64 protein-coding genes (1 of these 64 only partly in view) are annotated in these 54,392 nt (G+C 49.1%); 40 read left to right on the top strand and 24 right to left on the bottom strand.

The features are described from left to right. Nucleotides 1-284 precede the first annotated feature (284 nt). The 5 genes from ACYQ8U_RS06470 to ACYQ8U_RS06450 form a co-directional block, all read right to left on the bottom strand. On the bottom strand, nucleotides 285-1,448 hold the full coding sequence (locus ACYQ8U_RS06470) for a sodium ion-translocating decarboxylase subunit beta (protein WP_459944712.1): 1,164 nt from the start codon (nucleotides 1,446-1,448) through the stop codon (nucleotides 285-287). Nucleotides 1,449-1,466: 18 nt separating this feature from the next. Next, the gene (locus ACYQ8U_RS06465) at nucleotides 1,467-1,883 is read right to left on the bottom strand and encodes a biotin/lipoyl-containing protein (RefSeq protein ID WP_459944711.1); all 417 of its coding nucleotides are present in this window, start codon (nucleotides 1,881-1,883) and stop codon (nucleotides 1,467-1,469) included. Nucleotides 1,884-1,902: 19 nt separating this feature from the next. Further along, a complete protein-coding gene (locus ACYQ8U_RS06460; RefSeq protein WP_459944710.1) occupies nucleotides 1,903-2,319 on the bottom strand; it encodes an OadG family protein in 417 nt (138 codons plus the stop codon). Between the two features lie 15 nt (nucleotides 2,320-2,334). After that, nucleotides 2,335-3,882 carry an acyl-CoA carboxylase subunit beta gene (locus ACYQ8U_RS06455; protein WP_459944709.1) on the bottom strand — a complete coding sequence of 516 codons (1,548 nt, stop codon included), beginning with the start codon at nucleotides 3,880-3,882 and terminating at the stop codon, nucleotides 2,335-2,337. Between the two features lie 77 nt (nucleotides 3,883-3,959). Beyond that, a complete protein-coding gene (locus ACYQ8U_RS06450; protein WP_459944708.1) occupies nucleotides 3,960-4,598 on the bottom strand; it encodes a TetR/AcrR family transcriptional regulator in 639 nt (212 codons plus the stop codon). A gap of 511 nt (nucleotides 4,599-5,109) precedes the next feature. Here ACYQ8U_RS06450 and ACYQ8U_RS06445 point away from each other — a divergent pair. From ACYQ8U_RS06445 to ACYQ8U_RS06435, 3 genes are all read left to right on the top strand, one after another. Further along, nucleotides 5,110-6,108, top strand: coding sequence for a YhdH/YhfP family quinone oxidoreductase (locus ACYQ8U_RS06445; protein WP_459944707.1), 999 nt, complete (start codon nucleotides 5,110-5,112; stop codon nucleotides 6,106-6,108). Nucleotides 6,109-6,171: 63 nt separating this feature from the next. Beyond that, complete coding sequence (locus ACYQ8U_RS06440; RefSeq protein WP_459944706.1) at nucleotides 6,172-7,125, top strand: histone deacetylase family protein; 954 nt, start codon at nucleotides 6,172-6,174, stop codon at nucleotides 7,123-7,125. A gap of 58 nt (nucleotides 7,126-7,183) precedes the next feature. Further along, entirely contained in the window at nucleotides 7,184-7,864 is a 681-nt protein-coding gene (locus ACYQ8U_RS06435; protein ID WP_459944705.1) for a CBS domain-containing protein, read from the top strand. 126 nt (nucleotides 7,865-7,990) lie between these two features. On the opposite strand, the gene ACYQ8U_RS06430 is transcribed toward ACYQ8U_RS06435, so the two are convergent. Together ACYQ8U_RS06430 and rnd are read right to left on the bottom strand one after the other, a co-directional pair. Further along, the gene (locus tag ACYQ8U_RS06430) at nucleotides 7,991-8,482 is read right to left on the bottom strand and encodes a MamS/MamX family magnetosome protein (RefSeq protein ID WP_459944704.1); all 492 of its coding nucleotides are present in this window, start codon (nucleotides 8,480-8,482) and stop codon (nucleotides 7,991-7,993) included. Nucleotides 8,483-8,533: 51 nt separating this feature from the next. Further along, on the bottom strand, nucleotides 8,534-9,667 hold the full coding sequence (gene rnd, locus ACYQ8U_RS06425; protein ID WP_459944703.1) for a ribonuclease D: 1,134 nt from the start codon (nucleotides 9,665-9,667) through the stop codon (nucleotides 8,534-8,536). 208 nt (nucleotides 9,668-9,875) lie between these two features. Between rnd and ACYQ8U_RS06420 the strand changes: the two genes are divergently transcribed. The 21 genes from ACYQ8U_RS06420 (at nucleotide 9,876) to ribD (ending at nucleotide 26,125) form a co-directional block, all read left to right on the top strand. Next, a complete protein-coding gene (locus tag ACYQ8U_RS06420) occupies nucleotides 9,876-10,931 on the top strand; it encodes a microcin C ABC transporter permease YejB (RefSeq protein ID WP_459944702.1) in 1,056 nt (351 codons plus the stop codon). Then, nucleotides 10,924-11,979 carry an ABC transporter permease gene (locus tag ACYQ8U_RS06415; RefSeq protein ID WP_459944701.1) on the top strand — a complete coding sequence of 352 codons (1,056 nt, stop codon included), beginning with the start codon at nucleotides 10,924-10,926 and terminating at the stop codon, nucleotides 11,977-11,979. Before ACYQ8U_RS06420 ends, ACYQ8U_RS06415 begins: the two co-directional genes overlap by 8 nt. Beyond that, entirely contained in the window at nucleotides 11,960-12,184 is a 225-nt protein-coding gene (locus ACYQ8U_RS06410) for a hypothetical protein (RefSeq protein WP_459944700.1), read from the top strand. Before ACYQ8U_RS06415 ends, ACYQ8U_RS06410 begins: the two co-directional genes overlap by 20 nt. 10 nt (nucleotides 12,185-12,194) lie before the next feature. Continuing rightward, a complete protein-coding gene (locus tag ACYQ8U_RS06405) occupies nucleotides 12,195-12,986 on the top strand; it encodes an MlaE family ABC transporter permease (RefSeq protein WP_459944699.1) in 792 nt (263 codons plus the stop codon). Continuing rightward, nucleotides 12,986-13,765: an ABC transporter ATP-binding protein gene (locus tag ACYQ8U_RS06400; RefSeq protein ID WP_459944698.1), complete on the top strand. Its 780-nt coding sequence runs from the start codon at nucleotides 12,986-12,988 to the stop codon at nucleotides 13,763-13,765. Before ACYQ8U_RS06405 ends, ACYQ8U_RS06400 begins: the two co-directional genes overlap by 1 nt. Continuing rightward, a complete protein-coding gene (gene mlaD / locus ACYQ8U_RS06395; protein WP_459944697.1) occupies nucleotides 13,765-14,217 on the top strand; it encodes an outer membrane lipid asymmetry maintenance protein MlaD in 453 nt (150 codons plus the stop codon). The genes ACYQ8U_RS06400 and mlaD overlap by 1 nt, the downstream gene beginning before the upstream one ends. 68 nt (nucleotides 14,218-14,285) lie before the next feature. Then, nucleotides 14,286-14,894, top strand: coding sequence for an MlaC/ttg2D family ABC transporter substrate-binding protein (locus ACYQ8U_RS06390; protein WP_459944696.1), 609 nt, complete (start codon nucleotides 14,286-14,288; stop codon nucleotides 14,892-14,894). A gap of 6 nt (nucleotides 14,895-14,900) precedes the next feature. Then, nucleotides 14,901-15,350, top strand: coding sequence for a cyclic nucleotide-binding domain-containing protein (locus tag ACYQ8U_RS06385; protein WP_459944695.1), 450 nt, complete (start codon nucleotides 14,901-14,903; stop codon nucleotides 15,348-15,350). Between the two features lie 186 nt (nucleotides 15,351-15,536). After that, entirely contained in the window at nucleotides 15,537-16,052 is a 516-nt protein-coding gene (locus tag ACYQ8U_RS06380; protein WP_459944694.1) for a YceD family protein, read from the top strand. A gap of 46 nt (nucleotides 16,053-16,098) precedes the next feature. Next, nucleotides 16,099-16,287, top strand: coding sequence for a 50S ribosomal protein L32 (rpmF, locus tag ACYQ8U_RS06375; protein WP_459944693.1), 189 nt, complete (start codon nucleotides 16,099-16,101; stop codon nucleotides 16,285-16,287). A 9-nt stretch (nucleotides 16,288-16,296) separates the two neighbouring features. Then, nucleotides 16,297-17,316, top strand: a complete 1,020-nt coding sequence (gene plsX, locus ACYQ8U_RS06370; protein WP_459944692.1) for a phosphate acyltransferase PlsX — start codon at nucleotides 16,297-16,299, stop codon at nucleotides 17,314-17,316. Next, complete coding sequence (locus ACYQ8U_RS06365) at nucleotides 17,316-18,290, top strand: beta-ketoacyl-ACP synthase III (RefSeq protein ID WP_459944691.1); 975 nt, start codon at nucleotides 17,316-17,318, stop codon at nucleotides 18,288-18,290. The genes plsX and ACYQ8U_RS06365 overlap by 1 nt, the downstream gene beginning before the upstream one ends. Nucleotides 18,291-18,305: 15 nt before the next feature. Then, nucleotides 18,306-19,454 carry an acyl-CoA dehydrogenase family protein gene (locus ACYQ8U_RS06360; protein ID WP_459944690.1) on the top strand — a complete coding sequence of 383 codons (1,149 nt, stop codon included), beginning with the start codon at nucleotides 18,306-18,308 and terminating at the stop codon, nucleotides 19,452-19,454. A gap of 91 nt (nucleotides 19,455-19,545) precedes the next feature. Further along, nucleotides 19,546-20,325: an electron transfer flavoprotein subunit beta/FixA family protein gene (locus ACYQ8U_RS06355; RefSeq protein ID WP_459944689.1), complete on the top strand. Its 780-nt coding sequence runs from the start codon at nucleotides 19,546-19,548 to the stop codon at nucleotides 20,323-20,325. Nucleotides 20,326-20,345: 20 nt separating this feature from the next. Then, the gene (locus ACYQ8U_RS06350) at nucleotides 20,346-21,533 is read left to right on the top strand and encodes an electron transfer flavoprotein subunit alpha (RefSeq protein ID WP_459944688.1); all 1,188 of its coding nucleotides are present in this window, start codon (nucleotides 20,346-20,348) and stop codon (nucleotides 21,531-21,533) included. A gap of 2 nt (nucleotides 21,534-21,535) precedes the next feature. Then, on the top strand, nucleotides 21,536-22,282 hold the full coding sequence (fabG, locus tag ACYQ8U_RS06345; protein WP_459944687.1) for a 3-oxoacyl-[acyl-carrier-protein] reductase: 747 nt from the start codon (nucleotides 21,536-21,538) through the stop codon (nucleotides 22,280-22,282). 101 nt (nucleotides 22,283-22,383) lie between these two features. Continuing rightward, nucleotides 22,384-22,614 (top strand): acyl carrier protein, encoded by a 231-nt coding sequence (acpP, locus tag ACYQ8U_RS06340; RefSeq protein WP_459944686.1) that lies wholly within the window; start codon nucleotides 22,384-22,386, stop codon nucleotides 22,612-22,614. 86 nt (nucleotides 22,615-22,700) lie between these two features. Beyond that, complete coding sequence (gene fabF / locus ACYQ8U_RS06335) at nucleotides 22,701-23,942, top strand: beta-ketoacyl-ACP synthase II (RefSeq protein WP_459944685.1); 1,242 nt, start codon at nucleotides 22,701-22,703, stop codon at nucleotides 23,940-23,942. Nucleotides 23,943-23,961: 19 nt separating this feature from the next. Then, nucleotides 23,962-24,390 carry a ribose 5-phosphate isomerase B gene (rpiB, locus tag ACYQ8U_RS06330; RefSeq protein ID WP_459944684.1) on the top strand — a complete coding sequence of 143 codons (429 nt, stop codon included), beginning with the start codon at nucleotides 23,962-23,964 and terminating at the stop codon, nucleotides 24,388-24,390. A gap of 168 nt (nucleotides 24,391-24,558) precedes the next feature. Then, nucleotides 24,559-25,038 carry a transcriptional regulator NrdR gene (gene nrdR, locus ACYQ8U_RS06325; protein ID WP_459944683.1) on the top strand — a complete coding sequence of 160 codons (480 nt, stop codon included), beginning with the start codon at nucleotides 24,559-24,561 and terminating at the stop codon, nucleotides 25,036-25,038. Then, complete coding sequence (gene ribD / locus ACYQ8U_RS06320; RefSeq protein ID WP_459944682.1) at nucleotides 25,019-26,125, top strand: bifunctional diaminohydroxyphosphoribosylaminopyrimidine deaminase/5-amino-6-(5-phosphoribosylamino)uracil reductase RibD; 1,107 nt, start codon at nucleotides 25,019-25,021, stop codon at nucleotides 26,123-26,125. The genes nrdR and ribD overlap by 20 nt, the downstream gene beginning before the upstream one ends. 9 nt (nucleotides 26,126-26,134) lie before the next feature. On the opposite strand, the gene ACYQ8U_RS06315 is transcribed toward ribD, so the two are convergent. From ACYQ8U_RS06315 to ACYQ8U_RS06305, 3 genes are all read right to left on the bottom strand, one after another. Then, nucleotides 26,135-27,076, bottom strand: coding sequence for a hypothetical protein (locus ACYQ8U_RS06315; RefSeq protein WP_459944681.1), 942 nt, complete (start codon nucleotides 27,074-27,076; stop codon nucleotides 26,135-26,137). A 154-nt stretch (nucleotides 27,077-27,230) separates the two neighbouring features. Beyond that, entirely contained in the window at nucleotides 27,231-27,518 is a 288-nt protein-coding gene (locus ACYQ8U_RS06310) for an integration host factor subunit alpha (protein WP_459944680.1), read from the bottom strand. A gap of 111 nt (nucleotides 27,519-27,629) precedes the next feature. Next, nucleotides 27,630-28,835, bottom strand: a complete 1,206-nt coding sequence (locus ACYQ8U_RS06305; protein ID WP_459944679.1) for a type II secretion system F family protein — start codon at nucleotides 28,833-28,835, stop codon at nucleotides 27,630-27,632. A 348-nt stretch (nucleotides 28,836-29,183) separates the two neighbouring features. Between ACYQ8U_RS06305 and ACYQ8U_RS06300 the strand changes: the two genes are divergently transcribed. Beyond that, on the top strand, nucleotides 29,184-29,429 hold the full coding sequence (locus ACYQ8U_RS06300) for a PxxKW family cysteine-rich protein (protein WP_459944678.1): 246 nt from the start codon (nucleotides 29,184-29,186) through the stop codon (nucleotides 29,427-29,429). Nucleotides 29,430-29,505: 76 nt separating this feature from the next. Here the strand turns inward: ACYQ8U_RS06300 and ACYQ8U_RS06295 are convergent, their stop codons facing one another. Both ACYQ8U_RS06295 and ACYQ8U_RS06290 read right to left on the bottom strand, forming a co-directional pair. After that, on the bottom strand, nucleotides 29,506-30,189 hold the full coding sequence (locus ACYQ8U_RS06295) for a YggS family pyridoxal phosphate-dependent enzyme (protein ID WP_459944677.1): 684 nt from the start codon (nucleotides 30,187-30,189) through the stop codon (nucleotides 29,506-29,508). A gap of 8 nt (nucleotides 30,190-30,197) precedes the next feature. Then, nucleotides 30,198-31,034 carry a TatD family hydrolase gene (locus ACYQ8U_RS06290; RefSeq protein ID WP_459944676.1) on the bottom strand — a complete coding sequence of 279 codons (837 nt, stop codon included), beginning with the start codon at nucleotides 31,032-31,034 and terminating at the stop codon, nucleotides 30,198-30,200. Between the two features lie 365 nt (nucleotides 31,035-31,399). On the opposite strand from ACYQ8U_RS06290, the gene ACYQ8U_RS06285 reads away from it, so the two are divergent. The 3 genes from ACYQ8U_RS06285 (at nucleotide 31,400) to ACYQ8U_RS06275 (ending at nucleotide 34,801) form a co-directional block, all read left to right on the top strand. Next, nucleotides 31,400-31,798 carry a roadblock/LC7 domain-containing protein gene (locus ACYQ8U_RS06285; RefSeq protein WP_459944675.1) on the top strand — a complete coding sequence of 133 codons (399 nt, stop codon included), beginning with the start codon at nucleotides 31,400-31,402 and terminating at the stop codon, nucleotides 31,796-31,798. A gap of 88 nt (nucleotides 31,799-31,886) precedes the next feature. After that, nucleotides 31,887-32,492 (top strand): GTP-binding protein, encoded by a 606-nt coding sequence (locus ACYQ8U_RS06280; RefSeq protein ID WP_459944674.1) that lies wholly within the window; start codon nucleotides 31,887-31,889, stop codon nucleotides 32,490-32,492. 11 nt (nucleotides 32,493-32,503) lie between these two features. After that, nucleotides 32,504-34,801, top strand: coding sequence for a hypothetical protein (locus ACYQ8U_RS06275; RefSeq protein ID WP_459944673.1), 2,298 nt, complete (start codon nucleotides 32,504-32,506; stop codon nucleotides 34,799-34,801). A 299-nt stretch (nucleotides 34,802-35,100) separates the two neighbouring features. Here the strand turns inward: ACYQ8U_RS06275 and ACYQ8U_RS06270 are convergent, their stop codons facing one another. The 7 genes from ACYQ8U_RS06270 to ilvB all read right to left on the bottom strand — a co-directional run bounded on the left by ACYQ8U_RS06270 (nucleotide 35,101) and on the right by ilvB (nucleotide 40,642). After that, nucleotides 35,101-35,979 carry a cytochrome b N-terminal domain-containing protein gene (locus tag ACYQ8U_RS06270; protein WP_459944672.1) on the bottom strand — a complete coding sequence of 293 codons (879 nt, stop codon included), beginning with the start codon at nucleotides 35,977-35,979 and terminating at the stop codon, nucleotides 35,101-35,103. After that, a complete protein-coding gene (locus ACYQ8U_RS06265; protein WP_459944671.1) occupies nucleotides 35,963-36,376 on the bottom strand; it encodes a QcrA and Rieske domain-containing protein in 414 nt (137 codons plus the stop codon). Before ACYQ8U_RS06265 ends, ACYQ8U_RS06270 begins: the two co-directional genes overlap by 17 nt. Next, a complete protein-coding gene (gene coaD, locus ACYQ8U_RS06260; RefSeq protein ID WP_459944670.1) occupies nucleotides 36,373-36,885 on the bottom strand; it encodes a pantetheine-phosphate adenylyltransferase in 513 nt (170 codons plus the stop codon). Before coaD ends, ACYQ8U_RS06265 begins: the two co-directional genes overlap by 4 nt. A gap of 53 nt (nucleotides 36,886-36,938) precedes the next feature. Continuing rightward, nucleotides 36,939-37,526 carry a 16S rRNA (guanine(966)-N(2))-methyltransferase RsmD gene (gene rsmD / locus ACYQ8U_RS06255; protein WP_459944669.1) on the bottom strand — a complete coding sequence of 196 codons (588 nt, stop codon included), beginning with the start codon at nucleotides 37,524-37,526 and terminating at the stop codon, nucleotides 36,939-36,941. 129 nt (nucleotides 37,527-37,655) lie between these two features. After that, complete coding sequence (locus tag ACYQ8U_RS06250; RefSeq protein WP_459944668.1) at nucleotides 37,656-38,303, bottom strand: phosphatidylserine decarboxylase family protein; 648 nt, start codon at nucleotides 38,301-38,303, stop codon at nucleotides 37,656-37,658. 27 nt (nucleotides 38,304-38,330) lie between these two features. Continuing rightward, nucleotides 38,331-38,816, bottom strand: coding sequence for an acetolactate synthase small subunit (ilvN, locus tag ACYQ8U_RS06245; RefSeq protein WP_459944667.1), 486 nt, complete (start codon nucleotides 38,814-38,816; stop codon nucleotides 38,331-38,333). A gap of 125 nt (nucleotides 38,817-38,941) precedes the next feature. Next, a complete protein-coding gene (ilvB, locus tag ACYQ8U_RS06240) occupies nucleotides 38,942-40,642 on the bottom strand; it encodes a biosynthetic-type acetolactate synthase large subunit (protein WP_459944666.1) in 1,701 nt (566 codons plus the stop codon). 449 nt (nucleotides 40,643-41,091) lie between these two features. Here ilvB and leuA point away from each other — a divergent pair, with 449 nt between their 5' ends. Beyond that, the gene (gene leuA / locus ACYQ8U_RS06235) at nucleotides 41,092-42,822 is read left to right on the top strand and encodes a 2-isopropylmalate synthase (protein WP_459944665.1); all 1,731 of its coding nucleotides are present in this window, start codon (nucleotides 41,092-41,094) and stop codon (nucleotides 42,820-42,822) included. 50 nt (nucleotides 42,823-42,872) lie between these two features. Here the strand turns inward: leuA and ACYQ8U_RS06230 are convergent, their stop codons facing one another. Then, complete coding sequence (locus ACYQ8U_RS06230; protein WP_459944664.1) at nucleotides 42,873-43,025, bottom strand: hypothetical protein; 153 nt, start codon at nucleotides 43,023-43,025, stop codon at nucleotides 42,873-42,875. A gap of 391 nt (nucleotides 43,026-43,416) precedes the next feature. Here ACYQ8U_RS06230 and ACYQ8U_RS06225 point away from each other — a divergent pair, with 391 nt between their 5' ends. Together ACYQ8U_RS06225 and ACYQ8U_RS06220 are read left to right on the top strand one after the other, a co-directional pair. Then, nucleotides 43,417-44,058, top strand: coding sequence for a CBS domain-containing protein (locus ACYQ8U_RS06225; RefSeq protein ID WP_459944663.1), 642 nt, complete (start codon nucleotides 43,417-43,419; stop codon nucleotides 44,056-44,058). A gap of 49 nt (nucleotides 44,059-44,107) precedes the next feature. Next, complete coding sequence (locus tag ACYQ8U_RS06220; RefSeq protein WP_459944662.1) at nucleotides 44,108-44,764, top strand: YkgJ family cysteine cluster protein; 657 nt, start codon at nucleotides 44,108-44,110, stop codon at nucleotides 44,762-44,764. Between the two features lie 54 nt (nucleotides 44,765-44,818). On the opposite strand, the gene ACYQ8U_RS06215 is transcribed toward ACYQ8U_RS06220, so the two are convergent. From ACYQ8U_RS06215 to ACYQ8U_RS06205, 3 genes are all read right to left on the bottom strand, one after another. After that, nucleotides 44,819-45,595, bottom strand: coding sequence for an ATP-binding protein (locus ACYQ8U_RS06215; RefSeq protein ID WP_459944661.1), 777 nt, complete (start codon nucleotides 45,593-45,595; stop codon nucleotides 44,819-44,821). A 296-nt stretch (nucleotides 45,596-45,891) separates the two neighbouring features. Beyond that, on the bottom strand, nucleotides 45,892-47,526 hold the full coding sequence (gene hcp, locus ACYQ8U_RS06210; RefSeq protein WP_459944660.1) for a hydroxylamine reductase: 1,635 nt from the start codon (nucleotides 47,524-47,526) through the stop codon (nucleotides 45,892-45,894). Between the two features lie 195 nt (nucleotides 47,527-47,721). Beyond that, on the bottom strand, nucleotides 47,722-48,537 hold the full coding sequence (locus ACYQ8U_RS06205) for a class I SAM-dependent methyltransferase (RefSeq protein WP_459944659.1): 816 nt from the start codon (nucleotides 48,535-48,537) through the stop codon (nucleotides 47,722-47,724). Between the two features lie 122 nt (nucleotides 48,538-48,659). Between ACYQ8U_RS06205 and queC the strand changes: the two genes are divergently transcribed. The 8 genes from queC (at nucleotide 48,660) to ACYQ8U_RS06165 (ending at nucleotide 53,455) form a co-directional block, all read left to right on the top strand. Then, on the top strand, nucleotides 48,660-49,379 hold the full coding sequence (queC, locus tag ACYQ8U_RS06200) for a 7-cyano-7-deazaguanine synthase QueC (RefSeq protein ID WP_459944658.1): 720 nt from the start codon (nucleotides 48,660-48,662) through the stop codon (nucleotides 49,377-49,379). Further along, on the top strand, nucleotides 49,372-49,728 hold the full coding sequence (locus ACYQ8U_RS06195; protein WP_459944657.1) for a 6-pyruvoyl trahydropterin synthase family protein: 357 nt from the start codon (nucleotides 49,372-49,374) through the stop codon (nucleotides 49,726-49,728). The genes queC and ACYQ8U_RS06195 overlap by 8 nt, the downstream gene beginning before the upstream one ends. Continuing rightward, nucleotides 49,725-50,453 carry a 7-carboxy-7-deazaguanine synthase QueE gene (queE, locus tag ACYQ8U_RS06190; protein WP_459944656.1) on the top strand — a complete coding sequence of 243 codons (729 nt, stop codon included), beginning with the start codon at nucleotides 49,725-49,727 and terminating at the stop codon, nucleotides 50,451-50,453. Before ACYQ8U_RS06195 ends, queE begins: the two co-directional genes overlap by 4 nt. 110 nt (nucleotides 50,454-50,563) lie before the next feature. Then, nucleotides 50,564-51,031 (top strand): preQ(1) synthase, encoded by a 468-nt coding sequence (gene queF, locus ACYQ8U_RS06185; protein WP_459944655.1) that lies wholly within the window; start codon nucleotides 50,564-50,566, stop codon nucleotides 51,029-51,031. A gap of 25 nt (nucleotides 51,032-51,056) precedes the next feature. Next, nucleotides 51,057-51,752 carry a TolC family protein gene (locus ACYQ8U_RS06180; protein WP_459944654.1) on the top strand — a complete coding sequence of 232 codons (696 nt, stop codon included), beginning with the start codon at nucleotides 51,057-51,059 and terminating at the stop codon, nucleotides 51,750-51,752. Between the two features lie 129 nt (nucleotides 51,753-51,881). After that, entirely contained in the window at nucleotides 51,882-52,247 is a 366-nt protein-coding gene (locus ACYQ8U_RS06175; RefSeq protein ID WP_459944653.1) for a translation initiation factor Sui1, read from the top strand. Between the two features lie 10 nt (nucleotides 52,248-52,257). Continuing rightward, nucleotides 52,258-52,452, top strand: a complete 195-nt coding sequence (locus tag ACYQ8U_RS06170; RefSeq protein ID WP_459944652.1) for a YwbE family protein — start codon at nucleotides 52,258-52,260, stop codon at nucleotides 52,450-52,452. Between the two features lie 100 nt (nucleotides 52,453-52,552). Continuing rightward, nucleotides 52,553-53,455: a HEAT repeat domain-containing protein gene (locus ACYQ8U_RS06165; RefSeq protein WP_459944651.1), complete on the top strand. Its 903-nt coding sequence runs from the start codon at nucleotides 52,553-52,555 to the stop codon at nucleotides 53,453-53,455. Between the two features lie 69 nt (nucleotides 53,456-53,524). Here ACYQ8U_RS06165 and ACYQ8U_RS06160 read toward each other — a convergent pair whose 3' ends face one another. Further along, complete coding sequence (locus ACYQ8U_RS06160; RefSeq protein ID WP_459944650.1) at nucleotides 53,525-53,722, bottom strand: heavy-metal-associated domain-containing protein; 198 nt, start codon at nucleotides 53,720-53,722, stop codon at nucleotides 53,525-53,527. Nucleotides 53,723-54,124: 402 nt separating this feature from the next. On the opposite strand from ACYQ8U_RS06160, the gene ACYQ8U_RS06155 reads away from it, so the two are divergent. Beyond that, nucleotides 54,125-54,392, top strand: the beginning of a protein-coding gene (locus tag ACYQ8U_RS06155) for a TolC family protein (protein ID WP_459944649.1). It continues 1,082 nt past the right edge of the window; the window shows 268 of its 1,350 coding nt (coding positions 1-268); its start codon is at nucleotides 54,125-54,127; its stop codon lies beyond the right edge, outside the window.

Genomic DNA, 54,392 nt, shown 5'->3' with positions numbered 1-54,392 from the left:
ATGGTTATTGTAAAAAGTTAATTTGCTGAATTGTCGTAAAAAAATGGAACGTATTTTTTTAAAATACTTTTTGTGGATAACAATGTTACACTTACTTGTAATGTATTGCTGAAAACTTTACAAGTAAAAAGCTGTACCTTGATGATTCAATTTTTTATATGGTGGAATGAAAAAACACGCAGGCCAGTGACCCCAGCCAGTCAGGTAACTGAACAGGGCGTCCGGCGGTCATTGCCGGACGCCTCCCGTCTGCAGGCCGGACGTTCTTCCCGAGGCACTAGGCACTAATTGCCGAAAAGAGACAATAACACCCCAGCGGAAACCGCCGAGCCTATGACGCCGGCAACGTTCGGTCCCATGGCGTGCATGAGCAGAAAATTGCTCGGATCTTCTCTTTGGCCAACCACCTGAGATACCCTGGCCGCCATCGGTACCGCTGAAACACCGGCGGACCCGATCAGCGGGTTAATGTTGACGTTCATTACCTTGTTCATCAGCTTGGCAAGAAGTACCCCTGAGGCGGTGCCTATGGCAAAGGCGGTGACGCCCAGGGTGAGAATGGCCAGGGTTTCAATCTTCAAAAACTGTTCGGCAGTGGCCGTTGCCCCGACGGTCACGCCGAGAAAAATGGTGATGATGTTGATAAGAGCATTTTTCGCGGTATCATCAAGTCTGGCGGTAACGCCGCATTCTCTGAACAGGTTGCCGAGCATCAGCATGCCGATGAGGGTCGCTGCCGCCGGCACCATCAATGAAACGATAATGGTGACAATTATCGGAAAAAGAATTTTTTCTCTTTTAGTCACGTCCCGCAACTGGGTCATTCTGATGACTCTTTCTTTTTTGGACGTGAGCAGGCGCATAATCGGCGGTTGGATTATCGGTACCAGGGCCATGTAAGAGTATGCGGCAATGGCAATCGGGCCAAGGAGGTGCGGCGCCAGTTTGGAAGAGAGAAAGATGGCGGTTGGACCATCCGCTCCACCGATTATGCCGATGGAGGCGGCTTCCTGGGCAGTAAACAGCCCGGAGGCTATCGCCCCTATAAAGGTAATAAAGATGCCGAACTGGGCGGCTGCGCCAAGCAGAAGCGATTTTGGGTTGGCAATGAGTGGCCCAAAGTCGGTCATCGCGCCGACGCCCATAAAAATAAGGGGAGGAAAAATTCCCAGGTGATCTCCCTGAAAAAGATAGTACAGCAGGCCACCCGGTTGAATGGTATGAATGGCGTTTTCCTTTATCTCCAATATCGGTTCGGCCATCAAACCGGCAAAGGGGAGGTTGGTCAGCAGGACACCGAAGGCGATCGGCACCAGGAGCAGCGGTTCGAATTTTTTGACAATGGCCAGATAAAGCAGCAGACAGGCTATGGCGAGCATGGCGATTGCCCCTGCGGTCAGGCCGTAAAATCCTGTGCTTCTGGCGAATTCAAGAAGAGCTTGCAGCATGGTAGATGTCTCCCATTGTTATGACAGAATAACCAGGACATCGCCGGCGTTGACCGATACGCCCTTGGTTACGTTCAGTTTCTCGACGATGCCGTCGGCAGGGGCCATGAGATCATTTTCCATCTTCATTGCTTCAAGTACCAAAAGAACCTGGCCCTTTTTGACGCTCTCTCCGATGTCGACCAGCACCTGCAGGACGGTTCCCGGCATGGGCGCAATGACATTGCCTGGAGCGACAGCCGAGTCTTTCTTGGTTGCCGCGGGTTGAACTGTCGGTTTCGGCGGGGCCTGCGTCGGTGCCGCCGAAACCGCCGGTGCCGCAGGAGCAGCTTGAGCTACTTGCGCTACTTGAGACGGGGAGGCTGTTTCTTCCGCCAGTTCTTCGATTCCTACCTTATATTCGCTGCCGTTGACAACAACTCTGAACATTTTCATCTATACGACCTCCGTTAATTTAAAATCTGCTGTTCATCTGCTCAATAATTCCTGCCCGGTTCCAGGCAGGGGAGCGATCGTCAAGTTTTTCGATATTTTTGATAACTATCTTGTCCGCCGAGGTTTTCAGTTTCATGGCAATGACCGCGGCGATTACCGCCACAAGTTCGTTGTCATCCCGGTGGGGTTCCACTGTGTCGGCCGGCGGCTTTTGTTCTATGGGGCCGAGTGGAATCGGCTCAGCTGGTGCCGTCTTTTTCCTGTTAAGAATTTTATCCATCCAGGCAATGATGAACTGCAGGATGACAAGCGCGGAGAAAGTAATGCCCATCCCCAGCATGGTCGTGATCAGCCCTGCGGTAAGCTTGTCCGAAATCGATAAGGACTGCATGACCTCTGGATCAGCAAAACGAGCCAGCAGTTCGGTGACAATCATGTTTTTCTCCTCCTGTTAGAGTGGGATGTTGCCGTGCTTTTTGGCAGGACGTTTTTCCCGTTTACCTTCAAGCATATTGAAGGTGTCGATAATTCTCTGGCGGGAAGTGCTTGGCTCGATAACATCATCAACAAAACCTCGCTCCGCCGCCTTGTAGGGGGTGGCGAATTCGGCGGCATACTCCTCGAGTATTTTCTGCTTGGTGGCGGCTTTGTCTTCAGCTTTGGCTATATCGTTTTTAAATATGATGTTTACCGCTCCCTCTGAGCCCATAACGGCCACTTCCGCGGACGGCCAGGCGAAGACCATGTCCGCACCAAGGGATTTGGAGCACATGGCCACATAGGCGCCGCCATAGGCCTTGCGGGTAATGAGTGCCACCTTGGGCACCGTCGCCTCGCTGTAGGCATAGAGAATCTTTGCCCCGTGGCGGATGATTCCCCCGTATTCCTGGGCTGTGCCGGGGAGGAATCCGGGGACGTCGACAAAGGTAAGTAAGGGAATGTTGAACGCGTCGCAGGTCCTGATGAACCTGGCGGCTTTATCCCCGGCGTTCATATCCAGGCATCCGGCCATGACCTTTGGCTGGTTGGCGACTATGCCGACCGATTTGCCGTTGATCCTGGCAAAGCCGGTTACCAGGTTGGTGGCAAAGTAGGTCTGATATTGCATGAAATCCCCATCGTCGACTATAAGATGAATGATATCGAGAATATCGTATGCTTTGTTGGGGTTTTCCGGAACCAGGTCATTGAGTTCGTTGATATGCCTGTTGATATCGTTGCGCAGGGGACGGGGGGGGCTTTTCTCCATACTGTTTGACGGGAGATATTGAACTAGTCTTCTGATATCTGCGAGGCATTGCCGCTCGGAATCGGCGATAAAGTGAACATTGCCGCTGACACTGTTGTGTGTCATTGCTCCCCCGAGTTCCTCTGCGGATACTATTTCCCCGGTAACTGTTTTTATGACCTGGGGACCGGTGATAAACATCTGCGAAGTTTTGTCGACCATGAAAATGAAATCGGTCAGTGCCGGAGAATAGACCGCCCCGCCGGCACACGGTCCCATCACCGCGGATATCTGGGGGATGACGCCGGAGTATATCGAATTTCTGTAAAAAATATCGCCATAACCGGACAGGGCGTCGACAGCTTCCTGGATTCTGGCTCCGCCGGAATCGTTCAGACCGACAATAGGGGCGCCGACCTTGGCGGCACTGTCCATGGCCTTGACTATTTTTCTGGCGTGCATCTCTCCCAGGGCGCCGCCTGTTATGGTGAAATCCTGGGAAAAAGCAAAGACCACTCGGCCTTCGACCTGCCCGTATCCGGTGACGACCGATTCGCCCTCAAAATCGAGCTTATCCATGCCGAATCGGGTGCATCTGTTTTTAACGAAGGGGTCTATTTCAATGAAGGTGCCTTCATCAAAAAGGTGGAGGAGTCGCTCTCTTGCGGTCATTTTCCCACTGGAATGCTGTTTTTTTATCCGCGCCTCGCCTCCTCCCAAGGCTATTTTTTCTTTTTTGTTTTGCAGGAGTGTTCTTTTTTCCAAGGACATATGCAGTTCTCCTTTTTCTAGGTTTGTCTGTTTCTCTTGTCGGTCGGTATCTCGTTCTCGACAGGGCAATGGTCGTTTTATGTTTGTTCCTGCTGTTCAGGTCGATCCTTTGGGTTGATGTAGCGGATGGTCTCCGGATTAGCCATACCCTGCCAGACCATTTCGAAGAGGGTGTTTGCCTCTTCGACAAGGCTTCCCTGTTTGCCTCGTATTATCCACATGAAAAATGATCGTTGAATGAATCCGAGCATAAAATCGAGCAGAGATCCTGCCCTGACGTTCGGGTTGATTATACCTTGCTGCTGTCCCTTTTTCAGTACATCAATTATCAGGCCTACTCTTCTTTTCTGATCAAAGGATTTATCTGTCATCCACGTCTGCATGGGCAGGGTCATGAAGAGAATGCGACCAAGTTCTTCATGACGTTCATAGTAATCAAGGTGCAGCCAGAACACTTTTCTGAGCTTTTCCTTGAGGTCTTCAATGCCTTTGAGATGATCCGCTATACGATCAGTCAGCTTGCTCATCCAGATATTGACAAAAGCAAAAAGCAGGTGTTCCTTACTTCCGTAATGTTTATAAATAGTTGTAAAGCTTACACCGGCTTTTTCTGCAATGACGCGTATACTGGCCTTATGAAAATCGGCGGTGGAAAAAATTTCCAACACCGCTTTTTCCAGCCGTTCCTGTACATCTGGGTTGAGTTCATCAAACATTGTTACTTTGTATTGTTTTGCCAAGAATAACGGTTATTGAATCAAATATGATAAGTTGTTTGAAAAAAAGTGAAAATTAAGAATCTGTTACAGACAGGTCTTGGTAGTTGATCAAGGCGATGCGGTTTTCTTTAGAAAATGTTTTTTTTTGTAAATTATTAAAAACACTGATTATAAAAATAAAATATTCATTTTATTACTCTCGTAAGGTAACAATGTTACGCTTCCATTTAATGTATATTCAATTTGTTTGTCAAGATAAAATAATGGAGAAAGAGGCGGTGCTTTGATTAAATTTACTTAAGTTGTTAAATATACAGACGAAACGTTGAAGGTCGGTGAAGGATTGTCGTCTTGTTTTTCTTTTCAAGAAAAAATTACTATTCTCAAACGGCCTGCTGCGCTATAGTTCGGCAGCTGGTATTGTTAGAGACGCGCAGCGTGTTATATGCTCTCGGTTGGTTTCTTATCTGGAGTCTCGAGTGAAAAAAATTGCCGGAGGAGGGAGGTTATGATTCATAACACATATCGGGCGATGGTGGTTGAAGAAATTGGCGACAAGCGATTCTCCCGTTCAATCACCGAAAGAACGATTGATCAATTGCCGGACGGCGAGGTACTGATAAGGGTGAGCTGGTCTTCCCTGAATTATAAAGACGCCTTGTCGGCGAGCGGCAACCGCGGCGTGACCAGGAAATATCCGCATACCCCCGGTATCGATGCCTCCGGGGTGGTTGAAGAGAGTCGCAGTGATGCCTTTCACCCCGGTGATGCGGTTATAGTCACCAGCTACGATCTGGGCATGAATACTTCCGGCGGGTTTGGTCAATATATCAGGGTCCCGGCCGCCTGGGTGGTTCCTTTGCCCGCCGGTCTTGATCTCCGGGAGGCGATGATTTTCGGTACCGCAGGTTTTACCGCCGGCATGTCCGTTATGGCTCTCTGTCACTCTGTTGCGCCGGACAGGGGGGATATCCTGGTGACCGGGGCTACAGGCGGTGTCGGCAGCTTGTCTGTCGCTCTTCTCGCCAAGCTTGGTTATGCGGTGACCGCAGTCAGTGGTAAACCAGACGCGGAGCAGTTTCTTAAAAGTCTTGGGGCCCGGAAGATTCTCTCACGGACTGAAGCGATGGCCGGCCACGAAAAGCCCATCTTGAAAGGTATTTGGGCAGGAGTGATCGATACCGTCGGGGGAGAAATTTTAGCATCTGCCATCAAGTCGACGGACCTGCAGGGGGTCGTCACCTGTTGTGGTAATGTTGCCTCGCCGGATCTGCCGTTGACGGTTTTTCCCTTTATTCTTCGTGGCGTTTGTCTGGTGGGAATTGACTCCCAGAATTGCCCTATGCAGAAGAGACTCAAGGTGTGGCAACACCTTGCCTCCGACTGGAAACCTGCCCAGTTGAATGATCTTTGTCGCGAGGTCTCGCTCGATCAGCTGGATGAGCAGATTGAACTGATTCTCCACGGTCGCCAGACCGGCAGGGTTATTGTAAAAATGGATTCCTAGCAGTTAGGTGAGATGACATGCAAACAGCTGTCAAAAGGAAAAACTGAACAAACAGGAAACATTATGAAAAGAACTGGTTTTGTGTATGATGATAGATATCTCCTGCACGATACAGGGGGCTATCATCCTGAATCGCCTGAACGGTTAAAAGCGATCTATAAGAGACTCTCTGAATCGGGGGTACTCGAAAAACTCACCCTGATACAGGCCGACAGGGCCAATCAGAGATGGATAGAGACAGTCCATAACATTCACTATATCATGCGCTTTGACGAGACCTGTATTTCCGGATTAACCGAATTTGAACATCCTGATAACGCCATTTGCCGGGAAACCTACGACATTGCCTTTCTGGCTGTCGGGGGAGTGTTGAAGGCCATTGACATGATCATGAAAGGTGAAATTGACAATGCCTTTTGCGCAGTTCGTCCTCCCGGACATCATGCGGAAGTTGATAAACCCATGGGGTTCTGTTATTTCAACAATGTGGCGATTGCGGCGAGGTATGTACAGAAGCAATATGATATAGAGAGAGTGGCTATTATCGATTTTGATGTGCACCATGGCAATGGTACGCAGCATATTTTTGATCGGGATCCCAGTGTCTTCTATTATTCAATCCACGAACATCCCTCTTTTGCCTATCCAGGGACCGGCAGAGAATTCGAGGTAGGCATCGGTGAGGGCACCGGCTGTACCGTTAATTCTCCGGTATTGCCTGGCAGAGGTGATGAAGAGTACCGACGACTGATTATGCAGGATCTCGTTCCGGCAATTAAAAAATTCAACCCCGAGTTCATTATCCTCTCCGCCGGCTTCGACGCCCACGAAAGTGATCTGATGTCCGGCACCAATCTGTCCACTGATGGATATGATTTTATTTCCGAGGTGATCATGAATCTGGTGAATCGATTTACCGGCGGCCGGGTTGTGTCCGTTCTCGAGGGCGGTTATAATCTGGATGTCCTACCCACTCTGGTTGAAAATCATATCAAGATGCTGGCGGCGATAAGATAGAGAATGCAGTCGACAACAGATCAGATTTTGAGATAAAGAAGAATTTTTTGGAGGTATTATGTTTGTAGGCGATAGAATGTCCAAAGACCTTATCACTGCTGGTCCGGAAATGACGATATTTGAGGCGCAAAAATTAATGGTGGAGAAAGATATCCGCCATTTGCCGGTTATTGACGGGGGCGGAAAGCTCATCGGTATTGTCACCGACCGCGACGTACGCGATTCCATGCCGTCAACCCTGCTGAAAAAACCTGACTATGACATCACTCTGGGGAAAATAGGCAACCATCCTATCGGCGATATCATGACCAAAAATCCGATGGCGATATATGCCTATTATACACTCCAGGACACCTTGCTGGTGATGCAGCAACGAAAGGTCGGCGCCCTGCCGGTTATAGATGAAGAAGGCTATCTGAAAGGGATCTTGTCCACGCGGGACCTTTTGAAGGCTTTTGTGAACATCATGAATATCGATGAACCCGGCAGTCTGTTATGCATTCAAGTAAAGGAGCAGCGCGGGCAGATGAAGAAAATTGTCGATATTATAACAGCAGAGAATATTTCTCTCGGCAGCGTTCTGGTGGCTAGATTGTGGGATAAGGACAAAAGAGCGATCTTCCCTTATCTCCTGACCAACAATGTTATCAACGTGAAAAAGAGACTGCTGGCGGCCGGTTTTGAGCTGATCGATCCTATGGAGTGGTATCTCGATCAGTTGCCAAAGAAAAAGGAATAAGAGCAACTCTCTGCCGGACAGGATCAGGCGGGATATTTTCCTCTGCGGTGTTTACCGCATTCCCGCCTCTGATCGGACTGGGGCGATGTTGGTTTGTGCAACGGCAAAGATACTCGTCAGGTACCATCAATCGGAGGCCAATTCCTTTGCCAGTTCTTCAGGGGATAAGTTCCAAAAAGGGTAGCCGTCTTTTGTCAGACGGACCTTAAATACAAAATTATCACCCTGTTTGACTTTAGCCGCCATAAAGACATCCTGGCCGTCTATCACCGCCCAGCTGCCGCTGACCTTGGTTTTCATCCCTTTTCGAATGCCGGTTTTATCGGCGCTGCTAAAGGCTACCGGACACAGATGAACGAGAATTTTTTCGCCACCCTCTTCGAGGATAAATGCTGTACCCGGATCCATTCCGGGCAGCGGTGTCACCTCTTTGAATTGCACAATCTGGCCTTTCAGAGAATCTCTTTCTTTTGAGTTGTAATATCCATTATAGGCAGAATCGGTTTCCCAACCGGCATAGCCGGCTTTTTCTGCCGCTTGTGCCGCCGTGCCAAGGGCGAAGAAGAGAACAAGAGACATACAGCAGCTCAGCAGGTTTTTCAACAGTAAGGTATGCATGGTTTTTCTCCGTAAAAAATATGCAGCGACACTCTTATAATGATGAAATAATCACCATTCTCTGTTTTGTCTGAAAAAATCCTCCAGAAAAAGTTTCCGCCAGCCGTCTGTCTGACGGAGCTGCTTCAAGTCTTCTGTCTTCGTGGTATTGAGGGTTTTTACAAGCAGTTTTAATTCCGAGCTGTTGCCGATCAGGCCCGGGGCAATACCTAACAACTCGCATTTTAAGGCAATCAATTTGTGGAGTTTTTCCAGGCCCGCTTTCTCTTTGCTGCTGAGGCGGATGGAAGAGGGGGGATCGGGGTAGGTTGACTGCTTTTGTGCCAAGGTGGTCTGGGTGATTGCAACAATATTTTCACCGTATTTTGCTGTTGCTCTTTCCGAGAGCCCTGTTGCTTTCAGATCAATAACACTGACCGGCTTCTGTCTGGCGATCTCAAGGAGAAGAGTGTCTTTAATGACATGGCCCCGGGGCCTGTCTATTTTTCTGGCGACACCTTCGCGCCAGGTCGCCAGATTCCTGAGAAGAGCCAGGCCCTGTCTGTCGAGATGGCTGTTGCCTCGGATTTTGAGGAATCGTTCATTGTCGGGCGGACCGGAATAGCTCGCCGGATTGTTGAGCAGGTTGAGCTCTTCCTGTAGCCAGGACTTGATTTTCGGGCCGATTATCCGCGTCAGCAGCACGACTCTCACCGCCCGCAGATATCGGACATCGTTCTGGGCGTATTCTGTCTGTTTGTCGCTAAGAGGTCGTTGGAGCCAGTCTGTCCGGGTCTCCTCTTTCGAAAGATGTATGTCGAGTAATTCCTTCACCAGGTTTCCCAGGGAAAGGGTATAAGGCAGATTGGAAAACCCTGCTGCCAACCGGGTGTCGAAAATATTCTGTGGTGTCGCTCCCGTCGCCCGCTGCAGGATAACCAGATCCTGCTGCGCGTCATGGAGAATTTTAATGACCCCCCGGTCGGAAAGCAGTTTTCCCAGGGATTGTAGATTTTTTATGGCGATGGGATCGATGAGATAGCAATCTTCGTCGGATAATGCTATCTGGATGAGGCCAAGTTGCGGGTAGTAGGTCCGTTCCCAAACGAATTCCGTATCCAGTGCGACAGCGTCGGTTTTTCGAGCTTGTTGTACCAGTGTGTCCAGGTCTGCTTCGTTTTGAATGAGGGTTTGTAGTTTTTCCATATCTCTCCCGCTTTTTGCAGCGGGGCGGGGTAAAATGTTGTTGTGTTCAGCTCGATTGTGTCGTTTATTTTTCGATATATTCTCTGCATAAAAAGACATAAAGGTTGATAAAAGACAAGAAATATTCTTCTTTTACGCTGTCTAATTGTGAAATTTTTCTTATTGTTGAAAGGAATTAACCGTAGGCTGTCAACCTCTCGGAGAGAAAATGCTGCTCTATATCACCAAAAGAATCCTACTCATGATACCGACTTTACTCGGGGTGATGGTGGTCACATTTGTCATCACCCAGTTTGTACCCGGTGGTCCGGTGGAGAAGATGATCGGGGAAATAGAGGGACTTGGCGCAGGTGGCGGGGAGGTGAGGGCCGGGGCATCGACACTGTATCGTGGAGATTCCGGGCTTGACAAGGAGAAAATAGATCGGTTGAAAAAACTCTACGGCTTCGATCAGCCGCCTCTCGCTCGCTTTATTAAAATGATGAAGAATTATTTCGTCTTTGATTTTGGCACCTCCTATTACTACCACCAAAGTGTTGCCGAGCTGGTTATTTCGCGGCTGCCGGTTTCCATGTCGCTGGGTTTGTGGGGCTTTTTGATTGTCTATGGCGTCTGTATTCCACTTGGCATTAAAAAAGCTGTGGCGGATGGATCGCGATTTGATGTGGTCAGCTCCTCGGTTATCCTTGTCGGCTACGCCATTCCCGGATTTGTTCTGGGCATCCTGCTGATCGTCCTCTTTGGCGGGGGCAGCTTCTGGTCTATTTTTCCGCTGCGTGGTCTTGTTTCCGACAATTGGCACGAGCTCAATTTCGGGATGAAAATAGTTGACTATCTCTGGCACATGGTTTTGCCGATCACGGCCACTGCCGTGGGCAGTCTCGCGGTTATGACCATGCTGACGAAAAACTCATTTCTCGAGGAAATTCGCAAACAATATGTTCTTACCGCCAGGGCTAAAGGTCTTTCAGAGACCCAGGTGCTGTACAAGCATGTTTTTAGAAATGGTATCATTCCTATCATCACCGGCTTTCCAGGCTATTTTGTCGCCTCGTTTTTCACCGGCAGCCTGCTCATCGAAACTATTTTTTCCTTGAACGGCATGGGCCTGCTCGCCTACGAATCGGTGCTCAACCGTGACTACCCGGTGGTCCTCGGAACCCTCTATTTTTTCACCCTGATCGGGCTGATCTCTCGTCTGCTGTCTGATTTGAGCTACGTGCTGGTCGACCCGCGCATCAGTTTTGAGGGGCTCGATGAATAGCGCACATCCCAGGACCAAACTGAAACTGGCGACAGCAAGGCGCAGAACCAAGGTCTGGCAGCGCTTTAAGCGCAACAGGCGAGGCTACTACAGCCTCATTGTCTTTGCCATCCTGTTCGGCTTGAGTTTGTCGGCGGAACTGATCAGCAACGATGCACCGCTTCTGGTGAAATATAACGGCTCATTTTATTTCCCGGTTTTTGTCTCGTATCCAGAGGTTACTTTCGGCGGCGACTTTGAGACCGAAACCGACTATCGGGATCCTTTTATTCTTCAGAAAATTAGTGAATCCGGTAACTTCGTTGTTTTTCCCCTCAATAAGAACAGTTATAATACCATCAACCAGCAAATTGTCGGGCCGGTTCCTTCGCCGCCAACCAGACACAATTTCTTTGGGACCGACGACAGGGGCAGGGATGTCCTGGCAAGAATTATCTATGGTTTCAGGCTGAGCATTCTCTTTGGTCTGGCTCTCACCTTTACCGGGACCCTGGTCGGCATTGTCGCCGGGGCGGTCCAGGGCTATCTCGGCGGCCGCACGGATCTCATCTTTCAGCGGTTCATTGAAATCTGGGGGGCTATGCCGGAATTGTATCTGTTGATTATTTTTGCCTCGATATTTCAACCAAGTATACTGCTTCTGCTGGTGCTCCTCTCTCTGTTCAGCTGGATGGGCTTATCGGACTATGTACGGGCGGAATTTCTACGGGGCAGAAATCTTGAATATGTCAAGGCCGCCCGTGCCCTTGGCGTTGGAAATATGACGATCATGTGGCGGCATCTGTTGCCAAATGGCCTCACTCCGGTTATCACCTTTCTTCCTTTCCGCATTTCCGCGGCGATACTCGCTCTTACCAGTCTGGATTTTTTAGGTCTTGGGGTGCCGCCGTCGACGCCGAGTCTTGGCGAATTACTTGCTCAGGGAAAGGGCAATATTGAGGCATGGTGGCTTTCATTATCTGCATTTATGGTTCTCGTCGGAATGTTAATACTTTTGATCTTTATCGGTGAAGCGTTGCGAGAAACCTATGATCCGAGGAAAAATTGAATGCAGCATTGGTCAAGATGTATCGCCAAAAGCCGGTGCTTTTGAAGGGCAAATTTTATTCTCCGGAATTAAAGAGGAAGAATGTCTTGGCATTGACATCTTGCCTGGCACAATATATCCTAGTGCGGTAACGCGTTGTGGACAAAACTCCCCCGTATACTATTTATTTATGGCTGATAAATACAGAGTGCGGCAAATTCCATGAAAAGTAACCCATGAAAAGTAACCCTATAGCTCGGCTCGGTGATACCGGACTGTATGTGCTGACTGATCTTGGCCGCATGGCGTTTTTTCTCCTGCATGCTTTTCGCGGAATATTCAGGCGTCCGTTCCGATTGCGAGAACTTGTGCGCCAGGTGCACTTTATCGGTGCCGGTTCGCTGGTGGTGATATTTTTTACCGCCTTGTCCACGGGTATGGTGCTGGGACTGCAGGGTTATTATTCCCTGAATAAGTTTGGTGCCGAGGGAATGCTTGGCTCAGCGGTTTCCCTTACCCTGATCATGGAACTCGGGCCCGTGCTGACGGCTTTAATGGTTGCCGGGCGGGCCGGTTCGGCGATCTGTGCCGAAATCGGTATCATGCGCATTTCCGAGCAGATTGATGCTCTGGACTGTATGGCTATAGACCCATTTCGATACTTCATTACCCCGAAATTTCTCGCCATGCTTATTTCCATGCCCCTCCTGACGGCTGTTTTCGATGTGGTCGGCATTTTCGGCGGCTATATGGCCGGGGTGGGATTGATGGATGTCAGTCCCGGCAGCTATATTCAGGGCATGCAGAGCAGTGTTACCAACCATGATATCCGGCTTGGGATAATCAAATCCTTTGTCTTTGCTCTTTTGGTCGTCTGGATCTGTTCAGCACGGGGATATTTTGTCGGGGTGATTCGAGGCGCGGGATTCGGTGCGGAAAGTGTCAGTCGGGTAACTACCCAGGCGGTTGTCTTCTCCTCTATCTCGGTGCTTGTCTTTGATTATCTGTTGACGGCGGTCCTTCTGTAATGACTTCTGCTATTGAATTTAAAAATGTCGTCAAGTCCTTTGCCAAAAGAAATGGCGGCATCCAGTACGTCCTTGATGGCGTTGATTTTATTATTCCGGCCGGCAAAACGACGGTGATTGCCGGAGGGAGCGGGACGGGAAAGAGTGTCACCCTGAAGCTTATCCTCGGGCTTATGGCGGCTGATTCAGGACAGATTCTCATCCAAGGCAGGGATATTACCGGACTGAGAGGACGAGATCTTGAACAGCTCCGCACTGAATTTGGTGTCTTGTTTCAGGGTGGGGCTCTTTTTGATTCGCTGACTGTTTTTGAAAATGTCGCTCTGCCGCTGAGGGAGCGCACCAAAAAAAGTGAAGAAGAGATTCAGGATCGGGTTGCTACGACGCTTGCCCAATTTGAACTCACCGGTCATGAGGAAAAATATCCAGCCCAGCTGAGTGGCGGGATGCAAAAGCGGGTTGGGCTGGCCCGGGCCATGCAGCTTCAACCTTCAATCATGCTGTTCGATGAACCCACCACTGGTCTTGATCCGGTTATGAGCCAGGAGATTTATCATCTTTTTGCCAGAACCAAGGCCGAGTTTGGTTTTACTTCGATTATTGTCAGCCACGACATACCGAAAATATTTAATCTGGCAGATCAGGTAATACTTTTGCACAATGGGAAAATGGATGTATTTGGCAGCCCTGAGGAAATTCAGTGGTCGGAAAAACCGTATATCCAGGAATTTGTCCAAAAAACGATGGGAGACATCTATCAAAGTCACCTGGTGGAATAATGAAAAAAAATACTTTGGAAATGGGCGTTGGCCTGTTTATGATTATCGGTTTTGCCGCTTTTGTCTATCTGGCCTTACAGCTAGGCGAGGTGTCATTTTTAACGAGGGGTAAAACCTATGTGCTCAAGGCTGAATTTGACAATGTCGCCGGCGTAAAAAAAGGCGCTTCCGTGCAGGTGGCGGGTGTCGATGTGGGCGAGGTAATAGCTATAGAACTCGGTCCATTGGATGCAGCGATCCTGTCGCTGCAGCTTGTAAATAAACTCAAGGTGCCCAAGGATTCAGTGGCTTCGGTGAAGTCACAGGGAATAATTGGCGATAAATATATCCAGTTGAGCCTTGGTGGCGACGAAGAGCTTTTTCAAGCTGGCGAGATGATAGTCGAGACCGAGTCATCGCTCGATATCGAATCGCTGATCAGTAAATTTGCCTTTGGCAGTGTAGAACAATAAGAGTAACGCAACTCTTTAAGGTGAGCGTTCTTCACCATGACAATTTTTTTATCCTATTGAGATACATAATGAAAAAATTACTTTTATTGGGCATCGTTTTTTGTAGTTTATCGCTTGCAACGGCAGGTGCCGAAGAGCTTAGCCCAACTGCTGTTCTAAAGCCTGTCCTCCATGATATCCAGGTTGTTTTGGAAGATGAAAGCCTGCAGGGCAATGAGCATCTGGTCGAGCGGCGGGACAAGATCATGTCGCTGATTAAACGGGGGTTTGATTTCAGAGAGATGTCAAAACGTGTTCTCGGCAAAACCTGGCGGCAGATTGACGAACAGGAACGGGATAATTTCACTGTCCTCATGACGAAGTTTCTCGAAAATGTCTACCTCGGTAAACTCGAGGGGTACTCGGGTAAGGATGTTGAGTTTGTCGCGGAAACAGTAAAAGGTGACAGGGCACAGGTTACTACCCTTATAGAAAACGATAACGTAAAAATTCCATTACATTATATTATGACTAAAACTGATACCGGATGGATGGTCTACGATATCAACATCGAAGGGGTCAGCCTGGTAAGGAACTATCAGGAACAATTTAAATCTATACTGCGTAAAGATGATTATCAGGGACTTGTCAAGGTCTTGGAGGAAAAGAACCGCTCTTTTCTCCTGGAGGCGCAATAGGGCCTTATGGTTGTCTATAGTGATCAAATCCGGCAGCGTTGTTTTTCTTTTCTGGAAAAAGAGGAGGCCAGAACCCTTCTGACGACTATGCAGCACGTTTCCTATGCAGCCGGTACGGTTGTCTTTAGCAAAGGTGATGCCGCTGACTGTTTGTACTTTCTGCACACCGGAAAGGTGGCCGTGCAAATGAAAACCGGATTTGGCGAGAAAATGCAGGTGGTCGCTCTGCTCGATCCGGGCGCACCTGTTGGCGAAAAAGGGCTTCTTGGTCGGCAGACCCGTGGTGCTACCGTGGTTGCGGTGAAGGATTCCGAGCTTTTTGTCCTTCCGATGGAGGCTTTTGATATATTGGTTGATGAATCGCCGGTTTTGATAATTAAACTGCTCAAATGGCTGTTACAGAGAGTATCATTGCGCCTCGAGAAGAACTCCGAACGACTTACCCACGTGCTCTGATTCAGGGAAGCTTGAATTTTTAGTTCTGTCGGTATCATCAACTGTTTGGTAATACGTCATTTTATAAGACCCGCCGAATTGATTTTCTCTTCCGTGTTGTTTTTTTCTAGCCAATCTGAGATAAATTGATTATTTTTCCTTTCTTTTATTTTTTGATTCGTCGCCAATTTCGATTTTTGTTGCTGTATGAAACTGTTTTTTGAAGAAATCACCGGGAGAGCTGCTCGATTCACGCTCCAGGACAGCTCATGGCTCTCCCATGGAGATGACGATCTCAACCTCATTGCCACGGCAAATATTTGTGTTTCCAGGCGTGACAGCGAGACTGTGCATCTCAAGGGTAAAATAGCAGGTCACCGTTTAGCTGTCTGTGACCGGTGCGGAGAACAGGTAAGAGAAAATGTACTTTGGGATTTTGTTTATCTGGTGACAACCAGAAAAGAACAGGCCCTTGAACTGCGTGAGATTGAATGTAGTGATGACGATGCCATTACCCTGTATCTCAAGGAAGCGGAAATAGATGTTGATGAAATCTTGCGCGAGCAGTCGTATCTGGCTATCCCGTTAAGAACTCTCTGTAGTGAAGATTGTAAAGGTATCTGTGCCGGATGTGGGAATGCTTTGAACAGTGGAGACTGTGCTTGCTCTTTGGAGAAGAGTGATTCACCTTTTGCTGTTCTGAAAAAACTCACCAACCGTTGATAAAATTAATAGCAAGGTATGCTACATACCTAAGTTGGAGGATAAAATGGCCTTACCAAAAAGAAGACACTCCCATTCCCGTACTCGAAAAAGACGGTCCCATGACGGCTTGACCGCGCCAGGGCTTTCACTGTGCGCCGATTGCGGGGAACCGAAAGAGCCGCATCGTTTATGCGGCAGCTGCGGCAAGTACAAAGGGAGAACTGTGTACTCTCTTGATGCCGAAGTAAAATAGGAGAATGGTGTGCAAATAGCCCTGGATGCCATGAGTGGGGACTATGGCCCAGAGGAATTGATTGCCGGGGCATTGCTCGCCGTCAAACAGACTGGTCTGAGCGTAAGCCTGGTTGGAGACCAAAGTCTTCTCCGCAAGCAACTTGACATCTTAACACCCGATGCCAAGTCAGAAAAGTTGATCAAGATCGTTCATTCAACTCAAGTAATTGAGATGAATGAACATCCTGTTGATGCAATTCGCAAGAAGAAAGATGCCTCCATCATGGTCGCTTTCGACCTCGTTCGCCGTGGGGAGGCTGATGCCGCTGTCAGTGCCGGCAATTCCGGGGCAACGCTCGCTGCGGCAACGCGCAAGCTCGGCCGACTGGAGGGGATTTCCCGTCCAGGTATCGCATCGATTTTTCCGACTCTTAAAAAACCCGTTGTGCTCATGGATATTGGCGCCAACGTAGATTGCCGCCCTCAGCATCTTTTTCAGTTTGGCGTGATGGCTGCGGCGTTGTCCCGCATTCATGATGTGAAAAATCCTCGTGTTGGTTTGCTGTCCATCGGTGAAGAAACAGGCAAAGGCAATAATCTGATAAAAGAGACCTATCCGCTGTTGGAAAAAAGTAGCTTAAATTTCATCGGCAATGTTGAAGGGCGCGATGTTTTCCAGGGCGAAGTGGATGTCATTGTCTGCGACGGCTTTGTCGGCAATGTCTGTCTCAAGGTAAGCGAGGGACTAGCCGAGGCCGCCATGCAGATGCTCAGGGATGAAATCGTCAAATCCTTTCGCGCTAAAATTGGCTATTTGCTTGCAAGGCACGCTTTTAAAGCGTTTAAAAAGCGGGTCGATTACGCGGAATATGGCGGGGCACCACTCCTGGGAATCGATGGAATAGGAATAATTTGCCATGGCAAATCCAGTGCCCAGGCGATAAAAAACGCTCTTCTCGAAGCAGCTAAAATGGCCAGGGGTAATATCAATCAGGATATTCTCGATAGTCTTGCCGCCAGCAATAATGTCCAAAATTTGGAGATGTAATGGGAACTGTTGTACTCGGGACCGGTTCATGTTTACCTGAAAAGGTTCTCACTAACCTAGAACTCGAATCGATTGTGGATACGAGCGCCGAATGGATAAAAACCAGAACAGGCATTGAAAGCAGGCATATCGGCGGTAAGGGCGAAAAGACATACCAGCTGGCTACCCAGGCTGGGCAAAAAGCCCTCGAGTCTGCCGGTGTAGCAGCTGAGGAGATTGGGCTGATAGTTCTCGGCACGATAAGTTCTCATATGCTGATGCCTTCAAGTGCCTGCTTCGTGCAGAAAGAACTCGGGGCGAAAAATGCTTTCGCCTACGACATAAATGCTGCCTGTTCGGGGTTTCTTTACGGCATGGATCTGGCCGATAAATATATCAAGGCCGATCACTCCATGAAGGTGCTGGTGATTGGTGCGGAAACCCTGTCGAGCCGTCTCAACTGGCAGGACAGAAACACCTGTATTCTTTTTGGCGATGGTGCCGGGGCTGCCGTTCTGGGGTATTCGGCAACCGACCGCGGCATAATCGGCTCGAATATGCATTCGGACGGCAACCTGTGGGAGCTTCTCTGCATGCATGCACCGGAAAGCTTTAATCCTGATCTTGCCGTTGAAGGCAACCCCGGCGCCTATATACAGATGGAAGGGCGGGAGGTGTTTAAGCATGCGGTTCGGGCCATGGCAGATGCCGTAAGTGTGCTTCTGGAAAGAGAAAAGATCAGTAAGGAATCTTTGAGTCTGGTCATCCCGCACCAGGCGAATATGCGCATTCTCACCAATTTAATTGATCGGCTGCATATCCCACAGAGTAAAGTATTTATAAACGTATCCAAGTATGGTAATACATCCGCTGCATCCATCCCCATCGCTCTTGATGAAGCACATAGCAGTGGCTTGATTGCACAAGGCGATACAATTTTGTTCTGTTCCTTTGGTGGCGGTTTTACCTGGGGAGCAACCCTGATCAAGTGGTAAACAGGAGATATGAGTATGGATTATTTCTTATCTGAAGAACAACAGATGATCGTCGATATAGCAAGGCAGATCACTGATGAACGAATAGTACCTCGGCGCGCCGAACTGGATGAAAAACATGAATTTCCACGGCAGATCCTCAACGAGATGGCCCAGGCGGATCTTTTTGGTGTACCGATTCCAGAGGCATATGGCGGCTTCGGTGGGGGCTGTTTCGATATAGCGCTTACGGTTGAGCAACTTGGACGCGGCTGTATCGGTGTGGGAACTGCATTTGCGGCTAACTTTCTCGGTGTCTACCCGATCATTATCAGCGGCTCCGAAGAGATGAAGCAGAAATACCTGCCCGATGTCGCTACCGGCAAAAAATTCGGCGCCTTCGGCCTGACCGAGGCCAATGCCGGGTCAGATGCTTCCGGTATTCAGACCACGGCTGTGCTGGATGGAGACGAGTGGGTTCTAAACGGCACAAAACAATGGATTACCAACGGTGGTGAGGCGCAGATATATTCGATCGTGGCGATTACCGACAGGAGCCGGGGCGCTCGCGGTGCGTCACTGTTTGTCGTGGAAGAAGGCGATCCCGGATTCAGCTGCGGCCCTAAAGAAAAGAAAATGGGCATCAGGGCTTCTTCTACCACCGAGTTGATTTTCAAGGATTGTCGCATTCCGAAAGAGCGTCTGATTGGCCGGCTGGGAACCGGATTTATTACTGTTATGAAAACCCTCGATCTTTCCCGGCCGGGCATTGGTGCACTCGGAGTTGGTCTTGCCCAGGCCGCGCTGGACGAGGCGGCCAGGTATGCCAAACAGCGTCAACAGTTTGGTAAACCGATTATCGCTTTCCAGGCGGTGCAGCATATGCTGGCCGATATGGCTATTGGTATTGAATCCGCCCGTGCCCTGGTTTACGCTGCGGCAAAACATATCCAGCAACATCCGAAAGATATGTCCAAAGCGTCGGCGATGTGCAAGACCTACGCAACCGATGTGGCCATGAAGGTGACCACCGATGCGGTTCAGGTTATGGGCGGTTATGGCTATATGTGTGAGTATCCTGTTGAAAAAATGATGCGGGATGCAAAAATATTACAGATTTACGAAGGAACCAACCAGATTCAGCGTAACGTTATAGGTCAGGAACTCAATAAAGAATATTCCTGATCAGAGCAATTGACTGAATTGACTGTTTTGGTCAATAACGGGCTATTTTTTTCGCTAGAGCTGAGATTTCAAGATAGATACAGGTTGTTGAATGAAAATTATCGTATGCATCAAACAGGTTCCGGACGCAAAGGATGTTCGGTTGGATCCTGTTACCAATACGCTTGCCAGAGAAGGTGTGGAATCGATCATGAACCCTTATGATCAGCACGCCCTGGAAGAAGCTGTCCGTCTGAAAGAACGGCTTGGCGGCGAGGTCATCGTGGTGACCATGGGACCACCACAGGCCGAGGAAATGCTGCGCCAGGCGATCAGTTGCGGCGCGGACAGTGCGGTGCTGGTCTCCGATAGAGCATTTGCCGGTGCCGATACCTGGGCGACAGCCTATACCCTTGAGAATGCGCTGAAAAAAATTGGCAGTTTTGATCTGATTCTCTGCGGTAAACAGGCAATTGATGGCGATACCGCCCAAGTGGGGCCCGGCCTTGCCACCCGTCTCGATGTGCCTTATTTAACCTGTGTGCAAAAGGTCCGTGAAGCAACCAAGACCGGGCTGATTGTCGAACGGATGATGGACGATGGCTATGACGTTGTTGCCGTGGACTACCCTGCGCTGCTCACAGTTGTCAAAAACATCAACGAACCCCGAGTGCCTTCACTTAAAGGCAAAATGAAGGCGAAAAAGGCGGAAATCGTCAAATTAACTGCGGCAGATATCGGCGCTGATGCCGCCTGTATCGGTCTGCCCGGCTCTCCTACCAAGGTTGTCAAGGTATTCCCCCCGGAAACCCGGAGCAAGCGGTCTGTACTGACCGGCACACTTGATGAACAGCTTGATCAGCTTGTTGAAAAATTGATTCCATATCTGTAACAGAGCGGAGTATTGAAAATATGTTGAAAGTAGATAAAGAGCTTTGTATCGGCTGTGGTATATGTGAAGACAGTTGTCCCTTTGGTGCAATAACTGTCAAGGACGGGTTGGCGATAGTCGGCGATTCCTGCACGCTCTGTGGAGCCTGTGTGGAAAGTTGTGAGGTCGGGGCGCTTCGTCTTGATATTCAATCGAAGCAGGCGCAGGACGACTTGGCGGCCTGGAGCGGTATTCTGGTTTTTTGCGAGTATCGGCGCAATGAACTGGCACCGGTCTCCCTGGAACTCTTAGGCATCGGCCGGCAATTGGCCGACAAACGTGGGGTGCAGCTCAGTGCCCTGCTGCTCGGTCATGAAACCGGAGAGACCGCCAAGTTGCTCATCGGTCATGGTGCTGATGTCGTGTACCTGGTCGATCACCCTGCCTTCGGGGAATTTCGGGATGATTGTTACAGTCTGATAACCGCGGATGTGATCAAGGAATACAAGCCGGAGATCGTCCTGGCCGGGGCCACCGCAATTGGTCGCTCTTTTATCCCGGGAGTCGCTACCATATTAAATGCAGGTCTTACCGCTGATTGCACCAAGTTGGAGATCCGAGAAGAAGACGGTGCACTGTTGCAGACTCGCCCTGCGTTTGGGGGCAATATTATGGCGACCATAGTCTCGGAATCGACGAGACCGCAGATGGCGACGGTTCGTCCGAAAGTCATGAAGCAACTGGAATACTCCGACTCACGCAATGGGAAGATTGTCACCATAACTCCGACGAAACAGCAACTGCAGAGTCGGGTACAGGTTCTCGAGTCGGTGGTGGAGGAAGGTGGTCAGGTCAATATTCAGGAGGCAGATATACTTGTCTCCGGTGGCCGAGGCCTTGAAAGCGCCAAAGGTTTTGAACTGATAAGAGAACTGGCGGAAACGATGGGAGCAAAGGTGTCCGCATCAAGGGCGGTGGTCGATGCCGGATGGATTCCTTATCCGCATCAAGTCGGCCAGACCGGGAAGACCGTGGCGCCGAAACTGTACATCGCCTGTGGTATCTCCGGGGCCGTGCAACATGTTGCCGGCATGCAGTCGGCAGACACTATTGTCGCGATCAACAGGGATGAACATGCCTCGATCTTTAATGTGGCCGATTATGGGATTGTCGGTGACCTGTTTGAAATCCTTCCTAAATTGATTAAAAAAATTGAGGAGCGTCGGTAAACATGAGGAGCCTGGAAGGAAAAATTGCCGTGGTAACAGGCGGCAGCCGTGGCATCGGTCGAGCTATCTGTGTTCGTCTGGCGTCCATGGGCGCATTGGTCTATATCAACTATGTCAGTCGATCCTCAGCTGCTGAAGAGACCCGGAAAATTATTCAAGAAGCGGGCAACAAAGCCGAGATCATCTGTTTTGATGTCGCTCAGAGTGATGCCGTCCAGGAGGCCTTTAAAAAAATACTTGCCGATGCCGGATCAATCGACATCCTGGTGAACAATGCCGGAATAACCCGAGACGGTCTTATGGCCAGAATGAAAGAATCCGATTGGGATGAGGTGATGAATACCAATCTCAAGGGGGCCTTTTTATGTGCGAAGGCCGCCTCAAAGGCGATGATGAAGAAGAAATGGGGGCGGGTTATTAATATTTCCTCAGTCTCGGGGGTAGCCGGTAATCCGGGCCAGGCGAATTACTCGGCAGCAAAAGCCGGTTTGATCGGACTGACCAAGTCCATGGCCCGGGAGTATGCGTCGCGCAATATTACCGTGAACAGTGTCGCCCCTGGTTATATTCAAACCGAAATGACTGACCTGCTCGATGACAAGGCCCAGGAACAGCTGAAGCGGGACATACCGCTGGCTGTATTGGGAACAACTGAGGATGTGGCCGGTGCGGTGGCCTATCTTGCATCCGAGGATGGCCGCTATATTACCGGGCAGACGCTCCATATAAATGGCGGTATGTATATGTAATTGTGATCCGACGTAACGGATAATTGTGGTGTTGTTGTAACGTAAAATCATTGCACATGGCTTAAAAAACTATGTCGAATTTCAAGTAAGGGAGAAGGACAATGGCAATCGAACAAAAAATGATTGATATAATCGTAGAACAGTTAAGTGTTGAAAAAGAAAAAGTCGTTGCAAATGCATCATTTGTTGATGATCTTGGGGCAGATTCTCTGGATCTCGTTGAACTGATAATGGCCATGGAAGAAGGTTTTGATATTGAAATCCCTGACGAAGACGCCGAGGGTATTACAACTGTTCAGGATGCTATCAACTACGTTAAAAAGCTCAAATAGCTTTGACATCAACTGAACGTAGCAATTTTTATATACCCCCCGTTTACACGCTGCGACAGTAACAATATATAAAAGGAGTAATTATTGTGAAGCGAAGGGTAGTGATTACAGGTGTCGGTTTGGTAACACCTCTTGGTACCGGTGTTGAGAAGAGTTGGCAAAATATTTGTTCCGGGGTAAGTGGCATTGATCTGATAACTCGCTTCGATACCAGTGATTACGCTGTAAAAATTGCTGCGCAGGTAAAAGATTTTCAGCCTGACGATTTCTTTGAGAAAAAGGAAGCAAAACACCTTGATCTTTTTGTCCAATATGGTCTTGCAGCCGCCCGGATGGCGGTCGACGACAGCGGTTTTCAGGTAACGGAGCAAAACTGCGGCAGGGTCGGCGTTATTACCGGTTGCGGTATGGGCGGACTGCCTACCATCGAAAAATACCATAGTATAAGTCTTGAAAAAGGGGCGAAGAGAATTACACCCTTTTTCATACCAATGGTCATCCCTAATATGCCTTCTGGTCATATATCCATGGCTATTAAATCCAAAGGGCCAAATCTTACCTTGACCACAGCCTGTGCCGCCGGAACCCATTCCGTCGGAGAGGCCTATCGGCACATTAAATATGGCTTGTGCGATATGGTAGTGAGCGGGGGAACGGAAGCGGTCATTTGCGGTCTTGGCGTTGCCGGTTTTTCTGCCATGAAGGCCTTGTCCGCTCGTAATGATGACCCAACAAAGGCCTCCAGACCTTTTGACAGAGATCGTGATGGTTTCGTCATGTCCGAAGGGGCAGGGATGCTCGTCTTGGAAGAGTACGACCATGCTGTTGCCCGGGGGGCTAAAATCTATGCCGAGCTTGGTGGCTATGGGTTGAGCAGCGACGCCTATCATATCGCCGCGCCCCCTGAAGATGGGGAGGGTGGGATGCGAGCGATGAAAATGGCCCTGGCAGATGCTGAACTGGCCCCTGAGGATGTCGATTATATTAATGCGCATGGTACCTCCACGCCACTCAATGACAAGTGCGAAACCCATGCCATAAAAACTGTGTTTCAAGAGCATGCCCAAAAGCTGGCGATCAGTTCTACCAAGTCGATGACGGGACATATGCTCGGTGCTGCCGGTGGCATTGAGGCGGTTTTTACCGCCCTTGCGCTCTACAATCAGATCGCCCCGCCCACCATTAATCTTGAAAATCCCAGTCCGGAATGCGATCTGGATTATGTTCCCAATATCGCAAGGAAGATGAATATTCGTGCCGCGCTGTCCAATTCTTTTGGCTTTGGCGGAACGAACGCCGTTGTAGCAATGAAAAGATGCAATGGGTGAGCTCCTCTTGGAGAGAAAAATGAAAATTGTCCTCGCTTCCGACCATGGCGGTTTTGATCTGAAAGAGAGAATCAAAAAAAGTCTTCTGCAGGCCGGCCGTGATGTCCTTGACGTTGGTTGTGATTCCGGTGACTCGGTAGATTATCCCGATTTTGCCGATAAAGCGGTATCGAGCATGCAGCGAGGCGAATGCCAGCGGGGGATCTTAGTGTGCGGTACCGGGATTGGCATGTCGATCGCGGCAAACAGGCACAGAAATATCAGAGCGGCTAACTGTTTTGATATCCAGACGGCGAAATTAAGCAGAGAACATAATGACGCCAACATCCTCTGCCTTGGCGCACGGGTTCTTGATACGGATAATGCCCTGCGCATGGTCAATGCCTGGCTTGAAACTGAATTTTCAGGCGGCCGTCACCAGAAGAGGATCGCTAAATATAGTGAGTAGTATGCGCTGGTTCTCTTACTGATCATGAATAAAGCCGATTTTGCCCCTGCGAAATCGGCTTTATTGTTTTCTGATGGTATCTCTTTGCCATACTGGTAATGTATTCATTACCCGGAATCGGAGTCGATTGAATGTTTGCAAAATATCTGTTTCCATAGGAGGTGTTCAATGAAATGCCCATATTGTGAGCATCTGGATAATCGAGTGATTGATTCACGTCTGAATAAGGATGCAACGATCACCAGACGAAGAAGAGAGTGTTTGGCCTGTGATCAGAGATTTACCACCTACGAACGGCTTGAAGTCATGTTACCCATGCTGGTGAAAAAGGACGGTCGACGCGAGGGATGGGATCGACACAAGCTTATTGTCGGGCTTGAAAAAGCGTGTGAGAAACGAAACGTCAGTCGAGATAAAATCGATGAATTTGCCGACGAAATTGAACATAAGCTGCAGGATTATGGAGCAAAAGAAATTCGCTCCGAGGTAGTAGGCGAATGGGTCATGGAAGGCCTGCCTCGTCTTGATGAAGTCGCCTATGTCAGGTTTGCATCAGTGTATCGGCAGTTTAAGGATGTCAATGAGTTTATGGATGAACTGAAAACACTGCTTGATTCAAGAGGAAAAGATGAAGGCAAAACAGGATAATCGTTTCATGCGTCTGGCCCTTAAAGAGGCTCGTAAAGGATTGGGGCGGACCTCGCCCAATCCCTGCGTCGGTGCGGTCATTGTCAAAGACGACAGGGTAATTGCCAAAGGGTATCATGAAAAAGCCGGAACTGCACATGCCGAAATACAGGCTATCCGGCACTCTTCTCAATCAGTAGTCGGGACAACTATCTATGTAACGCTTGAACCGTGCAATCATACCGGTAAAACACCACCGTGCAGCCGGGCTCTTCTGGAGGCCGGCTTCGCACGGGTGGTGGTCGGTATGACTGATCCAAACCCGCTGGTCAATGGCAGTGGTATTGATTTTTTGAGAGGCAACGGGATCGAGGTGACCAGTGGTGTCCTCGAACAGGAGTGCAGAGCACTGAACTTCCCCTTTATCAAGCACATCACCCAGGGGATGCCCTGGACTATAATGAAGGCCGGAGTGAGCCTTGATGGGCGGTTGAATTATCAGCATGGCCACAGTGGCTGGATTACTGGTGAAAAATCGGCGCATGCGGTACACAAACTGCGAAATACCGTTGATGCCATCCTTGTCGGCAGAAATACCGTCGAAATTGATAATCCCTCCCTGACGACCAGGCTTTCACGTGGCCGATCGCATGATCCAATCCGCATTATTCTCGACAGTGATCTGTCGACATCACTTGACTCCAAGGTCTATCACCTGGATTCGCCGGCACCTACCTGGGTTATTTGTGCAACAGATGCACCAGAATTGAATAAAAACGAGTTTGTCCGGCGTGGCATCAGGGTGATTGCCATTAATCGTAACGAAAAAGGTCTGGATCTCCTGTCACTGCTTAAAGTGCTCGGCAGGGAAAATATCTGTTCCGTTCTGGTTGAAGGGGGAGCCCGGCTGCATGGCGCTTTTCTTCGTGAAAAACTGTTTGATTACGCACATCTTTTTTATGCACCGCTCTTTGCCGGCGATCGTGGTGTTCCTTTGATTGAGGGATATCAGGTAGAAAATCGTCTCGCTGCTCCGCGACTGGTTCATCTTACCTATAAACCTCTTGGCGACGATATGTTGCTCTCCGGGCAGCTGAGTTATCCGTAACGTTATCCCTTAAGGAATAGGTTCCGACTTGTGACTGAGGTAGTGTTGGCACTCAGCAAAATTTTTGAAGGTGATAGACAGAGTAATTTCGTCTTTTTCAAAGGAAGGAGAATGGGAAATTGCATAGTTTGCCGGGAGTTGCAAGGTCCTCACCTGTTTGGCAAAGACCCCTTCGGCGAGTGCAGATGAGGGATGTATCTCCTGCTGCAAGAGGCTGCCAAGATGATGTATCTGCTGTGGAATGTTCAATTCAGCATGGTCGAGGATTGCTCTGATATCCTCTTTTTGTAAATAGGCAGTGATCGATGATCCCTCTCGGAAGGCGATATCCCGGAGAAGATAGAAAAACTTCTTCTGTTTGCCATCTCCCATGCCCAGGTCTTTGAATAATTGTACCAATGTCAGTCTGTCACTTTCCTCCGGGAGGGAAAGAATCTCCGCCACCATTCTCTCCTGCAATCGACCCGCATGGATTTCTCTGATGATTTTCTCATCTTGCTGGAGAATTTTCAGCACATCCGGCAGAGCGGATCGGCCATTTTTTAACTGCAGTTTTGTCCTGAAAAGGGTGGCAATATCTTCCATCTTTAAAAATTGACGAGCGATTTCGATGAACCGGGCCTTTTCCGCCAGAGAAAGGGGGGAGACACAACTCTGATCAGCCAAAATGAGATTTAAAATGCTGCTGGGAGGTGCATCTTTATCCACCACCAGACAGTCAATGGGCGACGGGTCACTCGATCTTCTTACAAATTCTATGCGCCTTGCCCCGGAGACTATTGCAAAGGTATCTGCAGCATCAGCAATGACAAGGGGAGGATGAATAACGCCATTCAGCGTCAAATTTTCCTGTAACTCCGGTGGAATAACCCTGTATTCCCAAGGGTGTAAATTCCAGGCAGGAGTGAAATTGATAGCATCCAGAGGTATGGACTGGTAGGAGAGAGACATGTTTTGCTTGCAGAAGAGAAGGTTAGATACAACCTGAGAAATTAACGCAGGATTTTAAGGAATTACTCGGCGTAAGCTATTTTTACCCAGCGAGCTGTTCAAATGTATACCAGAATCACAGGGGTGAGAGGGCAGATTACCCTCTCACATCGCATCAGCCTGCGTTGATTTTTTCGCGAAGTATCCCTGAAGGCTTAAAGGTGACGACTCGCCGTGCATCGAGGGTCAGTTCATCACCTGTCTGCGGATTGCGCCCTCTCCTCGGACTTTTGTATTTCACATTAAATTTACCGAATCCGCTTAACAGAAGATCAGAACCGTTTATAAGCGAATTTTTTGAAATACGAAGAAATGCCTCCACAGAATCACTTGCCTGCGCCTTCGTCAGGCCTTCATGATTTTTATATACCTGCTGCACTAAGTCCGCCTTGGTAAGAGTCATATTCCCTCCATGGTTGTCTGTCGTTAGCATACGATTTTTTCTAACAATAAACTTTAGATGGAGAAAGTCAAATCTTCTTGTAAAGAAAGGAGCTTGTCCCTAGTTTATGTACTAGACAACCGAGGCAATCTTGAAAATGGGCAGATACATCGCGACGACAAGAGCGCCGATCATCCCACCTAGAAATACCATCATAAAAGGTTCGATCATGGCCGTCAGATTCTCGACCGCCTGGTCAACTTCCTCATCATAAAAATCGGCAATTTTTTCCAGCATGGCGTCGAGTGCCCCAACGGTTTCGCCGACGTTGATCATTTGGACAACCATATTGGGGAACACTCCGCACTCCTCTAACGGTTCGGCGATCGGCCGTCCTTCGGCTATGGAATCACCAACCCTGAAGACCGCTTTTTCAATAACTTTATTGCCGGCGGTTTTGGCGACAACCTGGAGAGCCTCGAGAATAGGAACACCACTTTGGAGCATGGTGCTGAGCGTTCTGGTAAATTTGGCCACGGCCACTTTTCGCAGTAAAATGCCGATAACCGGAGCATTGAGCAGTCCTTTGTCTATTGTGAATCTGCCCTTTTCCGTGCCGTAAATTTTTTTAATAATCATAACCACAATAAAGAGTGCCATGAAGATATACATAATATTATTTTTAAAAAATTCACTGAGATTTACTACAATTTGCGTCGGCACCGGCAGAGACGAGCCAAAATCTTCAAACATTTTTGAGAAAACTGGAACAACAAATACCAGGATGATGACCAGGATGAGCAAGGAAATTGCCAGACAGATGGTTGGATAGGTCATGGCGCCCTTGATCTTCTTTTTCAGGGCCATGGATTTTTCCATGAACGTGGCCAGGCGGCCTAGAATGGTGTCGAGAATACCACCGGTTTCACCCGCCTCGATCATGTTGGTGAAAAGGTTGTCAAAGACTTTCGGTTTCTTGCGCATTGAGTCAGCCAGCGTTGACCCGGCCTCGACATCTTGCCTGATTTCCCCAAGGGCAGTTTTAAAAGTCGGATTGCTTTGCTGTTTCTCCAAAATTTCGATACCCTGGACCAAAGGGAGACCGGCATTAATCATCGTTGACAGCTGTCTGGTAAAAATAACGATGTCTTTACCTGAAACCTTGGGTTTGAAGATGGAGATATTTGCAAAAAGATCCTTAGGCTTTTCCTTTACAACGGGGTTGGAAATTCTTAATCGTTTGACCTGGGCCAGTGCTGCTGCCTGATCGGGAGCTTCCAGTTCTCCCTTTCTTTTTTCACCGTAAGAGTTTTTTCCCTTCCATACATAAACAGGCATTTTTGTCTCCGAGTTAGCGGATGTCTTATCTGAAAAACATCAGTCCTTTACATAAATACAAACACCAAATAATTTCGATTGTATATCAGGATTTTCCAGAATACAAGGTTGGACGCGTTTTAATGATATTCATTTTTTAGCAAAGAAAAATAGAGGGAAAATGCACTGTTTGCCAATCAATTATGAAAGGCTGGGCAATAAAAAAAGCTTGTCTACAGTAACCTGCCTTGGTATACTAAAAAATTGCTAAATATTTGTCTATGTCAGTCGTTGGTTTGCCGCGACTGTTGTTCCTGGCGTGAGCGGTTGGTGCGCCGGTAAGTGATTGACCGATTGGAGAATAAATATATGAAGAATCAGGCCACAGTAAATTACAGTGATGGTCGTTTTCAGCCTGTTATAGATAAGTGCGAAGGGTGTGGACGTATCGTTGAACAGGAAGAGGTACAGTACTGTAAAAGCTATCTGTATCCGGCAGCGAAATGGAAGTTGGGCTTTTGTAATTTTGCTACCCACGCAAAGCCGGAAATTAATATAATCAAGGTCAGAATCAACCCGTTGAAGGCTGCCAAACGAGCTTCAAAGAGAAAATAGTTCTCTGGTTTGCCGAGTAAAAGGGATCTGCGCGCAAGCAGGTCCCTTTTTTTTACATTTTTTATCCTTTCTGGGCTCAACGTTGGCCGAAAATCGCCGTACCGACTCGGACAATAGTTGCCCCCTCTGCAATGGCGATGTGAAAATCGCTTGACATGCCCATCGACAGTTCCGGTTTTTCAATCGCTGGAAAGAGTCCTTTCTGCATAAGATTTTCAGCCAGCAGCCGTAGATTCTGAAAGTATGGTCGCGACTGTTCAGCATCTTCCACTAACGGCGGCATAGTCATAAGGCCGCACACCCGTATATTTGATAAGGTGTTCAACTGAATGAGCAGTTCTTCCGTTTCACTGCTTTTCACGCCGGCCTTATGACTATCATCGCCGATATTTACCTGAATAAGCACATCCATGGTCTTGTTGAGGGTCTGGAGATGGTTGTTCAAGGCCTTGCCGAGTTTCAGGCTATCGACGGTTTCAATCATATTACAGGTTGCCGCGGCTATCTTGGCTTTGTTGCTTTGCAGATGGCCGATAAAGTGAAAGATGACCGCAGGCGGCGTCTGGTCTCTTTTTGCCTGTACTTCCTGAATATAATTTTCTCCGAAAATTACCTGACCAGCGGCATATGCCTCGCTTATTGCAGCGGCAGGAAAACGTTTGGAAACTGCGACCAGTCGAATATCCTCCGGGGATCTGCCGGCCTTGATGGCAACGTCGGCAATTTTTTCCTTAATTCTCTGAATATTTTCTGAAATCATGGCAAGAATTATTTCCTGTTGAATTTGAAAAGATTTTCAGCATTGGCTGTGGTTTGTCTGGCGAGTTGCTCGATGTCTATTTTTCGAAGTTCGGCAATTTTTTTTGCGGTATACAATAAATACGCAGGCTCATTGCGCTTGCCTCGGTATGGATGAGGAGCGAGAAACGGTCCATCCGTTTCCAGGACCATTGATTCAAGGGGGATGTCTCGGGCCACTTCGTGCAGGACAACGGCATTCTTGAAGGTCACGACACCGGGGATCGAGATCAGCATCCCCAGGTCTAAAACTTTGTGCGCAAAAGCAGTATCCCCGGAGAAACAATGCATAATTCCACCGTAATCAAGTGGCTTTGCTTCTTGAAGTATTTTAATAGTATCGTCGTTGGCCTCTCTGTTGTGGACAATTACCGGTAATTTAAGTGCATGGGCCAGATCCAGCTGTCTTTTGAAATGGGTTCGCTGATGTGCCGGGTCGGAATATTGCTTTACATAATCCAGACCGATCTCGCCAAAACCAACAATGTACCTTGCATGATCCAGGTAGAGCCGTTCCAGTTCGGTATAGTCACTGGTTTGGAGAGTATCGACGTCATGCGGATGAACGCCGATGGTGGCTGATACCTGTGGATACTTGCGTGCAATAACGACAGCTTCCCTGGAACTGGGCAGATCAATACCAATGGTAATGATTCTGTGGATATGGCTGGTCAATGCCACCTGCAACACCTTTTCCAGATCATGACCATATGCTGCCATATCCAGATGACAGTGTGTATCAATGAATTGACACGACTCAGTGAGCTGTGGCAGGTCGCTGCCTCGAGGTTGTAACTTAGGGTTCAAATGAAATTCCTCCACCTTTTCTTAGCAAAAATCACAGGAAGCCGCAATTTACCATTTTCCATCAACGTTCAATGGTAGTGTACTGCTTCAGTTGGAATTGAAAATACCATAGTAACAACATTTACCTATGGTTTTCATAGAGAATGAAAGTTAGACCAAAAAAATAAAATATATCTTCATATCGCTAAAAAACTATCATATAGTGGTAAGAGAAATATCATGACACATTGACTTTTACGCTTCGATAGCATGTACTATAAAAATGCGATTACAGATACCTTGCAAAGGTAAAAAGTTTTACTTTTTAAATTGTCCTTCGAAAAAAGCTGATACCAGCACCCAACATTTAAGATGAGGTTTGTGGCATGAATTACGGGATCGTCAGTCAAGAGCAACTCGAGCAGATAGATGTGATTTTGTCAGATAAACTGATAAAACTCGGTGTTGATTGTGTCATTATCATAGACATGGCTGGAAATATAATTACCGCAAAAGATAACGGCGAAAGCAAGTATGACGTCTATTCCTTTGCTGCACTGGCGGCTGGTAATTTTGCCACGGTTGATGCCATGGCCAAACTCGTTGGGGAACAGGAGTTTTCGCTGCTGTTTCATAAGGGGCAGGACTCGAATATCCATTTCAGCAAAATTGACGATGAGCTTCTTCTTATTTCTATGTTCGGCAAGGACATCTCTCTTGGTTTCCTTCGCTTGAATGTGGTGGATGTTATTGAAAAAATAAGTAATATTTGGGATAGAAAATAGATTCGAGCCGCTTTATGGCTCGGATGCCTCGGGGTAGTTAAGCATTGGGCTGATTTTTCTGAATGGAAAAACGAGAGGGAGTGGAACGTTGAGTTTTATCAACTTAAAGGACAAAGTTGTTCAGGTGAAGGTCGTGTACTACGGACCCGGTCGGTGCGGAAAAACTACCAATCTTGAATATATTAACCGCACGTACCGTAAACAGATCGCCTCCGAGATGGTAAGTCTTAAAACCCACGGGGACAGGACGTTGTTTTTTGATTTTCTTCCTTTTGATATGGGAAAGATCAAAGGCTATGATATAAAAATTCAGCTCTATACCGTGCCGGGACAGGTCAAATATAATGCAACTCGAAAACTGGTCCTGAGAGGTGTGGACGGTATAGTCTTTGTCGCCGATGCGATGGAGAAGCAGCGCGAAAAAAATATTCGCTCCTTAAATCAGTTGCATGAAAATCTTCAATCGTACAAGGAGAGTATTTTCAGGATACCTCTGGTCATGCAGTACAACAAAGTTGACCTAAAAGAACACGGAATTCCAATTCTCCCGACCTCCGTGTTGGAAAAAGATCTCAACAGCCGACTGAGGGTACCTTACTTTGAGGCAAGTGCGATTACCGGATATAATGTTGCCGCGACCCTGAAGAAAATTATCTCTTCCTCGGTGATTTCAATACAGAAAAAATTACTCTAGAGAGAGCTGTGGTGAAACAGTATACCGAAAACCAATATGACGACGATTTGACAGTTGGAACAGATGACTACGATGATTCATATTACACAGGTTCGGTTGATCTTTTCGAATTTTCCAACGACGAACAATCGCCGATCAGTCGGCTAAAAAGCCTCATTCTGTCTATAGATTGGGAGATAACCGATGAGATCCTCATGCAATTTAATGAGGAACTGTTAGATCTTCGGGATATCTGGGCCAATGAGAAAATAAATCTGATTTATGTCCAGGCGCTGGAAAAAATCAGCAAGTATATCTATCAAAAGAAGGCGGATTCTCATCCCAGTGCCATTAAGTTGCTTCTCACGCTCTATCATAATCTTGAGAAAATCGTTTCATCGTATGATCTTACCGAAGAGCAGAAAAAAGAAATTTTGCTGGAAGATGTCAAAAGATTTGAAAGTCTTAAACGTCATATCAGTCAACACACCGAGAGTGTTGATAAAATGCAACCCGCAGAACCGTTTCCAGGGATAAAGATTGAAGGAAATGATCACAAAAAAGATCTCTTGAACCTCAAAGCCATCGTCCTCGGCATTGATTGGGAGATCACTGACGAAGATCTCAATCAGCTGCGACAGGAGGTTGTTCGCCTTGAGAAGAAGTTTGCTGACAGTAGACCGAAACTTATACTTTTGCAGGGCATCGGCACCCTTGGGGCGTACATAAAACTGAAAAAGAGCGATGCCCATGCCGACGCCTTCACCATATTACATCTTTTTTATGAAAGTCTCGAAAAAATAGTTGCCACATCAATGCGCCTGGAAGAAGAAAAAGCTATTCTTTTTCCGGCAGTTGAGAAATTCAACTCTTTTAAAAAGATGTTAGGTTCGACCATTGCCCCGGAGGCGATCGGCCGAATTGACCAAGAAACCGCAGAAGATGAAAGCCCGGCGGGTTCAGTGATAGCACCGGCTTTTGCCGATCTTCCGGAAGAAATCATCGGTTTCCAGGCGGAAGAAGAGGCAAAAAAACTCGGTTTGACCACTTCCGGCAGTATTAATGATCATATTGAAAGTTTTTTCACGGGACAGAACTGGCAAAGCCCCGATGTCCCCGTGCACAACGACGGTGCCGCCGCGGCAACAGGAATACATTCTGAAATTGCCCTCCAGGGTGTCGATGTCGAGGCAGACGATGAGGACGAGTTCGAAGACGGCGGGCCATCAGCAAGTCGGGCCATTGCTCCTGCTTTAAGCTCGGTGATTGATGACAGGCCATCACCTTCTGTTCAGGAAGAAATAGTGCAGGATGAGGGGTTGTTCGCTTTTGATGAAAGTGCAGAGGGCTTGCTTGCAGACGAGGAAGAAGTGGAAAGCTCTCTTGATTTCGATTTTGTCGATGAGGAACAAGAGAGTGCAGGCCCTGATTTCAGTGCATTGGATAGAGATGTTGTTCTGCAGGGGGTAGATGTCGAGACTGAAGCCGATGATGATTCCGAGGAAGAAGCCCTGCCGTTGATGGGAGGAGATCTGGCTCCCGCTCTTGTCGAAAATGATGAAGTGAGTATCTATGATGCCGCAACGTTAGAGAGTTCCCCGGAAAATAAAATTATTGATGATGAATTTGCCGGGACCTTGGGCGGCTTCTTCGACGAAGAAATTGAATCACACCTCTCTGCTGCACCGAAGATGGCAGATATAACGTTGTCCGTTACTTCACTCTTGGAGACGCCTGAGGAGGGTGTCGCTCCTTTATCAGCAGAGGATATTGACGAAGAAGAGGTCATCTTTGAACTGGTCGAAGAAATCGAACAGTCGGTCGCTCCAGGACATGCCCGCGGCACAGTTGAACAAAGGTCTTCCAGCGAATTGTTCGAGGCTGAGGATGCTCTTGTAGCCTCAGCATGGTATGCCGAAGCAGAGGGGGGGGACGTTGAAAAGGTTCTGCATACACCTGCGCCCCATCCGGTAACGGGCGTCGCTGATGATATGTATGGACCATTGCGCACCTGTGTCGATTCGCTTGGACTTGAACTCGATGATAAGGTTATTCGGGGCCTTTGGCGTGAGATCGAATCTCTACGGCAAAGCCTCATGGACAAGCCACTGGAAAAAACCTTTTTGCTGTTATTGGCAACTATTACCAGGCATATTGATCAGAATCGTTATGATTCAGAGAGCGATGCGTATGTTTTGCTGCAATCCGTTTGTGCCGGACTGACCGCAGTGCAGGAGAATCATCTCCAGCATAACCAGGAAATGCTGTTCACTGCAACAGAAAAAGTCTTGAAATGGCAAGAGGAACTCCTGCTCGAGCAGATCCGATAAAATAAAGCTGCCCTGACGATTGGTAGTCCGATCTTCGCAGATCAGCAAAACACAGCCAAAGAACCGGCCGGATTAAAAAAAGAGCAGGGAGGAGTATCCGGGGTGGGGGATACAGAAATACCCAGTGATGATCTTAAACAGGAAATTTCAACGCTGCGTAGGAATCTGCAGAATGAAATCGCCGAGTTGCAGAAAGAATTAAAAGGTGAGTATTCATAATTTTCGGATAAGACAAAATACCATCGAGTAGTGCAAAGGGTTATCTCTTTTTGGGAGGTAGCCCTTTTTTATATGAGTACTTATCGATGCCAGGCGATAGAGGACAAAAGGGCGTAGCTGCAAAGAGACAGGCAAATTATTATGACGATAGCCCTGAAATGTTTATTTGCCGGGTGTGCTGAAAATAATGCCAGGAGAAAAAGAAGGGGTATGGTAACTCCAGCGATGAGCGGAGACAGGTAGCGCAGCAGTTCCTGAAGACCGAGAAAAAACCACGGTCCTGATATATAGCTTATGCCGAGACGGTCCGGCTCCAGTGGTGCCGAAATGAAAACTGAAAAGACCAGTATTGTCGCGATAAGAGGGATATAGTCACGAACGTTGATGCGGTATGTGCGTAAATGATTCCAGGCAAAGATCAACAGGAGAAGATCCAGGGCGATGACATGGTGGATGTACACTTTTCTCAAGCCACTGTCAGACAAGGAAAGAAAAAGGTCATTGAGGGAAGGTCCAAAAACAGGTATGGCCAGCATAATATTTTCAGCGATTATGCCTGCTGAAGAGCCGGTATTGTCTCCTCTGAGGACATAGCCGGTAAAGAGCAGCAGCAGGATGAGGGGAAGGCTGCCGATCAGCCGAACCCATTCCATCCTGCTGTAGTTTGACGTTTTTTGGTAAATCGCCAGCAAATGAAAACAACAAAAGAAAAAGAAAAACTGGCTGGAATAGAAATGTAATGATCGAAAAAAACCGCCGTAGGGTGCGAGCAGATCAATCGCCGTTGTTGAGTAGAACGGATTGAGATAATCATACTGCAGACCGACAATAATGCCGGAGAGCAGGGAAATATAGAACGCTATCAGTGTCCAGGCACCCCATTTGAGCTCTTTTAAGGTGGAAAGAAATTGGACAAAGATGGTGAGGGGTCGATAAAGAGACTTAGGTAGTAACAACATAGAGAGGTTCGTCTTGTCTTTTTTCGACTGGAAAGAAGGTGAGCGGTTTTTGCGCCGGGCCCTTAACGACTTCTCCTGTTTCGACATGAAAGCGGCTCTGATGGCAGGGGCATTCGAGAATGTCCTCTTCTTCAAGATAGTTCAGTTTGCAGCCTAAATGAGTACATTTGCGCGACACTGCCCAGCATTTGTCATCGCGGTCGAAGAGGATAAATGCCGTATTGACCAAAAAACCGGCAGCCGGTACCGGTTTGTCGATGTTTATATACGTTGGCTTTTTGGGAATCGTAAAGCCGACAAATTGCAAAACAGGATACAAAAAAGCTCCTGCCCCAAAAAGAGTTAAAAACTTTCTTCTCGAAGAGTTCTTTTGTTGTGTCCAGCTTGTTTTTTTCATGGGTTGGATGTTGAAAACTTCTTTATGAGCATGTCATTGACGTGGGGTGGCACCAGGTCGCTGACGTCGCCGCCATTTCTCGCCGCGTCTTTAATGATCGACGAACTGATATAAATCCAGCGGAAACCAGGCATCAGAAATACCGATTCGACTTCTCTTTTCAGTTTCCGGTTCATCAGTGCCAATTGAAATTCATAGTCAAAATCCGATACAGCCCGAATCCCGCGAACGATCGCCTTGGCATTGTGCCGATAGGCATAGTCGACCAGCAGTCCTGAAACAGAGCGTACCTGAATGCGTTTTCTGCCGTTAAAAGACTCTTCGATCATCCAGATTCTTTCTTTCAGGCTAAAAACCGGATCTTTCGCCGAGTTGACGGCTACCGCGACAATAACCTCGTCAAAGAGGTTGAGCGCCCTGTCGATAATATCAAAATGACCCATGGTGATCGGGTCAAAGGTTCCCGGATAGATGGCGATGGATGGTTTACGGGGTTCCTCGATGGTCATTGTATTCTCTTTCTGAAAATTAATGGGATAGGTCTGTCCTGCATCGGGCTATGTTATGCGACAGCCGATGATCTGTAAAAACAAAAGGCCGTCTCGCCATAGACTCGTCTATCAATCAGTTCGAGTGTTGCAAGGGAGGTCGGCAATTCCACGGTATGTTTCTCTTCGACTATTAGTAGGCCATTCTGGGTTAAAAGGCTACTATTGTTTATAAATTCAAGCACGGAAAACGATATGTTCTGCGCATAGGGTGGATCGGCGAAAATAATATCGAATCCTTGATGTGTTTCCTGCGGCAGTTTGTGCTTTGGGATACTTTTCGTTAAATCATGCTGCACCACGCGTATGCCGCAATCTCCTCTATAGCCGTTGAGGCAGAGAAGAATGTTCTTTTTGATGAGCTGCAGTGCAAGGCGGTTGTTGTCGATAAAGACGATAAATCGGGCATGGCGGCTAAAGGCTTCAAGCCCCAATGCACCTGTACCGGCAAAAAGATCAAGAACCGTCGCATCGACGATTCGATTGCCGAGTATATTGAACAGGGCCTCTCTTGCCCGGTCAGAGGTAGGGCGAATGCATTTCTCGTGCAGGGGAGGAGTGAATAATTTGCGGCCTCTTGCCGTTCCACCAATAATTCTCAAAAGTAATCGATATGGTATGGATTTTCAGAAAAAACGCATTGAGTTTTGCCAGGGCATAATAGATGCAATACGTCAAGTGTATCAAAGGTGAAGGAATTCCCCCTCACAAGGGGTTGTGTCGGGCACCCATCATGGGCGGAGACGTCCGAGGAGAGTTTCTCCCGCACGGACCTTGTCACCTATTTTGATGCGTACCTCGGTTTCGAGGGGCAGGTAGAGATCCACTCTGGAGCCAAAGCGAATAAGGCCGAACCGGCGGCCTCGTATTACTTCGTCGCCCGGTTCCAGCCAGCACACAATTCTTCTGGCAATAAGCCCCGCAATCTGGACAAAGGCCAGTTTCTTGCCTTCTGCGGTGGCAATGACCGCCGCGCAATATTCATTTTCCAAGCCGCCTTTCGCGCTGTCCGCTGAATAGAACTTGCCGGGTTTGTAGACTATTTTCTCGACTCTCCCCGGGAAGGGAATTCTATTGACATGAACATTGAAAACATTCATGAATATTGAAATTTTGAGAGCCTCCATTTCTGTAAATGGATTTTCCTGAACCCTTTCCACCTGTATTACTTTCCCATCCGCCGGGGAGACCAGAGCATCGTCACCTGTCGGCACAAATCGTTCTGGATCTCGAAAGAAGCAGAGGGCAAACGTAGTGACAATAAATAAAAGTATTGTCGCGGCCGGCAGTTCAAGAAGGGCAAGAACAAAGGTGCAGAAAGCGGCAAAGGCGATAAAGGGGTACCCTTCCTTTGCGACCGGTACTTGAGGTGTGAGCATGAAAATGTGTACCCTTTTTGAGATGAATTATTTAGCTTTGTTTGCCCGGGACATGGCGATGATGCCGGTCCGAACGATTTCCTTGATGCCGATGGGACGCAGGATATCAATGACCGCCTGAATTTTTGAAGCGGACCCGGTGAGTTCTACCGCATAACTCTTCGCACTCACATCGACAACCTTGCCCCGAAAGATATCAATGACCCGCAGGACCTCGGCGCGGGTATGTGCCTCGGCCTTCATCCGGATCAGCACCATTTCTCTTTCGACATATTCTTTATCTGTTATGTCAGTCACTTTGATGACATCTATCAATTTATGGAGCTGCTTGGTTATTTGCTCAATAATCGCATTATCACCCCTGGAGACGACAGTCAGACAGGAAACACCGGGTTCGAGAGTTTCCGCGACACAGAGACTTTCGATATTAAATCCGCGCCCACTGAAAAGACCGGTTACCCGGGAAAGAACTCCCGGTTTATTTTGCAGTAATACAGAAATCGTGTGTTTCATCTAGGTGATCCTGGGTAGAGTAGGTTCAGTTTTGTAGTAATTGATGGCGTCGTAACAACGAACAAGATGAAGCTTTTTACGTATCCATCGGTAATCGAAGTTTTTATGAGTTTGTCGATGCCACCTTAAACAAGCAGCATCTCCGTGTTTCCTTTGCCGGCAGGAACCATCGGGTACACACCTTCTTCCTTTTCAATCTTAAAGTCCATAATGACAAGATTATCAGTCGCCAAGGCCTCTTTGACAACAGGTATCACCTCACTTTTTGTCGTAGCTCTGAGACCAACGGCACCGTAGGCCCTGGCAAGTTCGACAAAGTCGGGAGTGACATCCATGGTTGTCGAGGCGTAGCGTTTATCGTAGAACAGTTCCTGCCACTGTCGTACCATGCCGAGATAACTATTATTAAGAATGGCGACCTTGATCGGACATTTATATTGCTTTGCCGTGGCCAGCTCCTGGATGTTCATCTGGATAGAGCCGTCGCCGGCAATATCAATGACTATCTTGTCCGGAAAGGCCATCTGAGCGCCTATGGCGGCAGGGAGGCCAAAGCCCATGGTACCCAGACCACCGGAGGTAACAAAATGGCGGGGGTAGTCAAATTGATAGAACTGGGCAGTCCACATCTGATTCTGACCCACTTCGGTGGTTATAATGGCCTCGCCGCCGGTAAGTTTATGGAGTGTTTCGATGACGTACTGCGGCTTGATGATGTCGTTGTTTTCTTTGTAGCACAGTGGATGTTTTGCCGTCCATTCGCGGATAAGACCCAACCATGGTTGATGCCTTTCCGCCTCATCTTCCAGACTGACATTTGCCTTGGTGTTAAACCATTCGTTTATGGCGGCAAGAGCGTTTTTGCAATCGGCAACGATGGGGACATCGACCTTCACATTTTTACTGATGGAGGTGGGGTCGATGTCGATATGGATGATCTCGGCCTTCGAGGCGAATTCGGCAAGTTTGCCGGTCACTCTGTCATCAAACCGTGCCCCGACTGCTATCAACAGGTCACATTCAGCAACAGCCATGTTCGCAGTGTAGGTGCCGTGCATGCCGAGCATACCCAGGGAAAGCTCGCTGGTGCCGGGAAAAGCACCAAGGCCCATCAAGGTCATGGTTACCGGTATATTGAGTTTTACTGCCAGCTCGGTGAGTTCCTTGGAGGCGTTGGATAAAATGACCCCACCCCCGACATAGAGTATCGGTTTTTTTGCTTTTATTATTTTTTTACAGGCCTTTTCAATCTGCACGGGATGGGGCTTGTATGTCGGCTGATAGCTCAATATGTTAATAACAGGTCGGTCCGGAAAAGTGAGCAGGCCACCGAGAATATCTTTCGGCAGATCAACCAGCACTGGACCGGGACGACCAGAGCGGGCAATATGGAAGGCTTCCCGTATGGTCGGCACCAGATCTTCCGGTTTGGCGACCAGATAATTGTGTTTGGTGCACGGCCGTGTAATGCCGACAATATCCACTTCCTGAAAGGCGTCGTTGCCGATGAGGGCGCGGGGAACCTGGCCGGTTAATACCACAAGGGGCACGGAATCCATGTAGGCGGTAGCGATTCCGGTGACGCCATTGGTCGCTCCTGGGCCGGATGTGAGTAAGGCCACACCGACTTCACCGGTCACCCTGGCTAATCCATCAGCTGCGTGCACTGCGCCTTGCTCATGTCTCACCAGAACATTGGTGATCTTCGACTCCAGCAATGCGTCATAGAGGTCGATGACGGCACCTCCTGGATAGCCAAAAATGATTTTTACGCCCTCTTCCTCAAGACACTTCACGACTGCCTGGGATCCGGTAATTTTCCCCATCAATGTATTTCCTTATAATAATTGAAAAACTTTCGTCGGCATTGAAGAACATATTGAAAAACCGATGAATTTAAGACGAACAGAAAATATATCTGTCAACTCAGGATCTGTCAACCGGCAAAGGGTGCTGCGGAGGGGGGCAGCGAAAATTATAAAAAGATCGCTGTGTTTTAGGTTTTTAAAAAAAACCTGCTTGACAACATCGGCCTATGATGTGTAATTTGACCATTCAGTATCAGTATTTCTAAAATTTAAAAATAATACGAATGAACTTTATAAACTCGCTACTCTCTCTTCTACTAGGTTCTCTGCTGCCCAAATCCGTGGCTGAGGAGGAGGAGTTGTAGTCTGCTGTAAAAAACTCAAGACACCCTCAAAGGCCACGGTTTTTCAACCGTGGCCTTTTTTTTTGAACTTATCGGACGGACAGAACGTATCGAGGAGAACATATGAAACCGGAATTAGTAAAAAAATATCGCCCTTATCCACCGATCAATTTACCGAACCGAACATGGCCTGAGAAAAAGATAGAAAAGGCGCCAATCTGGTGCAGCGTTGATCTGCGCGACGGTAACCAGGCCTTGATTCAGCCGATGAGTCTGAAAAAGAAACTGGAGATGTTTGCTCTGCTTCTGCAACTCGGCTTCAAAGAGATCGAAGTAGGTTTTCCCTCTGCATCGCAGGTGGAGTTTGATTTTACCCGGCTGCTTATTGAGGAAAATCTCATTCCGGAAGGGGTGTTGATTCAAGTCCTCACCCCGGCAAGGGGCGAATTGATCAAAAAAACCTTTGCATCAGTGAAGGGCGCCAGAGAAGTTGTCGTTCATCTGTACAATTCCACATCGACGCTGCAGCGAAGAGCAGTCTTTAAAATGAGCAAAAAAGAGATAATCAGTCTCGCCGTGCAAGGCGCTGCTTTGTTCAAGGAGGAAGAAAAGAAATATCCGGAAACTGTTTTCAGGTATGAATATTCCCCCGAGAGCTTCACCGGAACCGAGTTGGCTTTTGCCCTGGAAATCTGTGAAGCGGTGATGGGCGTTCTCCAGCCAACCCCGGAAAATAAGGTGATTATTAATCTGCCGGCAACAGTCGAGTTGTCAACGCCAAATATATATGCCGATCAGATCGAATGGTTCTGCCGCAACATGGCCAAGAGAGATTTGGCGATTATCAGCCTGCATACGCATAATGACCGTGGATGTGCTGTCGCCGCCACCGAACTGGCATTGATGGCCGGCGGCGAGCGGGTGGAAGGGACGCTGTTCGGTAACGGTGAGCGGACCGGGAATGTGGATATCCTGACGCTGGCATTGAACATGTTTACCCAGGGCGTTGATCCGGGACTGGATATCAGTGATATTAATAACCTGATTGAGGTCTATGAACGGATCTGCCGCCTGCCGGTCCATCCGCGTCACCCCTATGCCGGAGAACTCGTCTATACGGCATTTTCCGGTTCGCATCAGGATGCAATAAACAAAGGAATGCATGAATATGAGACCAGTGAGTCAGGTGAATGGGCTGTGCCCTATCTGCCGATAGATCCGTCGGATGTCGGCCGGACATACGAATCGATTATTCGTATCAACAGCCAGTCAGGCAAAGGCGGCATAGCCTATGTGCTGGAAAAAGATTATGGTTTCAAACTGCCGAAAGCCATGCAGCCGGAATTCGGCAAGATTATTCAGGCAGTTACCGACCGAGAGGGAAGAGAACTGATGCACAGCGAAATTCTCGAAACTTTCGAGAACGAGTACCTTTCCTTATCCCATCCATACGAGCTTGAATCGTTCAATGTAGTCAAGCGGCATATCAGCAAAGGAGAGAAGAAGTCACAGGCGGACGTCGAATGCACGCTGCTGGTACATGGCCGGGAAATGACTGTTTCGGCCTCAGGTAATGGACCTCTGGACGCTTTTTGTTCAGCCTTGAAGAGGGAAATCACTGGAGATTTTACCCTTACCAGCTATCATGAGCATGCTTTGAATGGTGGTTCGAGTGCAAAGGCGGCAGCGTACATTGCCATTGAAGCGCCAGATGGCGCGGTGAGCTGGGGGACGGGAGTCGATACGGATATTATTATTGCTTCGATAAAGGCCGTTCTGAGCAGCTTGAACCGGTTGGAAAAATACGCGCGGGACTCGAAGGTGGCTGAGATGGCTGAGGTCGCTGTGAAATGATCCCCGAAATGAATGGGTGATTGTTTCTTTTTTTGTCGGTGGTCGCCCATTCAGTATTTATGACCGGCAATGAACTGAGCAATGGTGCTTCTGCTGAGAAACAGTGCCGATAAAATGTGGCTGTCGATCTTCAGGGCCGGTATCATCCGGATGCCAGCCTTCCAGCTTTGCTGCGGAGCCGACAGGACATCTATTTCCTGCACCTGTATTTCCGGATCAGCGGCGCTTATTTCGCGTAAATATTTTCCGGCTAAATGACAGCGTGGACATAGCGTTGATTTGTACAGAGTTATGAGCATTATATTGTAAATACGGCTGAACAATTCGAGACGGAAACAGACATCTGTCTTTGATGAAAAAAGTTTCAAAGCCCCGACTATAGCTACCCTTCAATTTTTTCACAACCAAAGACTGCGCAATTTTTATTGTGCCGGGGCATGAAAAAACACCATTGACCATTAAATGATATTTTTACTTTTCTCGGCATTTTTTAGAATTCGGTATGCTATACTGTCAACTGGGTGGATTGTTCTACTGGGGAAGGAAGAGGAAAATAAATCGTAAAGGGCCGGCTCTGTCGGTAAGGGTAGCATTATGTATATTTCAGAATATATGACGTCCGGACCGATGACCATATCTTCCGCTGTTTTACTTCCGGAGGCCAGGCGGATGCTCAATGAATATAACATCCGCCATCTGCCGGTGGTCGACGGGGACAACAGACTTATCGGTATTGTTTCCGACAGGGATCTGCGCTCGGCATATCCGTCATCCGTAACCTCAAGAGCGGAAAAACTGCTGGCTTTTGAACAGGTAGAAAAAACCACGGTTGCCGATATGATGACCACCTCGTGTTCTACCCTCGGACCCGAGGCGACCCTGGACGATGCACTGGTGATCTTTGACCGAGATAAGGTCGGCGGGATTCCAATTGTCAGTGAAGACAACGTCGTGCTCGGCATTTTCTCGCTCCTTGACCTTACCGCAGCCTATCGGAAGATGTTCGGCGGCGCTGAAGAAGGGTCGATTTTCATCGGCATTAAAGACGATGATCGCGAGAACATCTTGAGCGAAATTGTACTGTTACTTGAACAAAACGGCATTCTGCTCAGCCGATTGATTCGACTGGTTGAAAAAAATCAAGTGACAAAAATATTTATGCGGGTACATAGCCAAAAACCGGTAGAGGTGTATAAACTTCTTCGGTCAAAAGGTTTTATCTTTCTGGAACCGTAGATGGTTTGCAAGAGATTGCCGGATCGAAAGCACACTTCCGAGGAAATCCATGACAACTGAACAGGTAGCGTGCAGGAAATGCGGCAACTGCTGTAAACAGGGCGGGCCTGCTTTGCATAGCCAGGATCTTGAACGTATTAAAAGCGGCAAAATTCCAGTGAGCGGCCTGATCACCTTCCGGAAAGGGGAGTTGGCATCTAACCCGTTGACCGGAAAAATTCAGCCGGTTGCGGTTGAACTGGTGAAAATTGCCGGTACCGGGCGACAATGGGCTTGCTGCTACTATGACGCAGAGTCGGGTTGCACCGTGTATGCAGACAGGCCCCATGCCTGCCGGGTGCTCAAATGCTGGGATACCCGGGAACTCCTGGCTCTCGTCGAAAAAGATACCTTAAGCCGCTGCGATATCCTTGAGATCGGGGATCCCCTCGTTGCGGCGATAAGGGAACATGAACGCATCTGTCCCTGTGATGATTTAGGCTGTGTTCAAGCCAACTTCGGCCGGCTGTCGGAGGAACAGAAAAATGAACTGGAAAAACGGGTGCGCGCTGATCTGCGCTTTCGCACCAGGGCCATTGGTGATTTTCAGTTGAACGTCAGGGAAGAGCTGTTCTATTTTGGCCGGCCGCTCTTTCAATTGCTGCAGCAGTTAGGTGTCCGTATTTTTGAGACGCCGGCAGGAATTCACCTGAGCTGGGATAAATAACGCATTCCGGCCGGAACACTTGCCGCCCGGAATGCGTCACACCCCTTTCCCTTCCTACCAGGTCTTTCTCGACAGCTCTTCCCCTCTGGTGGAAATGGTAATCTGCTCCACCGGAACTGCCTTGCCGGCTCTTTCGATCGCTTTCTGGACGATGACGTTCATGGCGGAACAGCAGGGAACCTCCATTATCAAAATCGTCAGGCTTTTGAGATTACAGGTACTGATAATTTCGGCAAATCTCTGGATATAGCTCTCCGCGTCGTCAAATTTAGGACAGCCCATCATCACCGTCTTGCCGGTCAGGTAGGTTGCCTGGAAATTTCGAGCCGCCACTGCCGTGCAGTCCGCAGCGATCAGCAGATCGGCGTTCTGCAAAAAAGGCGCGTTGGCGGGGATGAGACGAATCTGTACCGGCCAGTGGGTCAGTGCCGAGCTGCCCGCGTTGTGTGCCGGGATCTGTGTTGGAATATTGGCCGACTGACATGACGAACCGCCGACCGGGGGGGCGGTTTTAAACGACTGGATATGGGTTGAGGCGCAGCCGCAATCCATCATTGCCGGCTGTGGCGCGGCAGCCTTTTTCTTTTCTGCCGCAAGGTAGGCCTCAACCGCATCTTCGTCAAATTCGTCTGCTTCGCGTTTGATAACCTTCAACGCTCCGGTCGGGCAGGAACCAAGACAGGCGCCCAGGCCATCACAGAGTTTGTCGGCGACCAGTCTGGCCTTGCCGTCGATAATTTTCAAGGAACCTTCGGCGCAATCGGGTACACACTGTCCGCAACCGTCACATAATTCTTCATCTATTTGTATAATATTTCTTACTGCTTTCATATTGGTATCCTCTCGTTCGGGTGATGATTGAGGTCGTTTGTAACTGATGCGCAAGCAAGGATGTTTTCCATTCCTACCCTGGATGTGCGGCAATCAGCAGCCTATGTCTCTATAATAGCACAGGCGGCCGGGAAATCTTTGATCTGGGTCAAATAACCTTTTTTATAGTGCAAAAAATATTCTCTGTATTTCATGTTGTCAAAGCGGTGAGACGGACACGGGTGTTGTGCAAACATAAAAAAGGCGCGGTATCGTAATCGATACCGCGCCTTGTCGCTCTTGCCGGGTAAAAACTTTTACCCGAGGATGGCCTGGAGGTCCTCCTCCGGGGTCGCCGCGATAGGCTTACAGGCAAAGTTTTCCACCAGAACGTTCAGCACGTTTGGTGAAATAAAGGCGGGCAGCGAGGGTCCGAGGCGGATATCTTTTATGCCGAGACTAAAAAGGGTCAGCAGGATAACCACGGCCTTCTGCTCATACCAGGATAACACCAGTGACAGCGGCAGGTCATTGACACCACATTCGAAGGCACCGGCCAGTGCCACGGCAATCTGGATCGCCGAGTAGGCATCGTTACATTGTCCGACATCGAGAAGGCGGGGAATGCCGCCGATATCGCCGAGTTTCTTGTCAAAGAACCGGAATTTGCCGCAGGCAAGGGTCAAAATCATGCAGTCTTCAGGTACTTTTTCGACGAATTCGGTGTAGTAGTTACGACCGGGCTTGGCGCCGTCACAGCCGCCGACCAGGAAGAAATGACGGATTGCTTTGTTTTTCACCGCGTCGATCACCTTGTCGGCAACCCCAAGCACGGTATTGCGGGCAAAGCCGACCAGAACACTGCCCTTGTCGCTGTCTGCCGCAAAACCGGGTAATGCCAGGGCACGGTCGATGACCGGAGTGAAGTCTTTGTCCTCGCCGATATGCACGAGGCCGGGCCAGCCAACCAGACCGGTAGTAAAGACGTTCGCTTTATAGTTGTCGGCGGGCTTCTGGATGCAGTTGGTGGTGAAGAGAATTGCCCCGGGGAATTGCGGAAACTCCTTGTGCTGATTCTGCCAGGCGGTTCCGTAATGGCCATAGAAATGGCTATACTTCTTCAGTTCAGGATAGCCGTGGCAGGGCAGCATTTCCCCATGGGTATAGATGTTGATACCTTTCCCTTCGGTCTGTTTCAGCAATAATTCCAGATCTCGCAGGTCGTGGCCGGATATCAGGATTGCCTTGCCGGCTTTGGCGCCAAGAGGCACTTCCGTGGGGACTGGATGACCGTAGGTGCCGGTGTTTCCGGCATCGAGCAGTTCCATGGCCTTCAGGTTCACTTCGCCGCATTTCAACGCCAGGCCAACCAGCTGTTCGAGGTCCTGGCCGCTTTTGGTCAGCTCCGCCATGGTCTCATGGACGTAGGTATAGACTGCATCGTCTTCCTGACCGAGAATGGCGGCGTGATCGCCGTAGGCAGCAAGGCCGCGCAGGCCGTAGACGGTGATCTGTTTCAGGGAGCGAAGGTCCTCGTTATCGTCGAGCTTGTGCATGAAATCGAGCGCTTCCCCCTGGGCGGTGAGTCCTTCGAGAGTCGACGATGGGGTAAATGATGCAGCAGGTGCATCAAAGTCGACCGTGCCGCCGGCAGCAAGCACCTTTACTTTTAACGCGTCGCGTAATTCGACGGTTTTATTGATCCAGTTCTGGAAGCGAAGCGGGTCAAAATCGACATTGGTCAGACAGGAGAAAATCGCTTCAAGGCTGAAACGGTCTATGGCGTTGTCGATGAGACCAACCTTTCTCCCTGCTACTGCCACCAGTGACAAGCCTTGAACGGCATAGGTGAGCAGATCCTGCAGTGCTGCAACATCACCTGATTTTCCACATACACCAATTTTGGTACAACCGGTTCCCTGGGCAGTCTGCTCGCATTGATTACAAAACATACTATTCTCCTGTGACAAGTTTTTTAGTATTCGTCGTTCGAATACCGTTGTTCGAAAACTTCTGCTATGAAGTGAGCTGATTAACAACGTGTGCAATCGAGGAACCGGGAAAGGCATCCCTCAATCAATGTTGAAGAGAGAATACACAATAAACGTTTTGCTCTCTTTGATATAGGTCAAAAAACATAATTTTTTTTATGGCAGGGTGAGGGGCACGATACAGATTGAGGAATTTCCTTTTTTTTCATACCGGCCACCGGAATAGTCACCATACATAGACATCGGGTTAAAACCGGCTTTTTGAAAAAAATCAAGCCATTGATCGGCAGAAAAGCCGGCCACGGTGTAGATGGAATGCCAGTCTTCGTTGGCCGGGCCTGCCGGCATCGGCCGGACCCGGAAGCGTTCTTCGATGCGCACTGCCTGCGCCTGCGGATCGTATTGTTTCACAATTTCCTTGATGATTTTACCGCCTCCCGGTCGATCAAACATCTGGAACTGGAAGGTCTTTCTCCGGCCAATGAAGTCCTCCGTCGGAATAAACAGCTGGACCAGCAGTGTGCCCCCCGGTCGCAGAAAACTTCTGCAGCCGTTGAGGCAGGCGGTGATTTTGTCCGCCGTGCCGAGCAGATTGAGGGTATTGTAGGGGATGAGGATGACATCAAAGAGGATGGCAAAAGCCGGCTTGACCATATCCATGCAGAGGTAGCGGACAGAGCCCTCGCCAGGATGTCGCCTTTGACTAGCCCGTTGCAGCATCACCATGGAGATATCCATGCCGATGACAAAACGATTAGTCTCTTTTTTTCCTGCCAGCCTGCGGGCGATGCGGCCGGTGCCGCAGCCCATTTCCAGGAAGGTGCCCTGGCGCGGCAGCAGCGGTTCGAAGAAATTGATATCCGCCGCATAGCTCTCCATTTCAAGGGCATAGAAGTCGCAGGCCAGCTGTTCGGGCAAGGGCAGAAAGATATCCTCCGGCTCATCACCATAATCTTCATAGATGGTTACCATATACCTCCAGCTGTGGTAAAAAGAGTTTACAAATTCCACCTAAAATTGCTATAGATGCGCCTCGCAGTTGAGACACCATACCGGTCGCGGACCTACCCGGTCAATAAAACAAGGACGAAAAAATGAAAACTATTGTTATTTGTTCCGGCGGACTCGATTCCGTCACCCTCGCCCATAAAGTAGCGGCCGAGAACGAGCTGCTCGGGCTTGTTTCCTTTGATTACGGCCAGCGCCACAAGAAAGAACTCGATTTCGCCGAAAAATGTGCCGACAGGCTCGGTACCAAACATCAGCTCATTGACATATCTCCTCTCGGTGCGATGCTCTCTGGCTCTGCCCTCACCGATGACATAGGTGTTCCGGATGGGCACTACGCCGAGGAAACCATGAAGATCACCGTCGTGCCGAACCGCAATGCCATCATGCTGGCGATCGCCTTTGGCATTGCCTCGGCACAGGGCGCCGACGCGGTGGCGGCGGCGGTGCACGGCGGAGATCATTTCATTTACCCTGATTGTCGCCCGGCCTTTATCGAGTCGTTTCAAAACATGCAGAATTACGCGCTGGATGGTCAGTCGCCCATCAAACTGTATGCACCGTTTGTCACCATAACCAAGGCCGATATTGTTTCGATAGGACAAGGCCTGGCCGTCCCGTTTGCCATGACCTGGTCCTGTTACAAGGGCGGGACAAGCCATTGCGGTCGCTGCGGTACCTGTGTCGAGCGCATCGAGGCCTTTGCTCTTGCTCGCGTGGCTGACCCCACCGAATACCTCGATGGCGAATATTGGCAAACTGCTGTCGAAAACAGCAAAAAACAGCGGGGTGGCCTCAATGTATAGAATAGCCAAGGAGTTTACCTTCTCCGCCTCGCACCAACTGCTCCGGTTGGCCAAGGATCATCCTTGTGCCCGGCTGCACGGTCACAATTACGTCGTTGAAATCGAGTTGTCCTGCCAAGAATTGAACAATCATGGTTTTGTCCGCGATTACCGCGAATTGAACGCTTTTAAAGACTACCTCGATGAAGAGATTGATCATCGGCATCTCAATGATATCTTTGGCAGTGACCAGGTCACCGCCGAATACCTGGCGAAACAATTCTATGACTGGTGCCGGGGGCGCTGGCCCGAAGTGGCCGCGGTGCGGGTAAGCGAAACGCCGAAAACCTGGGCGGAGTATCGGCCATGAACGTGGCTGAAAAAATCTGCATCTGTGAGATCTTTGGCCCCACCATCCAGGGAGAAGGAGCCTGTATCGGCATGCCGACAATATTTGTCCGTACCGGCGGCTGTGATTATCGCTGCAGATGGTGCGATACGCTCTACGCCGTAGAGCATCGCTACCGGAAAGATTGGAGCGAAATGTCGGCAGCGGAGATCCTGGCAAAGGTTCATGCACTCTCCGGGGGACATCCCCTCATGGTCTCCTTGTCCGGCGGCAATCCGGCCCTTCAGCCGTTGGGCGGCCTGCTGGCCCTGGGTAAATCCTCGGGTTTCAGCTTCGCCCTGGAAACGCAGGGCAGTGTCGCGCAGCGATGGTTTGCCGAGCTTGACCTGCTGACGCTCAGCCCGAAACCACCTTCCAGCGGTATGCCAACCGATCTGCAGAAATTGCAGGACTGCGTGGCGGCTGGTGCCGGAAGGGCAGCGACATCCCTGAAATTTGTTGTTTTCGATGAAGCCGATTATCGCTATGCCCGCGAGGTAGCCCGAGGTTTTCCCCATCTGCCGGTGTATCTGCAACCCGGTAATTTTACCCCGCCGGGTGACGGAGGTGAACTCCCCGCCGATGCGACCACTGTCAACTCCCGGATGCTCTGGCTGGTCGAAAGGGTACTTGCCGATGCCTGGTTTGCCGCACGAGTCCTGCCGCAACTGCATGTGTTGCTGTGGGGCAACAGGCGCGGGGTATAGCCGCCGGCCCTATTATCCCGTCTTCTGTCCCGCCTGTTCGGGGAGGCGGATTGGGTAAACTCTTAAAAGTCGAATTTCAAGATGGCCCGATCACAATGAAGGAGAAGAAAATGAGCCAGCAGACAGTCTATACTAATCTGACCCAGCTGGGTGCACCGGTAAAATTGCCGGAAAGTCCGGAACAGGCGGTGCTGGAGCGGGTGGTTAATCCACAGCAGGGCGTGTCGTATCTGGTGCGTTTTACCGCGCCGGAATTTACCTCCCTCTGTCCTCTTACCGGCCAGCCGGATTTTGCGCATATTATGATTGATTATGTACCGGGAGAATGGTTGGTTGAGAGTAAGTCCCTGAAACTGTTCCTTGGATCGTTCCGTAATCATGGCGCCTTCCATGAAGAGTGCACCATCGCCATCGCTCTCCGACTTATTGCCTGCCTGCAACCGCAATGGCTGCGTCTTGGCGGCTACTGGTATCCCCGTGGCGGTATACCGATTGATGTTTTTTATCAGACCGGGGAGCCGCCCAAGGGGCTGTGGATTCCAGAGCAGGGCGTTGCCCCGTATCGTGGACGAGGATAGGCAGGGTAGAGAAAAGAATCCTGGCTTGTCTTCTGTTTACCGGGTGGAGCGGCTGACCGTCAATATTGCCGATATCGTCAAACGCGGGGAGCTGGTCGGTGAACTCGATAACGGCGAAAACATTCAGGCGGTGGCCCTGGCCCGTGCCGATCTGCGGGAGGCACATCTGCGTCTGCAGCAACATCGGCTGGAGACGATTGTCACGAAAAACGGCCTTCTCCCTCGGCTGGAATTGTTTATGAATCTGGGAAAAACCGGCTATGGTGATTCCTTTAGCGATTCGCTGCGGGAAATTGATGGTGACAGCTATGACCTGAGGGGTGGACTGCGTTTCAGCCAGGCGCTCGGTAACCGGGCGGCTGAAGCCCATAACCTGGCGTCCTACGCCAGAGAAAAGCAGGCGGTGGAGGCAGTCGCCAATCTTCGCCAGATCGTCCATCTTGATGTATGCCTGGCCGTCAACGAGGTTGAACGGTTGCGCCGGCAGATCGATGCCAGTCGGGCGACGCGTGTTTTCCAGGAGCTGACGACGAATGCGGAAAAAGAACGTTTTGATGTTGGTGCCGACACGGCACTGCAGGTCGCCCAGGCACAGCGGGACCTGTTGTCCACCCAGATTGCCGAAGTGGAGGCAATTGTCAACTACCGCATCGCTCTGGTGCAACTCTACCAGGCCGAGGGCAGCCTGCTCGATCGTCGGGGCGTCCAGGTGCGCTGGTAGGAAGGTGTTTGCCGCAGCGACCATAGAAAATATCTCGGTGCAATGGAAGCCCTGTTGCGCGTATTTTTTTAGGAAAGTAAAAGGAATCTGGTTATACTCTCTCTTATTTCTCTTGTGGTACAGGGTGCAATGGCAAAATCAAAATCCAACATACATCCAACGGTGTACTCCACGGCTGATGGCAGGATCTGCCCGGCCTGCGCCAAACCGGTAACCGGTTGTGTCTGTCGTCAGCAAAAAGCCGCTCCGGCAGGCGATGGGGTTGTCAGGATAGGGCGCGAGACGAAGGGGCGAAAGGGCAAGGGTGTAACGATAATTTCCGGAGTGCCTCTTAATGCAGCGGAATTGTCGGTATTGGCCAAGGAATTAAAGAAAAGATGCGGATCCGGTGGTACCGTCAAGGCCGGGACCATTGAAATTCAAGGCGATCACCGTGACATGCTCTTTGACGAGTTACAGCAGCGTGGCTGGCGGGTAAAACGCTGCGGGGGATAATGGGGATAATATGGATGGGAGAAAGCGGGCTGATATCAAACCCGGCGCCGAGGTGGCGATTGTCCTGAAAAAGGATCAGCGAACAGGGGCAAAGACCCAGGGGCGAGTAAAGGATATCCTCACTAAATCGCCATCGCATCCACATGGCATCAAGGTGCGCCTGGAAAGCGGCGAAGTCGGCAGGGTGCAGGAGATTTTGTCTTAACCGGGCAGGTAAAGATGGAGTTGTCCAGATTGGGGTCTGGGCCCTTTCAACGCTGGAATACTCGACAAGATTTTAACTTCAACAGGAGAACGTGACAATCATGACAAGATCCTTTCCGCAGGTTTCGGCCGTCATTTTTTTCAGGGTTTTATTCTTTGTCACATGCTGTCTCGTAATAACCTGTCGTCCAGGTGGTGCCGCGACCGAGGTGCCGGAAAAAACATCAACTCTGCACATCACTTTTCAAGATGAATTGATTTCTGCAGACCTTGTCGATGCGCCGCTTGTTGAGGTATTGCAGCGGATAAAAGAAGAGTTTGGCTTTAAAGTAAATATTCACGGTGATGTCAATGAACGGCTTACCCTGTCATTTTCCGATCTTCCCCTGGACAAATGTCTCCGACTGCTGACTGTCAACCAATCCTTGTCGGTGGTGACGGAAGCGCCTCCGAGAACCTCGAAACAGGAGGAGGCCAGGCGCATAACAGAAATATGGGTTCTCAGCCGCAGTGCGATTACCAAGTCCATGCGCAGCACCCCGGCCGCACCGATGCCGGCATCACCTGGCCCCACTGATACCATGGCGGTTCCTCGCGAGGATTCTTCGGAACAGCCGGAGGGGGCTGGGGAGGAAAGCGTTTCTGTGGAAGAGGTATTGAATAATCCGTTTGCCGAGAGATCGCAGCAGCAGCAAGCTATTCAGGAACTGGCCAACAAGGGTGATGACGAATCTGTGCGGGCACTGGCGTCATATCTCGGCAATGAGGACAAAGAGGTGCGTCAATTGCTGGTAAACGGCATCGCCTCGATTCAAAATGCACAATCGACGCAAATTCTCGGGCAGGTGATCCAGGATGAATCTGATCCGGAAATCCGTAAGATAGCTTTGTTGGCATTAGGTCAGAGAAAAGATGACCAGGTCGCCCAGGCTTTTTTGCAAAAGGCCCTGGACGATGCTGACGAAGAGGTGAAAACCCTGGCCGATCAGTTACTTACGCAATAACAAGTTGTACTGAAAGCGAATTGCAGCAGAATGCTGATATTTCCCGCCCAGTGCCGGCTTGTTACAAAATTATTCTCCCGGTTCAAAACCGATTTTCTTGATGGCGGCTCTGATCTCCTCGCGGGGAACATCGCTGTTTGCAAAGGTGGCCTCTCCCGCATCAAGGTTGACCGTCACCTGTGACAGACCGGCAATCTCTTCCAGGGCTTTTTTCACTGAACCGACGCAATGCTGGCAACTCATTCCTTTAATTTTCAAACTTTGCATTATTTTTCTCCAGAGTAAAGAAGGTAGTTTTTCCTCTCAGCCACTGTAACCATTTCACCTATAATTGCCACGGTGTATTGTTGCCACTATGTAGTATGTGTCGTATAGTCTTTGGCCAGGTGAGACTCTGCGGATATTGTATCTTACTCTTGTTCTTTGCTCATTTGATACATTTCCCACGGCTCTGCTGGAAGCCTGTGCGAGACAATCGGGAAACAGGATTGAAAGACCACCGTATTTACGGCCATGAAAGAATGTGTCGCGAAAGAATGTGTCGCAGTTGGTTATTTTCTGCTTATTCTTTTTGATACAGTTTTTACATTTACCGGATTGATCTTCTGATCAGCCCTTGCCTGTAACCTCATTTTTCCGGCAAGCTGTTGTGTCGGAGGGGGAGTGAAAATGAAAACGATATTGCATCGACAGCTGTGTTTCCCTCCCCTGCATCGCGTCGTCAGGGCCGAACAAAATAGATGTGCATCGTTTATCCGCAGATGGTTCATGGCCGCTTTTTTTCTCTTGCTGGCCTCGCTTACCAGCGTGTATGCGGCTGGCGAACCATCGAAACTGACCAGTCTCATCGACGAGGCATACCGCAACAACCAGGAGCTCCTCAGTATGGAGGCGAATGCCCAGGCGCTTCGGGCCGAGGCGCCTTTTGCCGGCTCCC

Source organism: Desulfocastanea catecholica, assembly GCF_054657295.1.
The sequence above is the reverse complement of the archived record's forward strand: the minus strand, read 5'-3'. Positions and strand labels throughout refer to the sequence as shown.

Excerpts from the sequence above, each read along its gene's own strand:
- ACYQ8U_RS06470 (WP_459944712.1), bottom strand. The coding sequence starts at position 1,448 with ATGCTGCAAGCTCTTCTTGAATTCGCCAGAAGCACAGGATTTTACGGC.
- ACYQ8U_RS06465 (WP_459944711.1), bottom strand. The coding sequence starts at position 1,883 with ATGAAAATGTTCAGAGTTGTTGTCAACGGCAGCGAATATAAGGTAGGA.
- ACYQ8U_RS06460 (WP_459944710.1), bottom strand. The coding sequence starts at position 2,319 with ATGATTGTCACCGAACTGCTGGCTCGTTTTGCTGATCCAGAGGTCATG.
- ACYQ8U_RS06455 (WP_459944709.1), bottom strand. The coding sequence starts at position 3,882 with ATGTCCTTGGAAAAAAGAACACTCCTGCAAAACAAAAAAGAAAAAATA.
- ACYQ8U_RS06450 (WP_459944708.1), bottom strand. The coding sequence starts at position 4,598 with ATGTTTGATGAACTCAACCCAGATGTACAGGAACGGCTGGAAAAAGCG.
- ACYQ8U_RS06445 (WP_459944707.1), top strand. The coding sequence starts at position 5,110 with ATGATTCATAACACATATCGGGCGATGGTGGTTGAAGAAATTGGCGAC.
- ACYQ8U_RS06440 (WP_459944706.1), top strand. The coding sequence starts at position 6,172 with ATGAAAAGAACTGGTTTTGTGTATGATGATAGATATCTCCTGCACGAT.
- ACYQ8U_RS06435 (WP_459944705.1), top strand. The coding sequence starts at position 7,184 with ATGTTTGTAGGCGATAGAATGTCCAAAGACCTTATCACTGCTGGTCCG.
- ACYQ8U_RS06430 (WP_459944704.1), bottom strand. The coding sequence starts at position 8,482 with ATGCATACCTTACTGTTGAAAAACCTGCTGAGCTGCTGTATGTCTCTT.
- rnd (WP_459944703.1), bottom strand. The coding sequence starts at position 9,667 with ATGGAAAAACTACAAACCCTCATTCAAAACGAAGCAGACCTGGACACA.
- ACYQ8U_RS06420 (WP_459944702.1), top strand. The coding sequence starts at position 9,876 with ATGCTGCTCTATATCACCAAAAGAATCCTACTCATGATACCGACTTTA.
- ACYQ8U_RS06415 (WP_459944701.1), top strand. The coding sequence starts at position 10,924 with ATGAATAGCGCACATCCCAGGACCAAACTGAAACTGGCGACAGCAAGG.
- ACYQ8U_RS06410 (WP_459944700.1), top strand. The coding sequence starts at position 11,960 with ATGATCCGAGGAAAAATTGAATGCAGCATTGGTCAAGATGTATCGCCA.
- ACYQ8U_RS06405 (WP_459944699.1), top strand. The coding sequence starts at position 12,195 with ATGAAAAGTAACCCTATAGCTCGGCTCGGTGATACCGGACTGTATGTG.
- ACYQ8U_RS06400 (WP_459944698.1), top strand. The coding sequence starts at position 12,986 with ATGACTTCTGCTATTGAATTTAAAAATGTCGTCAAGTCCTTTGCCAAA.
- mlaD (WP_459944697.1), top strand. The coding sequence starts at position 13,765 with ATGAAAAAAAATACTTTGGAAATGGGCGTTGGCCTGTTTATGATTATC.
- ACYQ8U_RS06390 (WP_459944696.1), top strand. The coding sequence starts at position 14,286 with ATGAAAAAATTACTTTTATTGGGCATCGTTTTTTGTAGTTTATCGCTT.
- ACYQ8U_RS06385 (WP_459944695.1), top strand. The coding sequence starts at position 14,901 with ATGGTTGTCTATAGTGATCAAATCCGGCAGCGTTGTTTTTCTTTTCTG.
- ACYQ8U_RS06380 (WP_459944694.1), top strand. The coding sequence starts at position 15,537 with ATGAAACTGTTTTTTGAAGAAATCACCGGGAGAGCTGCTCGATTCACG.
- rpmF (WP_459944693.1), top strand. The coding sequence starts at position 16,099 with ATGGCCTTACCAAAAAGAAGACACTCCCATTCCCGTACTCGAAAAAGA.
- ACYQ8U_RS06365 (WP_459944691.1), top strand. The coding sequence starts at position 17,316 with ATGGGAACTGTTGTACTCGGGACCGGTTCATGTTTACCTGAAAAGGTT.
- ACYQ8U_RS06360 (WP_459944690.1), top strand. The coding sequence starts at position 18,306 with ATGGATTATTTCTTATCTGAAGAACAACAGATGATCGTCGATATAGCA.
- ACYQ8U_RS06355 (WP_459944689.1), top strand. The coding sequence starts at position 19,546 with ATGAAAATTATCGTATGCATCAAACAGGTTCCGGACGCAAAGGATGTT.
- ACYQ8U_RS06350 (WP_459944688.1), top strand. The coding sequence starts at position 20,346 with ATGTTGAAAGTAGATAAAGAGCTTTGTATCGGCTGTGGTATATGTGAA.
- fabG (WP_459944687.1), top strand. The coding sequence starts at position 21,536 with ATGAGGAGCCTGGAAGGAAAAATTGCCGTGGTAACAGGCGGCAGCCGT.
- acpP (WP_459944686.1), top strand. The coding sequence starts at position 22,384 with ATGGCAATCGAACAAAAAATGATTGATATAATCGTAGAACAGTTAAGT.
- rpiB (WP_459944684.1), top strand. The coding sequence starts at position 23,962 with ATGAAAATTGTCCTCGCTTCCGACCATGGCGGTTTTGATCTGAAAGAG.
- nrdR (WP_459944683.1), top strand. The coding sequence starts at position 24,559 with ATGAAATGCCCATATTGTGAGCATCTGGATAATCGAGTGATTGATTCA.
- ribD (WP_459944682.1), top strand. The coding sequence starts at position 25,019 with ATGAAGGCAAAACAGGATAATCGTTTCATGCGTCTGGCCCTTAAAGAG.
- ACYQ8U_RS06315 (WP_459944681.1), bottom strand. The coding sequence starts at position 27,076 with ATGTCTCTCTCCTACCAGTCCATACCTCTGGATGCTATCAATTTCACT.
- ACYQ8U_RS06310 (WP_459944680.1), bottom strand. The coding sequence starts at position 27,518 with ATGACTCTTACCAAGGCGGACTTAGTGCAGCAGGTATATAAAAATCAT.
- ACYQ8U_RS06305 (WP_459944679.1), bottom strand. The coding sequence starts at position 28,835 with ATGCCTGTTTATGTATGGAAGGGAAAAAACTCTTACGGTGAAAAAAGA.
- ACYQ8U_RS06300 (WP_459944678.1), top strand. The coding sequence starts at position 29,184 with ATGAAGAATCAGGCCACAGTAAATTACAGTGATGGTCGTTTTCAGCCT.
- ACYQ8U_RS06295 (WP_459944677.1), bottom strand. The coding sequence starts at position 30,189 with ATGATTTCAGAAAATATTCAGAGAATTAAGGAAAAAATTGCCGACGTT.
- ACYQ8U_RS06285 (WP_459944675.1), top strand. The coding sequence starts at position 31,400 with ATGAATTACGGGATCGTCAGTCAAGAGCAACTCGAGCAGATAGATGTG.
- ACYQ8U_RS06270 (WP_459944672.1), bottom strand. The coding sequence starts at position 35,979 with ATGTTGTTACTACCTAAGTCTCTTTATCGACCCCTCACCATCTTTGTC.
- ACYQ8U_RS06265 (WP_459944671.1), bottom strand. The coding sequence starts at position 36,376 with ATGAAAAAAACAAGCTGGACACAACAAAAGAACTCTTCGAGAAGAAAG.
- coaD (WP_459944670.1), bottom strand. The coding sequence starts at position 36,885 with ATGACCATCGAGGAACCCCGTAAACCATCCATCGCCATCTATCCGGGA.
- ACYQ8U_RS06250 (WP_459944668.1), bottom strand. The coding sequence starts at position 38,303 with ATGCTCACACCTCAAGTACCGGTCGCAAAGGAAGGGTACCCCTTTATC.
- ilvN (WP_459944667.1), bottom strand. The coding sequence starts at position 38,816 with ATGAAACACACGATTTCTGTATTACTGCAAAATAAACCGGGAGTTCTT.
- ilvB (WP_459944666.1), bottom strand. The coding sequence starts at position 40,642 with ATGGGGAAAATTACCGGATCCCAGGCAGTCGTGAAGTGTCTTGAGGAA.
- leuA (WP_459944665.1), top strand. The coding sequence starts at position 41,092 with ATGAAACCGGAATTAGTAAAAAAATATCGCCCTTATCCACCGATCAAT.
- ACYQ8U_RS06225 (WP_459944663.1), top strand. The coding sequence starts at position 43,417 with ATGTATATTTCAGAATATATGACGTCCGGACCGATGACCATATCTTCC.
- ACYQ8U_RS06220 (WP_459944662.1), top strand. The coding sequence starts at position 44,108 with ATGACAACTGAACAGGTAGCGTGCAGGAAATGCGGCAACTGCTGTAAA.
- ACYQ8U_RS06215 (WP_459944661.1), bottom strand. The coding sequence starts at position 45,595 with ATGAAAGCAGTAAGAAATATTATACAAATAGATGAAGAATTATGTGAC.
- hcp (WP_459944660.1), bottom strand. The coding sequence starts at position 47,526 with ATGTTTTGTAATCAATGCGAGCAGACTGCCCAGGGAACCGGTTGTACC.
- ACYQ8U_RS06205 (WP_459944659.1), bottom strand. The coding sequence starts at position 48,537 with ATGGTAACCATCTATGAAGATTATGGTGATGAGCCGGAGGATATCTTT.
- queC (WP_459944658.1), top strand. The coding sequence starts at position 48,660 with ATGAAAACTATTGTTATTTGTTCCGGCGGACTCGATTCCGTCACCCTC.
- ACYQ8U_RS06195 (WP_459944657.1), top strand. The coding sequence starts at position 49,372 with ATGTATAGAATAGCCAAGGAGTTTACCTTCTCCGCCTCGCACCAACTG.
- queE (WP_459944656.1), top strand. The coding sequence starts at position 49,725 with ATGAACGTGGCTGAAAAAATCTGCATCTGTGAGATCTTTGGCCCCACC.
- queF (WP_459944655.1), top strand. The coding sequence starts at position 50,564 with ATGAGCCAGCAGACAGTCTATACTAATCTGACCCAGCTGGGTGCACCG.
- ACYQ8U_RS06175 (WP_459944653.1), top strand. The coding sequence starts at position 51,882 with ATGGCAAAATCAAAATCCAACATACATCCAACGGTGTACTCCACGGCT.
- ACYQ8U_RS06170 (WP_459944652.1), top strand. The coding sequence starts at position 52,258 with ATGGATGGGAGAAAGCGGGCTGATATCAAACCCGGCGCCGAGGTGGCG.
- ACYQ8U_RS06165 (WP_459944651.1), top strand. The coding sequence starts at position 52,553 with ATGACAAGATCCTTTCCGCAGGTTTCGGCCGTCATTTTTTTCAGGGTT.
- ACYQ8U_RS06160 (WP_459944650.1), bottom strand. The coding sequence starts at position 53,722 with ATGCAAAGTTTGAAAATTAAAGGAATGAGTTGCCAGCATTGCGTCGGT.